Origin of the sequence: Clavibacter sp. VKM Ac-2873 (assembly GCF_015351075.1) — a bacterium.
In the GTDB taxonomy this organism is placed as follows: Bacteria; Actinomycetota; Actinomycetes; order Actinomycetales; family Microbacteriaceae; genus Clavibacter.
Genome location: NZ_JADKRS010000005.1, coordinates 228154 through 276106, shown reverse-complemented (window position 1 = coordinate 276106; position 47953 = coordinate 228154). Strand labels below are relative to the sequence as shown.

Here is a 47953-nt window from a genome sequence, read left to right as displayed (position 1 = left end):
TCGAGCAGGCCGCGAGGCCGACGACGAGGAAGCCCGCGGTGGCGAGGCCGAAGACGGACTTGGTGAGATTGCGCATGGGATTTCCTTCGCTGTGTGGAACGGGGATCCGCCCGGTACCCCCGGGCGACACAGGGACTTCGGCGCGGTCGGAGAACGGGTTGGGGTCGGTTCTGCTTTCCCAGCGGAAGGCCAGGTTGGCGGGCGGATCCCCCGGGATCACGCGGATCGACGGAGGGAGGCGCCTCCGTCCGCGCTTGACTTCCGACTGTCGCCGATATATCGTCGCTACATCGCGACAGCACGCCGCGATCCCCGACATCACCTGACCGGAAGGAGCGCCCATGCGCACCCACGACCACGACCACGACGACCACATCCCGTCCCCCTCCTCCGCCGAGGTCCCCGCCGACCCCCACGAGCCGCGCATGCAGCACCACAGCGGCGGGCGCCCGCGCATCATGCCGGGCCACCCGCTCGCGCGCGGCTTCCGCCCGGGCGACGGCCCCGGCTTCCCCGGGTTCCCGGGCTTCCCCGGCATGGGCGGCTTCGGCGGCCCCGGCTTCGGCCCGGGCCGCGGACGCGGCGGACGGGGTCGCGCCCGCCGCGGCGACGTCCGCCTCGCGATCCTCTCCCTGCTCGCCGACGCGCCGTCCAACGGCTACGGCCTCATCACCGGCATCGCCGCGAAGACCGAGGGCGCCTGGCGGCCGAGCCCCGGATCCGTCTACCCGACGCTCCAGCAGCTCGTCGACGAGGACCTGATCGTCGCCGACGAGACCGGCGCCAAGAGCGTCTACTCCCTCACCGCCCAGGGCCGCGCCCACGTCGAGGAGAACCAGGCGGAGATCGACGCCGCCTGGGCCGCCACCACCGACAAGTCCGAGGGCGAGGACGCGTTCCAGACGAGCCTCATGAAGCTCATGGGCGTCGTGAAGCCGCTCATGCACGACGCGACCGACGCCCAGCGCCAGGCCGCGGCGGCGAAGCTCGACGAGACGCGGCGCGCGCTCTACGCGATCCTCGCCGACTGATCCGCGCCGGCCGCAGGGCCACGCACGACGACGGCCCCCGCAGCTGCGGGGGCCGTCGTCGTGCGTGCGTGCGGGCGGGCGGATCAGCGGATCGCCGCGCCCGTGTCCAGGTCGTCGCCCGCCTCGAGGTCGGGGCCGTCCGACTCGGTGATGTCGATGCCCAGGCCGCCGTCCGCGTCGTCGTCGGCGCCCTCGTCGTCGTCGAGGCTCACGACGCGCTCGGCGTCGACGGCCTCCTGCGCCTCGCGGGCGTCGGCCCCGACGAGCTCCTCCTCGTCGTCGCCCGTGTCGTCCAGGTCGCGGTCGGCGGGATCGCGGGGGTTCTCGATGTCGCTCACGGTGCTCTCCTTCGCTGGTCGATGCGGCGCGCTCGCGCCGCCCGTCGACCGTACGCGCCCCGGCTCCGCGCGCGCTGGCCCCGCGCATCCGACGAGCGGCGGGCGGCGGGAGGGCGGCCGCCGATCAGCCGGCGTTGACGCTGATGCGGTGCCAGCCGGTCGCGCCGTCGGGGGCCGGCGGCGCCTCGTCGGAGGTCTGGGTCGCGCCCGTCGTGTCGGTCGCGCGGACCTCGACGCTGTGGGACCCGCTCGCCGCGTCCCACGCGTACGACCACTGCCGCCATGTGTCGGCGCCCACGCCGTCGCCCAGGTCCGCCTCGACCCAGTCGCCCTCGTCGACGCGCACCTCCACCTTCTGGATGCCGGTGTGCTGCGCCCAGGCCATCCCGGCGATCGCGGTGCGCCCCGCGTCCACGCGCGCGCCGGAGCGCGGGGTGTCGATGCGCGAGCCGGTCTTGATGGGGCCGCGCTCGGTCCAGCCGCGCGTCGACCAGTAGGCGACGTCCTCGGCGAATGTCGTGACCTTGAGCTCGGTGACCCACTTGGTCGCCGAGACGTAGCCGTAGAGGCCGGGCACGACCATCCGCACGGGGAAGCCGTGCTGCTGCGGGAGGGGCTCGCCGTTCATGCCGACGGCGAGGATCGACGCGCGGTCGGGATCCGTCAGCGCCTCGAGGGGCGTGCTCGCGGTCCAGCCGTCCTGGCTCGTGGAGAGGACCATGTCGGCGCCCGCGGTCGGCTTCGCGCGCTCGAGCAGGAGGCGGATGGGGTACCCGAGCCAGAGCGCGTTGCCGATCAGGTTCCCGCCGACCTCGTTCGAGACGCACGTGAGCGTGGTCACGTGCTCCTCGAGCGGGAGGGCGAGCAGCTCGGCGAACGTGATCTCGACCTCCTGCTCGACCATGCCCGTGATGCGCAGCTTCCAGGAGGCCGCGTCGACCGACGGCACCTGCAGCGCGGTGTCGATGCGGTAGAAGTCGGTCGCGGGGGTGAGGAAGGGCGCGAGGCCGGGGACGCCGAGCTCCGCGGACGCGGGGATGGCGGCGGCGGGCGTCACGGCGCGCGGGAGCACGAGGGTGCGGCGGAAGTCGTCCACGCGGGCCGCGGCGGCGTTGAGGCCGCGGGCCACGGATCCGGCGACGACGGACGCGACGCCCGCGACCACCGTCATGAGGAGGAAGGTGCGGCGCTCGACGCGCGCGCCGGCCCCCGGCGTGAGCGGGGCGCGCGCGGCCGGGCGGGCGATGCCGCGCACGGGCTCCGCGACCGCGGCCGACGCGGATGCCGCGCGGTCCGCCGCCGTGCGCCAGTCGCGGAGCCGGTCGGCGCCGCGGTGGAGGATGAAGACGCCCGCGATCATGCCGACGATCGTCGGGATCGCCGCGGCGCCCGTCGCCCCCGCCCGCGTGGTCGCCGCGAGCACCGCGACGCCCGCGAAGAGAGCGAGGACGACCACGCCGACCGGTGGGCGGCGCACCTGGAGGATCCCGGCGAGAGCGGCGGCGGCGAGCACCACGGCGCCGAGGACGGCGATCAGCGCGACCTTGTCGCCCGTGCCGAACAGGGCGATCACCGTGTCCTTGACGCCCGCGGGCACGAGGTCGATGACGAGCGCGCCGACCGCGAGCACCGGGCTCGCCGTCGGGGCCACGAAGGCCGCGGCGATCTCGGCCACGGCCAGCACGGCGAGCGCCGCCACCACGCCGAGGAACGCGGACCACCAGCGGAGAGCAGCGCGGGTCACGGGGCGACCGGCTTGCTGTACGGGAGGATCACGTCGAAGCGGCAGCCGCCCTCGACGTTCTGGACGGTGACGTCGCCGTCGTGCGCGCGCACGATGCCGCGGACGATCGCGAGCCCGAGGCCCGCGCCGCCGCCGCCCGACGCGTATCCGCCGTCGTGCGTGCCCTCGGCCTGCACGGCCGGATCCGGCGGCGTGGCCTCGACGGGCGCGGCCGGGAAGTCGGGGCCGAGCGCGGCCTTCGCGGCGGCGCTCTTCCCGTAGGCGCGCGGGGTGCGGGATCCGGTCGACCGCCAGCCCGCGTCGAACACGCGCGGCAGGTCGGCCTCGGGGATGCCGCCCGCGGTGTCCTCGACCGAGAGGACGGCGAGGTTGCCGGAGTCGCGATGCGCGGAGATGACGATGCGGCCGCCCGGCAGCGACTGCTGGATGGCGTTCATCACGAGGTTGCCGACGACGCGCGACAGCTCCCGCGGGTCGCCCTGCACCACGAGGTCGTCGTGCGCCGTCGCGCCGCGGAGGTCGACCTGCCTGGCCTGGGCGACGGGCCCGAGCTCGGCGACGGTGTCGCTCACGACGTCGTAGAGGGAGACGCGCTCGACGGCGAGCTCGAGGCTGCCGGAGTTGATGCGGGACAGCTCGAACAGGTCGTCGACCATGCCGTTGAGGCGGTTCGCCTGCACGCGGATCTGGCGGAAGTAGCGGTGCTCGTCGTCGACCATGCCGTCCTCGAGGGACTCCGCCATGGCGCGGATCCCCGCGAGCGGCGTGCGCAGGTCGTGCGACATCCACGCGATGAGCTCGCGGCGGCTGCGCTCCTGCGCCTCCACGTGGTCGCGGGCGTCGGCCAGCCGGCGGTTGGCGGCGCTGAGCTCGCGGGCGACCTGCGCGAACTCGGTGCTCGTGGGGCGGCCGGGCTCCACGGCGGCCTCCTCGCCCATGGACGCGGCGTAGCGGCCGAGCTCGCGGCTGCCGCGCACGAGGGTCATCCCGAGCATCGCGGCCATGACGAGCGAGACGAGCGCGGAGACCGCGGCGACGGAGAGGAACGCGGTGAGGCCGGCGTCGTCGACGAGCATGCTCGCGGTGACGGCGACCATGCCGCCCACGACCGAGAGCACCGCGGCGAGCGCGACCACGCAGATCTGCAGCACCAGCGAGCGGCGGCGGAGCGCGCGCAGCAGCACGCTCGCGCCGAGGCCGACGACCGCGGCGCAGACGAGCGCCGTCAGCACGACGACGAGGAAGGAGTCCGCGGTCACGCGTCGCCCCCGGCGGGCGGCACGGTCGGCGTCGAGGGGACGGGGTCGGCCTCGGCCCCGTCGGCGGGCGCGGCGGCCGACGGCTCCGCGGGCCCCACGGGTGCCGCGGCGTCCGGGTCGAAGCGGTAGCCGACGCCCCACACGGTGCCGAGGAGCACGGGGTGCGCGGGATCCGCCTCGATCTTCTCCCGCAGGCGCCGCACGTGCACCGTGACGGTGGAGAGGTCGCCGATCTCCCAGCCCCAGACCTGGCGCAGCAGGTCGTCGCGCCCGAAGACGCGGCGCGGGTTCCGCAGCAGGAAGGCGAGCAGGTCGAACTCACGGGAGGTGAGCGACAGCATGACGCCCGCCTGGTGGATCTCGCGCGCGCCGAGGTCGAGCACGAACGGCCCCGCCACGAACGGCGGCTCCGGGACGGCCTCGGGCACGGTGCGGCGGAGCACGGCGCGGACGCGCAGCACGAGCTCGCGCGGGGAGAAGGGCTTGGCGAGGTAGTCGTCGGCACCGGCGTCGAGCCCGTTGACGCGGTCCTCGCCCTGGCCGAGCGCGGTGAGCATCACGACGGGGACGGGCGACTCGGGGTGGTGGGCGCGGATCCGGCGGCACACCTCGAGCCCGTCGAGGCCGGGGAGCATGCGGTCGAGCACGACGAGGTCGGGCATGCGCTCGGTGGCGACGCGCACGGCCTCCAGGCCGTCGGCGACCGTCTCCACCTGGAAGCCCGACGCCTTGAGGTAGCGGCACACGACCTCGTTGACGGTGGGATCGTCCTCGACCACGAGGATGCGGCGTCCGCGCAGCGGATCCGGCCGCGTCGGATCGGGGCGCCCGGCGTCGGCGCGCGCGGGATCGTAGGTGGGGCTCACCCGGTCAGACTATGCGCGGTCCCTGGCGGGGACCCGGGCGGTGTCCGGCTTGCGAGCGAGCCGTCACCCCTCGCGGCGCGCGGCGCGGCGCATGGCGGAGGCACGCAGCCAGGGCCTCCTACGCTCGACCCATGACGCCAGCGCTCGTGGACGTGGTCCTCCCCTGCCTCGACGAGGAGGAGGCCCTGCCCTGGGTCCTCTCGCGCCTGCCCGACGGCTACCGCGCGATCGTCGTCGACAACGGGTCGACCGACCGCTCGGCCGAGGTCGCCCGCGCCCACGGCGCCCTCGTGGTGGCGGAGTCGCGCCGCGGCTTCGGGGCGGCCGCGCACGCGGGCCTCGAGGCGGCGTCCGCGCCGCTCGTCGCGTTCTGCGATGCCGACGCGTCGATGGATCCGGCGCTCCTCCCCCGCGTCGTCGACCCCGTCCGCGACGGCGAGCGCGACCTCGTCCTCGGCCGCCGCATCCCGTCGGCGCGCGGCGCGTGGCCGCTGCACGCGCGGATCGCGAACCTGGAGCTCGCCCGCCGGCTGCGGCGGATCACGGGCGTGCCGCTGCACGACCTCGGCCCGATGCGCTGCGGGCGGCGCACCGAGCTGCTCGACCTGGGGATCCTCGACCGGCGCAGCGGCTATCCGCTGGAGATGCTGCTGCGGGCGTCCGCGGCGAAGTGGCGCATCCTGGAGGTGGAGATGCCGTACGCACCGCGCGTGGGGCGGTCCAAGGTGACCGGCACCGTTCGCGGGACCGTCACGGCCGTGCGCGACATGTCGCGCGTGCTGACCGAGGCGCGAGCAGCGGCCGCGGGCGCCGACCGCACCCCGGGGGGAGCCGCGTGACCGCCGTCGTCGTGATCGCCAAGGAGTGCATCCCGGGCCGCGTGAAGACGCGCCTGCACCCGCCGTTCACCCTCGAGGAGGCGGCCGAGCTGGCGTCCGCCGCCCTCGCCGACACGCTCGCCGCCGTCGACGCCGCCGCGCCCTCGCGCCGGGTCCTCCTCTTCGACGGCACCACGCCGCCCGCGGAGGCCGCCGGCTACGACGTGATCCCGCAGGTGGCCGGCGACCTCGACGAGCGTCTCGCCGCCATGTTCGACGCGCTCGACGGGCCCGTCCTCCTCGTCGGCATGGACACGCCGCAGCTCACCGCGCGCCTCATCCGGCCCGTGCTCGACTCCTGGGCCGACGGCGCACGCGGGCCCGATGCCTGGTTCGGCCCGGCGAACGACGGCGGCTTCTGGGCGCTCGGCCTCCGCGACCCGGACGGCGCGCTCGTGCGCGGCGTGCCCATGTCGCGCGACGACACGGGAGCCGTGCAGCTGTCGCGCCTGCTCGACGCCGGGCTCGACGTGGCGATGCTGCCCGAGCTCACCGACGTCGACACCGTGGACGACGCCCGCGAGGCGGCGGACGCGGCGCCCGCCCATCGCTTCGCCGCGGTGCTCCGAATCCTGGACACCGGCGCGGACACCCGCGCCGCCACCATCGCACCCGCGACTTCGCAGAGGGATCCCGCATGAGCCTGGCAGTCGACCACCCCGAGGACCACGCCCCGGCGCGCGTCCGCACCTTCGGATCCGGTGGCGGCGAGCCCTACGCCCGGGCCCTCCGCGACTCCGGGGAGGTGCTGTTCCTCTCCCTCGCGGCGGACGACGAGGGGACGGAGGTCATCGACATCAGCCGCTGGAGCGCCGACGCCGACGGGGTCGACGCGAGCCTCCTCCTAGATGCGGACGGGCCGGTCCTCGACATCGGCTGCGGCCCCGGCCGCATGGTCCGCGCCGCGATGGACGCCGGGCTCGGCGCCCTCGGGATCGACGTCTCCCCCACCGTGGTCGAGATGGCCGCGGGCCTCGGCCTCCCCGTCCTCCACCGCTCGGTCTTCGAGCGCCTGCCGCGCGAGGGAGGCTGGGGCACGCTCCTCCTCCTCGACGGCAACATCGGCATCGGCGGCGACGCGGCCGCCCTCCTCGCCCGCTGCGGCGAGCTCCTCGACGACGGCGGCGCCCTCGTGGTGGAGACCCACCCGGATCCCGCGCGCGACCGCACCTTCGAGTGCACGGTCGAGGACGGCCGGGGCAACGCGAGCGACCCGTTCCCGTGGGCGCAGGTCGGCCGCGACGCCGTCGCGCGCATGGCCGACGGCGCGGGCCTCGACCTCGTTCAGTGCTGGGAGACCGAGGGCCGGTCCTTCTGCCGCCTCGTCCGCGCGTAGAGCACGGCGACCACGGCCGTCGCCACCGCGGTGGCGACCCACATCAGCGCGAGGCGCGGCGCGTAGTCCGCGATGAGGATCGTCGGGTTGTCGTTGCCGATGGCCCGGGCGCGGATCTCGGGGACGACCACCACGGTCATCACCGCCAGGACGACGACGCCGGCCTGCACGATCACGAGCGCGCCCGGCGGGAGCCGCCTGCCCGCCTTCCGGAGCAGCAGGCCCGCGGCGAAGACCACGGGCGACAGGATCGCGTCGTGCACGAGGATCGCGAGCAGCAGGAACACGCCGACGCCGACCACCTGGTCGGTGCTCTGCGTCTCGAGGAGCGTCCGCACGCCGAGCGCGAGGACGACCACGCCGACGGCGATGAGGACGATCCGGGCCGCGAGGACGCCGCGAGCGGGTCGTTCCGCGGGATCCCGACGGGTGCCGGTCATCACATCACCTCCAGGGTCGAGAGCCACTTGGTCTGCAGCACGCCGGGACGCCCGGGCGCGATCATGCGCGCGGGGTAGCCGTGCTGGATGTCGAGGGGCGCCCCGTCGAGCTCCAGCGCCACGAGCGTGAGCGGGTCGCGCGCGTACTCGGGCCCCATCTCGGTGGCCCGGAATCCGCCGTTCTGCTCGAGGCTCGTGACGCGCAGCCGCGCCCCGGGGTCGGACCCGACCGCGTCCATCAGGTCCATGAGGCGGACGCCGCGCCAGGACGCCGACTGGCTCCACCCCTCGACGCACGCGATCGGCAGCGTCGCGGTCACGAGCTCCATGCCGCGGAGGTCCTGCATCGTGAAGGCGCGCGACATGGATCCGTTGGAGACGGTGAGGGTCCACCCCGGATCCACCGCGGTCTCCGTGACACCGGCGGCCTCGGCCGTGCGGTTGACGGGCAGGGCCTGCGGCCCGGTGCCCATGACGCGCGGGGCGAACGCGTTGAACGGGGCCAGGAACCGGAACGACTGTCCCGCGGTCAGCCCGACGACCGCGGCGACGGAGGCGCCGACCGCCACGAGGAATCCGCGGCGGGCGACCGGGGTGGGCGTGACGGGGGTGTCGTCGATCCAGGCGACCACGCGGCCCGTGACGCCGCGCGGCGGGCGCACGACGTCGTCGTCCTCCGCCACGATGGGCGACTCCTCCGCCTGCCCGCGCCGCCAGTGCCCGGCGATGGCGGGCAGCTTCACGCCGATGTGGATCGCGAGCGAGCCGATCACCACGAACGCCAGCGCGAAGTGCGTCTGCCGGAAGTAGAACGGGAACGGCACCCACTGGAAGGTGTTGAGGAGGCCCATCGCCACCTCGAGCAGCGACCCGCCGACGAAGACGGCGATGGACGCGCGCTCGAGGAACGAGACCACCCCGGTCACCGGCGGATAGGTGAGCAGCTCGGGGAAGACGATCCAGAGCTTGGCGAGCAGCAGCGGCACGCACGCGATGCCGGTCGTGATGTGGATCCCCTGCGTCAGCCGGTACAGCGAGACGGGCGCCGTGGGGAAGCGCATCCACGGCAGCGGATCCTGCAGGAAGTGGCTGTAGAGGCCGGTCGTGAAGCAGACCAGGAAGGCGAGGCCGAGCAGACGCCCGATGACGACCGCCAGCCGGGTGGTGCGGGCGGGCGACGCGAGCCGACGCCTCGCCTCGTGCATCAGTGTCCGCATGGGGTCGCTCCGGGATCTCGGGGGTGGGCCGTCCAGGTCGGGCAGCGGCCGTCGAGGCGGACGACGACACAATGGGGTGTGCGCACCGCCCTCACCGTCCTCGTCCTGGTCGTCATGGCCGCGCTCACCGGATGGTCGGTGGTCGCGTTCGATCTGTTCGGAGCTGCGGACGACGAGGCCTTCTTCCGACGCGAGGGTGCCGCGCCGCTGTTCTGGCTCGTGATCGTGCTCTGGTTCCTCTTCGGAGCCGCCGTGCTCCTGGTGCGGAAGGTCAGGCGGCAGGACGCCACCCTGATCGTGGTGTCCGGCTCCCTCATCCTCGCCCTCGCAGCCATGGCAGGTCCAGCGAACACGAGCACCGATTCCGCACGCTACGCCTGGGACGGCATCGTCCAGGTGCACGGGACGTCCCCCTATCTGCACACGCCCGCGGATCCGGACCTCCGCGACATCCGCCCCGCGTGGTTGTACCCCGCCCCGGTGTTCCTCGGCGACGGGACGTGGCGCTGCGAGGGCCGGCGGCTCCTCGGCCTGTACGAGACCGGCGGCGGCCCGCCGATGTGCACGGCGCTCAACCGCCCGACCGTGCCGACCATCTACCCGCCGGCGGCCGAGATGTTCTTCGCGGGCGTCCGCGCCGTCGTCCCGGACGACGTGGGCTACATCGCGTTCCAGGTCGCGGGCGTGCTCATGCAGACGGGCGTGACCCTGCTGCTGGTCCGCGCGTTGCGTCGGCGCGGCAAGCCGATCTGGTGGGCCGCCCTCTGGGGCTGGTGCCCGCTGGTGGCGAGCGAGGTGGTCACGAACTCGCACGTGGACGCGCTCGGGGCGCTGCTCGCGCTGGCCGCCACGATCCTCGTGGCCGGGGGGATGCGGTGGCGCGGCGGGATCGCGCTCGGTGCGGCCATCGCCACCAAGCTCATCCCGGTGATCGCCGCGCCCGCGCTGCTGCGCCGGCAGCCGTGGAAGGTCATCATCGCGGCCGTCGTCACCTTCGCCGTGCTCTACGTCCCGTACGTGATCAGCACCGGGATCGGCGTGCTCGGCTACCTGCCCGGCTACCTGCAGGAGGAGGGCTACGAGTCCGGCGGCACCTTCCCGCTGGTGGAGCTGCTCGTGCCCGACGGCTTCGGGCTGCCCGTGGTCGTGCTCGTGCTCGCCGTGACGGCGGGACTCGTGTGGTGGCGGACCGATCCCGCGGATCCGTGGCTCGGCCAGCTCATGATGATCGGCGTCACGCTGCTCGCGGTCAGCCCCCGCTACTCCTGGTACGCGCTGCTGCTGATCCCGTTCATCGCGATGACGGGCCGCGGCGAGTGGTTCGCGGTCGTGGGCGCGCTGGCGCTGCGGCTCTTCACCCCGGAGCTGTGGGCCTGGCAGATCGCCCTCGTGACCGCGCTCGTGGTCGTGGTGGTCGCGTCGCTCGTGCGCCTCGGGCCCGACGGGCGCGCGCGGCTCGTGCCGGCGGCGGTGCGCTCCCGCTGGGGCGGCCGACACGGCGAACGGGCCGGCGCAGGTGGTCCGCCGAGCCGCTAGGACGCGGGCGGATCGGCGAGGGGCGCGTGTCGCGGGCGCCTCGCCGCGCGCTCCCGGGCCGGACGCCGTGGAGGCGTACCGGGGGCAGGACCCGGTCCGGGGAGCGCTGCTCGGACTCCCGCCCACGTCGACGGGCACGGAGCCGACGAGCGTTCCGCTCACGACGCTGCCCGCGCCCGCGCGGAGCTCGCGGATCCGGGACGCGTCGCCCGTGCTGCTCGCCACGCCGAGCACCCCGACGACGATCATCAGCACGGCCAGCATCCCGAGGAGGGCGCTGGGCATGGCGGGGTGGCGGCGGAGGATGCGCAGCGCCCGCCGTGCGCTCACCCGCCGAGGCTCTCGCCCGGGCTCCGCGGCGCGTGGTCGGCGGGCGGCTGCCGCGGCAGGCCGGATCCGGTCACGGTCGGCACCGACCGGGCGCGCGCGTAGCCTGGGGGCATGAGCACCTCGCTGGGGATGCCGGCGATGCCGCGTCCCGCCGCCGCTCCGGGCCCCGCCCGGCCCGACGATCCGGCGCTCCTCGACCCGTTCGGCCGTCGCGCGACCGACCTCCGCATCTCGCTCACCGACCGCTGCAACCTGCGCTGCACGTACTGCATGCCGGCCGAGGGCCTGCCGTTCACGCCCGACCGGCAGGCGCTGCAGCTCGACGAGATCGAGCGGCTGGTGCGCATCGGCACGCGCGACCTCGGCGTCCGCCAGGTGCGGTTCACGGGCGGCGAGCCGCTGCTGCGCCGCGACCTCATCGAGATCATCGCCGCGTGCGCCGCGATCCCCGACCGGCCGGAGATCTCGCTCACGACCAACGCGATCGGCCTCGCGTCGCGCGCGCAGGCGCTGAAGGACGCGGGGCTCGACCGGATCAACGTGTCGCTCGACTCCGTGCACGCGGAGACGTTCCGGCTCATCACGCGCCGCCCGTTCCTCGACCGCGTGCTCGACGGCATCGACGCCGCGGCGGCCGCGGGGCTCGCGCCCATCAAGATCAACGCGGTGCTCGTGCGCGGCGTCAACGACGACCAGGCGGCGGATCTCCTCGCCTGGGCGGTCGCGGGCGGCCACCAGCTGCGCTTCATCGAGCAGATGCCGCTCGACGCCGACCACGCGTGGGACCGCGACGAGATGATCACGGCCGCCGAGATCCGCGCCCGCCTGTCCGAGCGCTTCACGCTCGTGCCCGACGAGGAGCCGCGCGACGGATCCCCCGCCGAGCTCTGGCGCGTGCACTCCCGCGAGGGCGGCGCGGACACCGCGATGCTCGGCCGCGTGGGCGTCATCGCGAGCGTCACCGAGCCGTTCTGCGCCGACTGCCGCCGCACGCGCCTCACCGCGACGGGCGGCGTGCGCAGCTGCCTGTTCTCGCACACCGAGACCGACCTGCTCGCGCCGATGCGCGCCGGCGCGAGCGACCAAGAGATCGCCGACCTCTGGCGCGGCGCCATGTGGGCGAAGCCGAAGGGCCACGGCATGGACGACGCCGACTTCATCCAGCCCGCCCGCTCCATGAGCGCGATCGGCGGCTGACGTGATCGTCCGCGTGGAGCTCTTCGCCGCCGCATCCGCCGCGCTCGGCCGGACGACGGACGACCTCGACCTGCCCGACGGCGCCACGGTCGGCGACCTGATGGACGCGCTCGGGTCCCGTGCCGCCGCCACGGAGGATCCCGCGAACGCCGCCGCCGTCCTCGCCCGCTGCACCTACCTCATCGAGGGCGTCGCCACCACCGACCGCGACGCGCCCCTCACCGCGGACGGCGCCGTGGACGTGCTGCCGCCGTTCTCGGGCGGCTGATCCGCACCCGCGCCCGGATCAGGCCGGGCGGCGCCCCGCGAGCAGCCCCTCGAGGACCGCGGCACCGCGATCCGCGTCCGCCACGGTGACCAGCCGCGCGCGGCCGCCGCTCAGGCGGACGACGAGGCCGGGACCGGAGCGCGTGACGTAGGCGAGGCCGCGGCCGGACACCCGCAGGCCCCAGCCGCCCCACTGGCCCGGGGACACGTCCTCCCAGCCGGCCGACTCGATGCGGGCGAGCGGGACGCGCATGATCGGGATCCGCGTCCACGCCGACACGACGCGCAGCCCGCGGCGGTCGACCGTGACCACCACGCGGGCGAGCGCCAGCATCGCGAGGCCGGCGACGACCAGCGGGATCCCGGCGAGCGCCGCGGTGCCCGCGTCGACCGCGGATGCGCTGGCCCAGGCGATGGCCCCGAGCACGACGACGACCGCGCCGATGCCCGCGAACCAGGCGCTTCCGGTGCGCGCGCGCCAGGCGACCCGAGCAGTGGCGGGGACCTCGAGCGGCGGCACGTCGTGCGCGGGGACGGGTCCGGCGGCGCGCACGAGGACGGCCAGGGGGATCGCCGCCGCCACGACGCCGACGCCCAGGAACACGACGCTCCACCAGATGGGGAAGGTCCCGTCGCCGACGGATCCGGCCAGGGCGAGGCCGATCCACGCCGTGCCGAGGATGCCCGCCACGAGGTTCGCGACGAGGAGCACCGTGGCCGCCGTGCGCCGGTCCCGGGCTCGCGTGGCGGCGACGGCCAGCGCCACGGCGACGAGCGCGAGGCCCACCGAGATCGCGAGCATCCCCCAGGGCGAGCCCCAGCCGTCGGGCGTCCCGTCGGCCGCGAAGTGGACGGCGATGCGAGCGGGCAGCTCCGGCGCGAGCAGGACGGCCGCGACGCCGAGCGCCAGGGCGATGGCGGCCGCCGGGGCGACGACCGCCACGCGCGCGCCGGTCGGCAGGTGACGAGGTGCTGGGGTGGTCATCGTGCTCCCTTGATCATGGTGAACAGGTCGTCCATGGGCACCCCGAGGGTCTCCGCCTGCTCGCGGAGCTCCTCCACGAGCGCGCGCAGCCGGTCGAACGAGGCGTTGCCCGAGCGGATCACCGTCGCGCCGCGACCGCGCCGCAGCTCGATGAGCCCGTCGTCCTGCAGGGCGGCGTACGCCCGGAGGACCGTGTGCATGTTCACGTCCACGGAGGCCGCGAGGTCGCGCGCCGAGGGCAGCCGCTCCCCGCTCGCGAGCTCGCCGCGCGCGATGGCGTGGCGGATCTGCGTCGCCACCTGCTCGGCGAGCGAGGCACGCGCCGCAGGATCCACCGTGATGAGCATGTTCGCATTCTATGCGAACAATGCTCGATCGCGCCAGGGCGCCGGAGGGCGCGTGGCGTCAGCGCCCGTCGTACGCGGCCTGCAGGTCGGCCACGACGAGCCGGCCCATCCCCATCATCGCGGCCATGGCGCGCGCGGCGCCCTCGGGGTCGGGCCCGCCGATCGTGGACCCCATCGCCTCCGGGACGACCTGCCACCAGAAGCCCCAGCGGTCGCGCACCCAACCGCACCGGCCCTCGGTCCCGCCGTCCGCGAAGGCGTCCCAGTAGCGGTCGACCTCCTCCTGGGTCGCGACCGAGATCGACAGCGACACCGCCTCGGTCGCCTGCATGCCGGGGCCGCCGTTGAGCAGGCGGATCACCTGGCCGTCGAGCTCGAGGTCGAGGACGAGGGCCGTGCCGCGCAGGGCCGGGTCCGGGACGTCGTCCGGGTAGCGGGAGGCGCTGGTGATCCGTGAGCCGGGGAAGAGGTCGACGTAGAACCGGGCCGCCTCCTCGATCTCCTCGCCGAACCAGAGGGTGGGGGTGATGCGCGGCATGGCTGCTCCTCGTGTCCGACGGCGGCGTCGTCGCGCGCCGTCGTGGCCACGCTAGCCACGACGGGCGCCGCGGAGAAGGGCGCCAGCGACGCAGCAGCTCGGCTCAGCGGCTCAGCGCAGCGGATCCTCCGGCGGCTGCTCGTCGGCGTTCCGGATCACCGTGAGGAGCAGGGCGTTCAGCTGCGCGCTCTCGGCCGCGCTCATCCCGTAGCCGCGGAGGTCGTTCGTCCCCGTCGCGATCTCCTGCGATGCCGCGAGCGCCCGCTCCCCGTCGTCGGTGATGCGGACGGGGTTGCGGCGACCCTTCGACCGGACGCCGACCCGCTGCACGAGCCCGCGGCGCTCCATGCCGTCGAGCACCTCGGCCATGCTCTGCGGCCGCACGAAGACGGCGCGCGCGATGTCGGCGGACGTCATCTCCGTCCCGCCGGCCAGGCAGGACAGCACGCCGAACTGCACGAGGCTGATGTCGTGCGCGGCCAGCTCCGCGGTGATCCGGTTGCCGATGATGCGCGCGACCTTCACCGCGTTCCACCCGAGGACCGCCTCGAGCTCCCCGTCGTCGTTCCTGACCATGTGCCGATCCTCGCGCATGATCGGCGCCGCTCGTACCAGCAGGACCCTGTTGGTGAGTAATATGCAGGTACCTGCTTCTTCGGGGGTCCGGGGCGTTCGCCCCGGGAGGACGAGACGACCGACAGGACACCGCGCATGACCACAGCACCCACCCCGCAGCCCGCGCTCCCCGACGACCGCGGCCGCTGGGGCGCCGACGACCAGCTCGGCACCCTGAACCTCGTCGACGACGCCGCCCGTGCCCGCGCCGCCACCGCCGTGCGCACCGGCCGCTGGGTGTCGCTCGCGCTGCCCGTCGAGCCCGCGTCGATGCTGGGCGGGCCGTTCGCTCCCCCGTCGCCGCCGTCGCCGCCCGTGCAGCAGGCGCTGCTGCACACCGGCACCCCGCCCATGGGCATGTCCGAGGTGCTCGTCGTGACGGCGCACCACCCGGCGATGACGCACATCGACGCGGTCGTGCACATGCCCATCGACGGCGTCGTGTACCCCGGCCGGCCCCTCGGGGAGGCGGTCCCGGGCGGCCATGTGGCCCACGGATCCACGACCGCCTTCGCGGAGGGCGTCGTCACGCGCGGCGTGCTGCTCGACCTCGCGCCGGAGGGCCGGCTGCCGTCGGGCCACCCGATCACGGGCGCCGACCTCGACGCCGCGGAGGCGCGCGCGGGCGTCGCCCTCGAGTCCGGCGACGCCCTGGTCGTGCGGAGCGGATGGGCGTTCGCCTGGGGCGCCGCGGAGCCCGGCCCCGGCATGACCGTCGACGCGGTGCGGTGGATGCACGCGCGCGGCGTCGCGCTCTACGCGGGCGACGTCAGCGACGGCTTCCCGCCGAGCGACCCCGAGGTGCCCATGCCCATGCACATGGTCGCCCTGGCCCGGCTCGGCATGCCGCTCGTCGACAGCGCCGCCGTCGAGGAGCTCGCGGTCGCGTGCCGGGAGCTGGGCCGCTGGTCGTTCCTGCTCAGCGTGGCGCCGCCGCGGATCCACGGCCTGACGGGCGTGCCCGTCAACCCGATCGCGGTCTTCTGACGCCGGGCGCCGGACGTCGGGCGCCGGATGCCGGGCGCCGGGCGCGGGCGTCAGGCCGACTCGCGCACCACCAGCTGGTGGCGCACCGTGCGGATCACCTCGGGTCCGGAGCGCGGCAGCTCGCCCGCGATCATGGCGACCGCGAGGTCGAGCGCGTGGCGGGCGAGCTCGTCGAGGTCCACCGCGAGCGTCGTCAGGGTGGGCGCGAGCAGGCGGCCGAGCGACAGGCCGTCGATGCCGACCACGCGCACGTCGCCGGGCACGTCGACGCCCGCGCGGCGGCAGGCGGAGAGCACGCCGAGGGCGCACACGTCGTTGAAGGCGACGATGGCGTCGGCCGCGCGCGGGCGGGCGACGACGCGCTCGGTCGCGGCCGCGGCGGCCTCCGCGGTGGGCGCGGATGCGCGGACCACGGACACCTCCATCGCCCGGGCCTCGAACGCGCGCATGAGCAGGGCGGCGCGTGGACTGGGGCCGGCGGCGACCGCCGCGTCGAGCACCACCGGGTGGCGCACGCCGACCGCGTGGAGGTGGTCGGCGAGGGCATCGATCGCCTCCGAGGGATCCAGCTGCACGGCGGCGCGCAGCGGGTCGCCCCGCGGATCCAGCTCGACGACGGGCACCGAGCCGAGCCGCCCGATCCACTCGGCGGCGCGCGACCCGAGGGTCCCGATCACGGCGTCGGTCTGCGCGCCGAGCGCCTCCACCATGCGATCGGAGTCGGCGGCGAGGCCGACGTCGGCGAGCGACACGTTCCAGCCCCGGGCCGCGGCGATGCGCACCACCGCGGACGCGAGCTCCGGCGACCACGGGTTCCGCAGGTCGTCGACCACCAGGCCGAGCTGGTGGTCGCCGCCCGTGACGAGCCCGCGCCCGAACCGCGACGGCCGGTACGCGAGCTGATCGGCGGCGTCGAGCACGCGCCGCTTCGTCTCCTCGCTGATGCCCGGCATGCCGTTCATCGCGCGCGTCACGGTCTGGCGCGACACCCCCGCGGCGGAGGCGACGTCGTGGATCGTGGCGCGGCCGGCCGCACCCGCTCCGCTCAGCCGCGCAGGTCCAGCCACGCCACCTGCTCCGGGGTGAGCTCGATCGACAGGCCGCGCATCGACGACCGGACCTCGGTGATGGTGCGGGGGCCGAACAGCGGGAACGTCGGGAACGGCTGCGCGAGCACGTACGCGAGCGCGATCGCCGTGGCCTGCACGCCGTGCTCCGCGCCCAGCTGCTCGGCGCGACGCAGGCGCTCGAAGTTGTCGTCGCCGTAGTAGCAGCGCACGAGCTCCGGGTCGCTCAGGTCGTCGGGGCGGGCGCGGCCCGTGAAGAACCCGCGCGCCTGCGACGACCACGGCAGCAGCGGGATCTGCCGCTCCACGAGCCAGGCCTTGGAGGCGGGATCCGTGACGTGCACGCACCCGGCCCACGGCACGTCGTACGCCTCGGCCAGGCCGAAGTGGTCGCTCAGCGCTTGGAAGCCCGCGCGGCCGTTCGCCTTCGCGTACGCCTGCGCCTCGTCGAAGCGCTCGGGCGTCCAGTTCGAGACGCCGTACGAACGGATCCGTCCGGCGCGCTGGTGCTCGTCCATCACGTCGACGAACTCCCCCACCGGCACCTCGAGGTTGTCGCGGTGCATGAGGTAGATGTCGGCGTAGTCGGTGCCCTGCCGCTCGAGGCTCTCGAGCAGCTGGCTCGTGAGCGACTCGGGGTCGCAGTGCGGGGTGTGGGCGCCCTTGGTGATGACGACGACGTCCTCGCGGATGCCGCGGTTCTGGATCCACCTCCCGAGGCGCCCCTCCATCACGCCGCCGCCGTAGATGTAGCCGGTGTCGAAGGCGTTGCCGCCCTGCTCGACGAAGTGGTCGAAGATCGCGGACGCGTGAGCCAGGTCGGGCTGGTTGTCGACGCCCATGACGAGGCGCGACATGCTCTTGCCGACGCCGGGGATCTCGCCGTAGAGCATGGTGCTGTCGTCGCGGACGCGGAGCGGCCGGCCGGAGACGGTCGGGATGTCCGCGTCCTCGGACTCGAAGGGGTAGCGGAGCTCGAGCGCGGCGCGCCAGCGGTCGAGCGTGCGGGCCGTGGCGAGCGTCTCGTCGAGCGTCATCTGCGCGGCCTCGCCGAGGCCGGCCGCGAGGGCGTCGGTCGTGGCGTCGGCCTCGATCGCGTACGGCTTCGCGCCCGCGAACGTGAGGGTGCGCGGCTCCTCTCCGACGACGGAGACCTCGATGGTGGGCGCGTCGCCGAGGGTCCACGGGTCGCTGAGGTGGATGCGGCCCGTCGAGCCGTGGATCGTGAGCGCCTGCGGCTCGTCGAGCGCGACGCCCGTGCGGAGGGTCGCGGTGATGCCCGGCCGCCCGGCGCCGCCGCGGTAGGTCGCGCGCGCGACGGACCACTCGTCGACGCCGGTCGGCCCGACGGTGCCGTCCACCTCGAGGGTGAGCGGCTCGGCGACGGCGATCCCGGTCGCGGCCTGCACGACGGCGGCCGCGGCGGTGACGGTGTAGCCGCCGACGTCGAGGATCCCGCCGCCCGCGGTCGCCGTGTCGTAGAGGCGGCCGGTGCGGGATCCGGTGCGGAAGGAGAAGGACGCGTCGACGTGGGCGACCTCCCCGATCACGCCCTCGCGCAGCAGCTCGAGGAGCGCCGCCGTCTGCGGGTGGAAGCGGTACATGTACGCCTCGACGAGCGGGAGGCCGGCCTCGCGGGCCGCGTCGACGAGCGCCATCGCGGTGCCGTGGTTCACGGCGAGCGGCTTCTCGCAGAGGACGGCCTTGCCTGCCTCGAGCGCGCGGATCACGAGGTCGGCGTGGCCGGTGTGCACGGTGGAGACGTAGACGGCGTCGACGTCCGGATCCGCGAGGACCGCGTCGTAGTCGGCGCCCGTGACGTCGGCGAAGCCGTGGTCGGCGGCCTCGGCCGCGAAGGCCCCGGCGCGCTCGGCGCTCGAGCTGCCGGCGGCGACGAGCCGCGCGTCGCGCTCGCTCGCGGGGAGCTGGGAGAGGAAGCGGCGGGCGATGCTGCCCGGGCCGAGGACCGCCCAGCGGGGTGCGGTCGAGGTGGTCGGGGTGGGGTCGGTCATGGTGGTGCCCTTCGCGGCGTCGTCGGCGTGAACGTTCACGACGACGCTACGGGGCGGGCGGGCAGATCGTCAAGGGATCCGATGCAGGCGGCCCGTGAACGTTCACGCGCCGCCTGCGCCCCGCGGGTCACCCGTCCGCCGCGGCGCCCGGATCCAGCCCCTGCAGGAAGGCGAAGTGCGCGGCCAGCCGCCGGCGACCGTCCTTCGTGAGCGCGACCCACGTTCGGGCCTGGCCGCGCGGCTGCTGCACGCGCCGCGACTCGACGATCGCCGACTCGGACAGGGTCTTGAGGTGCTTGCTGAGGGTGGCGTCGGACACGGCGAGCGCGTCGCGGAGGGTGCCGAACTCGATCTCCCCCGCCCGGGCGAGCAGCGCGCAGATCTGCAGCCGCTGCGGGGCGTGGATGACCGCGTCGAACTCCGGCGCGGGCGCGGCCACTAGGCGAGCCCGCGGCCGAGGCGCTGGCGGGCGGCCCGGTCGGCGAGCGGTCCGAGCAGGGCGACGACGACGGCGACCCCGGCCGCGATGCCGGTGACCTCGAGGATGCCCAGCTGCCGCGCGAAGAGCGCGACGGCGATGCCCGCCGTGGCGACGGCGAGCGAGAGGACCGACCAGGGCGCGCCGTCCCGCACGAAGCGCCAGCGGTCGGGATGGGCGCTCGAGAAGCCCACCGCGGACATGCGGAGGCGGGGCAGCAGGACGAGGCCGACGAGGCCGATCGCGAGGACCGCGAGCGCCCAGTCCGCGCGGGGCGCGATGCCGAAGACGAGGGCACCGACGCTGAGCCCGCGGAGCGCGTGGAACCACCACGGCGAACGGAGGCGGTCGGTGAGCCGGTCGGCCGCGGCGCGCATGGCGTCGGCGTCGAACGGGCCGTCGGGGCGGGCGGACGAGGAGTCGTGAGCGTGTGTTTCCATGTCGGCAACACTAAGTGTTTCCAAGTTGGAAAGCAAGTGCTGCGCGGGACGGATCACCGGTCGGCGCCCTCCGCCTCGATCTCCGCGACCAACCGCCGGAGGAGCCGGATCAGCTCCGTCCGCTCGCGCGCGGACCACTCCCCCACGAGCTCGCCGAGGAGGGCGCGCGCCGTCGACGAGTTGCGGTCGAGCACGCGCTCGGCGTCGGGCGTCGCGCGCACGAGGACCGCGCGCCGGTCGGCGGGGTCGGGCTCGCGGATCACGAGGCCCCGCTCCTCGAGGCGCCGCACGTGCGCGGTCATCGTCGACTTGTCGACGCCCTGCCAGTCGGCGAGGACGCGCATGCGGGTCGCCCCGGACTCGGCGAGGTGCGCGATGAGCCAGGTGTCGGTCGGCGAGAACGCCTCGCCCTCGGCGGCGAGCATGCGCCGGCGCACGTCCGGCCGCGACGCCCAGCGGGTGATCGCGAGGACCGCCCGCTCCATCGCGGTGCCGACGTCCGCGCCGCCTGCACCTGGGAGCTCGCTCACTGTCGCATCCCCGTCCCCTCCGTGCTGGCCGACCGTTGGTATCCTCAAACCATATCGTCCCATCCGGACCGATCGATCGACACGAGAGGAAGACCCCATGTCCACCCCGAGCACCGACCCCCGCGCGCACGCCGTCCCGGCCACGCCCCGCGAGGTGATCGCGAGCTACACCGAGTACGCCGACGCGCAGGCCGCCGTCGACACGCTGTCCGACCGCGAGTTCCCCGTCGCCTCGACGCAGATCGTGGGCCACGACGTGCGCACCGTCGAGACCGTCACGGGCCGCGTCACCAACGGCAGCGCCGCGGTGCGCGGGGCCGCGGGCGGCGCCTGGTTCGGCCTCATGCTGGGACTGCTGTTCGGGATCTTCACGCCCGGCGTCGCGTGGCTCGGCGTCCTCCTCGTCGCGGTCGGCATCGGCGCGCTCTGGGGCGCGCTGTTCGGCTTCGTCGGCCACTACGCGACCCGCGGGAAGCGCGACTTCGCGTCCATCCAGACGCTGACCGCCGGCCGCTACGACGTGATGGTCGACAGCGCGCGGTCCGCCGAGGCGTCGCGGATCCTGTTCGACAGCACGGGCGCACCCCGCGCCTGAACGAGCACGACGCGGACGGACGGCTCAGCCGCCCGTCCGCGTCGTCATGTCCGGGGTGCGTCCTCGGGCGCCTCGAGCGTCAGCCACTCCTCGTCGATGCGGTAGCCGAGCGCGGCGCCGGCCGCGATGATGGCCGCGTTCTCGCGCGAGCCGCCGGTGCGGAACGACGTCACGCCCGCCGCGAGGAGCGCCCGCACGGAGGCCGCCTTCACGGCCGTGCCGAGGCCACGGCCTCGATGGGCGGCGTCGACGACCGTCACGTCGGTCTCGGCGGTGCGGCCCGTGGGATCCAGGTCGACGAACGTCATCGCGAGGAGCGCGCCGCTCGCGTCGAACGCGCCGTAGCCGCGGCGGCCGGATGCCGGGACGCGGGCGGAGCCGGCCGTGAGGCCCGCGTGGCGGGTGGCGGGGCCTCCCGGGTAGTCGGCAAGGGTCGCGGCGTCGAGCGCGAGGATCGCACGGGCGTCGTCCGGCCCCAGCTCGCGCAGCGCGGCGAATTCGGCGACACGGGCCACGAGCGCGCGCAGGCGGGCGGGATCCGCGTCCGCCGCGTCGAGCTGCGCGCCCCACGACCGGGCGGTCACGATCCGGCCGGCAGCGAGCAGCTCCGCCACCCGCGGATCGTCGGATCGGGCGATGACGGGCTCGGCGCTCATCCCGCGAGCCTGGCACGCGGGAGCTCCCACGGCGGGAGCACCGACGGCGGGAGCGCCCACGGCGGGAGCGCCGACGGCGGGAGCGCCCGCGGCGGGAGCGCTCAGGCCGGGAAGCGCACGCCCGTCAGCTCCTCCGAGAGCGCCCAGACGCGGCGCGCGTCGGCGGCGTCGGCGACCCGCGGGAACGGCGGTGTCGGGGCGGGCGCGCCGCCGAGATGCCCGGGGCCGCGCGGCGCGAACATGCGACCGCCCGCGCCGTCGGCCGTCGCCGCGAGGAGGGCGGGCAGGGCGGCCGTCTCGGGCGTGCCGACCAGGATCCCGTAGCGCGACAGCAGGCGGATCGTCCGCACGTCGAGCCCGTCGCGGGACCGGCCCGTCGCCGTGCGCGCCGCGAGGAGGCTGGTCGGCGCGATGCCCGGGTGCGCGAGATCGCTCGTGATCCCCCAGCCGCCGGCCGCGCTCCGCCGCTCGAGCTCGAGGCCGAAGAGACCCTGCGCGATCTTGGAGGAGCTGTAGGCGCGCCCGGCCCGGTACCGCCGCGCCCACTGGAGGTCGTCCCACTGGACCGCGTTCTGGGCGGCGGCGATGCTCACCTGCGCGACGACGCGCGCGGATCCGGCCCGCAGCAGCGGCAGCAGCCGGCCCACGAGCGCGAAGTGCCCGAGGTGGTTGGTGCCGAGCTGCAGCTCGAAGCCGTCGGCGGTCGTGCGGCGCGCGGGCGGCGTCATGACGCCCGCGTTCGCGACGAGGAGGTGCAGGGGCGCGCCGTCCTCGGCGAGCCGGTCGGCGAGCGCCGCCACCGAGTCGAGCGACGCGAGGTCGAGGTCGTGCAGGGCGATCCACGCGGCGGGGTGCCGCTCGCGGATCCGGGCCACGGCCGCCTCGCCCTTCCGCCGGTCGCGCACGGGCAGCAGCACCTCGGCACCGGCGCCGGCGAGCCGGGTGGCGAGCGCGAGGCCGATGCCGTCGCTGCCTCCCGTGACGAGGGCGCGGCGGCCCGTGAGGTCGGGGACGGGGATGTCGATCGGGCGACGGGGCATGGCGGATCCTCCTGCGGACGACGACGCGGGCGTTCCGCGTCGGCTGCCCCGAGCCTGGGCGCGCGCCGGCCGGGCAGCCAGGGCGCGTCGAGACGTGGATCGGCGGGTCCTGGTTGAGCGTGTCCCCGCCCGGGAGGATGGACGGGACCGAGGAGGACGCATGCGCCAGATGGATCCCGCGGGGCTCGCCGAGTTCCTCCGCCGCCGCCGCGAGGCGCTGCAACCCGAGGACGTCGGCCTGCCCCGCACCCCGCGACGCCGGACGAGCGGGCTGCGGCGCGAGGAGGTCGCCGCGCTCTCGAGCATGTCCGCCGACTACTACGCGCGCATCGAGCGCGGCAGCAGCCCGCAGCCGTCGGAGCAGATGCTCGCGGCGATCGCGCACGGCATGCACCTCTCGGTCGACGAGCGCGACCACCTCTTCCTCCTCGCGGGCCACCGGCCTCCGGCGCGCGGCGGATCCGGCGACCACGTGGGACCTGGCCTCCAGCGGATCCTCGACCGGCTCGCCGACACCCCCGCCGAGGTGGTGAGCGAGCTCGGCGAGACGCTGCTGCAGACGCCGATGGGCGTCGCGCTGACGGGCGACACCGCGCACCTCGCCAGGCCGGAGCGGAGCATCGGGTACCGGTGGTTCGCGGATCCGGCCAGCCGCGGCCTCTTCGCCGAGGAGGACCACGACGCCCTCGGACGCCTCTGGGTGTCGGGCCTCCGCGAGGTCGCCACGCGCCGCGGCCCCGGATCCCGCGCCGCGCGCTACGTCGAGCTGCTGCTGCCGCGGAGCGCCGAGTTCCGCGAGCTGTGGGCACGGCACGAGGTCGGCCTCCGACCCGGCGCCGTGAAGCGCTTCGAGCACCCGGAGCTCGGCCGGCTGGAGCTCTCCTGCCAGACGCTCACGGATCCCGAGCAGTCCCACCACCTGCTCGTCTACACGGCCGCGCCCGGCTCGGAGAGCCACGAGAAGCTGCGGCTGCTGGGCGTGATCGGGGCGCAGCGGCTGGGGTGAGGTGCCCCGATCGGGGGCGACACGCACGGACAGCGGGGTGGGAGACTCACGCGTACCCGACCGACCCACCCGAAGGAGTCCTCGTGGATGACGACGTCCAGCTGATCAGCGACGGCGACGGCCTGGCCGTCATCGGCGAGCCGGCTGCGGTGGAGCGCTTCCTCGCGGCGAACGAGCTGCCGAAGGGCAGGGACCTCGGGCTCGAGCGGTTGAAGCCTGTCGCCAGCGCTGCGGCTGCGGCGATGCAGGCGGGATCGGTCGTCGCGGAGAATCACGGCCGGTGGGTGAAGCTATCGGAGAAGTCGTCTGAGCTGCTCAAGGCCCACTCGGCGATGAAGGGTTCGCTTCCCGACCTCCAGCGCGGCGTGATCATGGACGGCAACAAGATCAAGGGCATCGTCGAGTTCGCGCGAGGCCCCGGCACCTACCTCACGAACCCCGCGGTCCTGTCCGGAGCCGCCGGGATCATGGCCCAATACGCCATGCAGCAGGCCATGGACGAGATCAGCGACTACCTCGCCGTCATCGACGCCAAGGTCGACGACATCCTCCGCGGGCAGAAGGACGCCGTGCTCGCCGACATGATCGGCATCGAGATGGTGATCGACGAGGCGATGATGATCCGGGAGCAGGTCGGCCGCGTCTCCGAGACGACGTGGTCGAAGGTCCAGGGCACGTCGATGACGCTCGGGCGCACGCAGGGCTATGCGCTCCGGCAGCTCGACGCCCTCGCCGAGAAGATGGAGAGGACGACGAAGGTCGACGACCTCGTACGGGTGACGAAGGACGCCGAGTCCACCGTGCGCGAGTGGCTCGCGGTGCTCGCCCGCTGCTTCCAGCTGCAGGAGGCCACCGGCGTCCTCGAGCTCGACCGCGTGCTCGACGCCGCACCGGATGAGCTCGACCAGCACCGCCTCGCCCTGCGCACCGTGCGTCAGAACCGCCTCGCCGTGATCGGCCGTACGACCGACCGGCTCCTCGAGCGGATGGACGCCGCGGCCGGCACCGCCAACGCGAAGGTGCTGCTCAACCCGTTCGATTCCCGGGCTGTCGTGGGATCCAGCAACCGCGCCGCCACCGGCGTGGTGCAGTTCAACGGCCTGCTGGGCGTGGCCGACGAGCGGGAGTCGCTGGAGGCGCGGCCTTGGCTCGTCGCGGTGGGCGACACCTGGGACTCGGCACGCGACCAGGGAGCAGAGGGAGTGGACGCTGCCCGTCGATTCGGTGCAGCGGCGTTCGGTCGGGGACGCGCGGCGGCGGACGGGCTGCAGCTGAAGCTCGCGGAGGGCGCGCTCCGGCGCCGCCGCGGCAAGGGCGACGATCCGGGCGAGCCCGAGACCCGCGACGACCCGCGGCCCTGATCCGCGGGTCAGGCGCCGCCCGCGATCCCCTCGCGCCTGGCCGCCTCGACCAGCAGGTCCTCTACCGCATCGACCGCGCGGCGCAGCTCGGCGGGATCCACGCCCATGCGCCCCACGACCGAGTCCACCTCGCGGAGCCCCGCGCGCGTGAGCAGCTGCTTCTCGTTCGTGATCCACTCGCCGCGGTGCGCGAGGATCGCGTGCGCCGCGGCGCACGCCGCCTCGGAGAGGAGCCCCGCGCACTGCGCGACGCGACCATGCCGGGCGTGGCCCTCGCGGGCGTAGTGCAGCGTCAGCTCGGCCCGCTGCCACCAGACGCCGGGCGCCGATGCGCGCAGGGCCGGCGGGTACGGGAACCCCGGTACCTCACCGCGGAGGGCGCGGTTCACGCCCACCTCGGCCAGCAGGATCGTGCTCGGCAGGCCCGCCTGGTGGAAGAGCAGGGTCTCGATGGTGAAGCGGCCGGCCAGCGCCTCCGCGTGCACGGCATCGATCGCGTCGAGGTCGCGGTAGTGCACGTCGACCGTGCGCCCGTCGACGCGCAACGCGCCGCCGCCGTCGAAGACCGGGCCCCAGCCGCCGCGCGGGCTGAGGACGCCGGGCCAGCCGAGGGCGCGCAGGTCGTCGGGATCGAACGACCCGCGGTAGTACACGGCCACGTCCCAGTCGCTGTCCGGCCGGGAGATCCCCTGGGCGCGGGATCCGCCGAGCGCCACGCCGCGCACGCCGGGCACGGACGCGAGGGCGTCGGCGACGTGCTCGAGGAACGCGTCGTCGTCGAGCCCGAGGTCCGGACCGGCGTCGAGGGCGGCGCCGGAGCTCACGCCCGCCCCGCCACGCTCCGCCACGACGCGATCCCGCCGCGGAGGCTCACCGCATCGCGCCCCGCCTCGCGCAGCGCCGCGGCGGCCGCCCGCGAGCGCACGCCGGACGCGCAGTAGACGACCACCCGGTCGGTGATCTCGCCGGGCACCGCCCCCGGATCCACCGTGACGATGCGCACCGGCACGGCGACGTGGCCGGGGATCGAGTCGACGAGGCGCTCGTCGGGCTCGCGCACGTCGAGGAGCACGACCCGCTCGTCGGAGGCGAGGATCCGCTCCACCTCCTCCGCGTCGAGCTCGGTGCCGTCGGTGGCCGCGCCCACGCCGCAGAACAGGTCGTAGTCGGCGAGCGCGGTGACCCGCTGGCGGCCCTTCGCGCGCTTCACGCCGATGGTGCGGCTGGTGCCGGCGAGCGCGTCGAGCACGACGACCCGTCCGAGGAGCGGCGTCCCCGCACCGGTGACGAGCTTGATGACCTCGGTCGCCATGAGCGAGCCGACCGTGCCGCAGACGGCGCCGAACACGCCCGCCTCCTCGCAGGAGAGCACGGCGCCGTCGGCCGGCGGCTCGGGGAACACGTCGCGGTAGTCGATGCCGCGGCCGTCGGGGGCCGCGTCCCAGAAGACGGTGACCTGCGCGTCGAACCGGTACACGGATCCCCACACGCACGGGACGCCCACGAGGGCCGCCGCGTCGCTGATGAGGTAGCGCGTGGCGAAGTTGTCGGTCGCGTCGACGACCACGTCGTATCCGCCGAGGATCCGGATGGCGTTGTCGACCGTGAGCCGCTCGGCGTGCTCCACGACCTCGATGCCGGGGTCGGTGCGGTGCACGGAATCCGCGGCTGACGAGGTCTTCGGCCGACCGATGTCGGGCGTGCCGTGGATGGTCTGGCGCTGCAGGTTGGAGAGGTCCACAGCATCGTCGTCTACGATTCCGAGGGTCCCGATCCCCGCAGCGGCCAGGTACTGCAGCACGGGGGAACCGAGTCCGCCCGCGCCGATCACGAGCACGCGCGCCTGGTCGATGCGGGACTGACCCCCCATCCCGATGCCGGGAAGGGCCAGGTGCCGGGAGTGGCGTTCGCGCCGCTCGTGCGCATCCTGCCCGGAGCCATGACCACCGAGGCCCCGCCCCCCGGGGTGCGTGCCGTCCAGATCGACGAGCGGCAGAGACGACCCCATGACAGACCTCCGTACGGACGGCGGACGCGGACCCGCGTCGACCGGTCCCAGCGTACGACGGCCCGCCGACGGGACCCGCGGCGGACGCCCCAGCTCCGGCCTCGGCCGCTTCCACCACCGCCGGTGGGGCGACGCCTGGCTCATCGGCCTCGTCGGCTTCCTGCTCGCGCTCCCCCTCGCCGGCGCGCCCTCGGTCTGGTACGACGAGGCCGCCACCGTCATCTCGGCCACGCGCGGCTGGGACGACCTCCTCCGCGAGCTGGGCACGGTCGACGCCGTCCACGGCCTCTACTACGCGGGCATGAAGGTGTGGTTCGAGCTGGTCGGCTACTCGCCCACCTCGCTCCGCTTCCCGAGCGCGGTGTTCATCGGCCTCGCCGCCGCGGGCGTGGTGCTGCTCACGCGCACCATCTCCACGCGCGCCACGGGCATCGTCGCCGGGCTCGTCTTCGTCGTGATCCCCCGCTCGGCGTGGATGGGCACGGAGGGCCGCTCGTTCGCGCTCGGCACCCTCATCGCGGTGGCGATGACGATCGCCTTCGTGCTGGCCGCCCGCCGCGCCGGATCCCGCTGGCAGGTGCAGGCCAGGTGGTGGGCGCTCTACGGGCTGCTCGCGTGGCTCGGCGCATCCACCTTCGTGTACCTGGCGCTGCTCGTGGGCGCGCACGGCGTCGTGATCCTGTGGGCCATCGCCTCGGCGCGCGCCGGCCGCCGCAGCCGCCGGCCCATGGTCGTGTCGCTGCTCGGCTGGGCGTCCGCGTCGATCGCGGCGGGGCTCCTGTCGCTGCCGCTCGTGCGGGTGGTGACGGAGCAGTCGGGCCAGGTCGGGTGGATCAAGCCCGTCGGATGGAACACGCCGTCCCAGGTCGTCTCGACGCAGCTCTTCGCCGACAACGACGTCTTCGCCGTGCTGGCGTGGGCGCTCGCGCTCGTGGGCGTCGCGCTGCTGGTGCGCCGTGGGATCCGCCTGGTGCGGGCCCGCCGCGCCTCGCGCCTCGCGCCCGAGGGCGGCCTCGCCGAGTTCGCGTCCGCGTACCCGCACGCCGGGTGGTCGCCGACGGTCCTGCAGCTCGCGGTCGTCTGGTTCGTCGTGCCGACGCTGCTGCTCATCGGTGCGTCCACCCTCGTGTCGCCGCTCTACTCGCCGCGCTACATGGCGTACACGGCGCCCGCGTTCGCGATGCTCATGGCGGTCGGGATCCTCGCGCTGAAGTGGAAGCCGCTCGTCGCCGCCGTGACCGCGGTGCTCGTGGCGCTCTCGCTCCTGCAGCTCGTGCACGACCGCACCACCACCGTGAAGGCCGACTCCGACTGGGCCGCCATCGCGCGTATCGTCGCGGAGGAGCGCGCGCAGGAGGCCCCCGGCACGAGCGAGGCCGTGATCTTCGGCCCGGTCCGCCGCCACCCGAAGGCGACCTCGCGCATCGTCGCGTACTCGTACCCGGACGCCTTCCGCGGCATGGACGACATCCTGCTGCGCACCCCGCCCGGCGACACCGACGGCCTCTGGGAGGAGACCTACCCGCTCGCCGACCGCGTCGACGAGGTCGACGGCGCCGACGTCGTGTGGCTCGTGACGAGCGACAAGCAGGACATCCGGCCCGAGGTCGCCGCGGCGCTCACGCCGCGCGGCTTCGCCCAGACCGACGCCTGGCACGTGATGAACGCGAACGTCGAGCGCTACGAGCGGGTGGCGGCGGGCTGATCCACCCCGTCGTCCCATCGGCATCGACCCCGGTCACGGCGCGCGCGGCACCAGCCGGTCGACGAGGAGGTCGATGCGCTCGGCGCCGCGGTGGGGATCCAGCCGCCCGCCGCGGTCGAGCACGACGATGCCGTGCAGCGCCGCCCACACCGCCTCGGTGAGGAGCTCGACGTCCGCGTCGCCGGCCGCCGGCGCGACCGCGGCCCGCAGCTCGCCGAAGGCCGCCGCCAGCTCGGGCACCTCTGCCGTGCCGAAGGCGAGGCGCGTCCTCCTGCTGAACATCGCGTCGTAGAGGGCGGGCGCGTCCGCGGCGAAGCGCGCGTACCGGCGGGCGACCGCGCGCACGGCCTCCGCGGGCGTCGCCCGGACGCGCGACCGGCGCAGGGCCCCCGCCAGCTCCGCGAACCCCTCGAGCGCGACGGCGTCGGTGATCTCGTCGAGCGAGGCGAAGTGCTTGTAGATGACGGGCTGGCTGTACTCGATCTCGGTCGAGAGCCGCCGGGTCGTCACCGCGTCCCAGCCCTCGCTCTCGGCGATCCGCCGCGCGGTCGTGGCGATGAGGCTGCGGCGCGCGATCCGCTCGCGTGCGCGTCGGTCCTCGATGGTCATGCTGGATCGTAGCGCCGCTAGCCGTGCGAGCACCAATCTTGACGAGACGCAAGGCGGGGACTTAGCGTCGCTAGTGGTTAGCGCCGCTAGCCATCCACGAGAAGAGGACACCATGGACCCCCGCGCACTCGTCGACACCTACCTCGACATGCTGAACACGCACGACGCCGACCTCGTCGACCGCTTCATCGCCGCGGACTACGTGAACCACAACGTCGTCGTGGCGGACGGACGCGAGGCGAACCGCGCGTTCTGGTCGGACTTCTTCGTCGGGCTGCCCGACGTCGTGGCCACGATGGAGGACGTGGTGATCTTCGGCGACCGCGTCGTCGGCCGCTTCACCTACCGCGGCACGCACCGCGGCGAGCTGATGGGGATCCCCGCGACCGGTGCCCGGGTCGAGATGCGGAGCATCGACATCTGGCGCGTCGAGGACGGCCTGCTGGCGGAGCACTGGGACGAGCTCAACCTCATGGAGGTCTTCCAGCAGGTCGGCGTGCTGCCGCAGCTCGGCGGCGGGGCCCGCTCGTGATCCTCGCCGCGCAGATCGCCGCCCTCGTCGCGATCCTCGGGATCGGGCTCGTCTTCGGCACGGACGCGTTCTGCGCGCTCGTGCTCCGCCCCGCGCTCGCCCGCGTCGACGACCGCGCGCTCGCGACCACCATGGGGAACGTGCACCGCTACGGTGACGCGCGCATGCCGATCCCCGGCGTGGTCGGCCTCCTCGGATCCGCCGCCGCCGCGGTGCTCGCAGCCCTCGCGGGGGAGGCTCTCGCGAGCGCCACGGCGGGCCTCGCGCTCGTGCTGCTCGTCGTGTGGTTGATCCTCTACGCGCGGATCAGCGCGCCGATCAACCGGCGGCTCACCGCCGCCGCAGACCGCGGCGAGACGCCCGCGCACGCCCGCGCGCTCCAGGCGGGCTGGGACCGGATCATCGTGCTCCGCGCCAGCCTGCAGGGGCTCGCGCTGGTCGGGGCCGCCGTGACCCTCGTCCTGCTCTGACGTCAGGCGACCTCGTGCCACTCCCCGATCGCCGTGACGACCTCGTCGAGGTGCGACTCGAGCAGGAAGTGGCCGCCGTCGACGAGCTCGACGCGCGCATGCGGGGCATCGCGCCGAAAGGCCTCCGCCCCGGCCGCGGCGAAGATCTCGTCGTTCCGTCCCCAGATCGCGAGCACGGGCACCCGGGACTCGCGGAGCCAGGCGTGCACCGCCGGGTACAGCTCCCGGTTGCTCGCGTAGTCGCGGAAGAGCGCGAGCTGCACGTCGTCCTGGCCCGGGCGGGCGAGGAGGGCGAGGTCGTGCTCCCAGGCATCCGGATCCACGACCGACGGATCCGGCACGCCGTGCGTGTACTGCCACTCGACCGCCGCGCGTCCGAGGGCCGGCCGCAGGGCGTCGCGCGTCGCATCGGTGCGCTCGGCCGCGTCGGCCCAGATCGGATCCCAGAACGACGGGACGAAGCCCTCCTCGTAGGCGTTGCCGTTCTGCGTGATGACGCCCGTCACGGCGGCCGGATCGGCGAGCGCCAGGCGCCAGCCGACGGGGGCGCCGTAGTCCTGCACGTAGATCGCGTAGCGCTCGACCCCGATCGCGGCGAGGAAGCGGCCGGTCATGTCGGCGAGCGCGGCGAAGGTGTAGTCGAAGTCGTCGACGGACGGAGCGGACGAGCGCCCGAACCCGAGGTGATCCGGCGCGATGACGCGGAAGCGGCCGGCGAGCGCGGGGATCAGGTGGCGGAACATGTGCGAGCTCGACGGGTAGCCGTGCAGGAGCAGGAGCACGGGGGCGTCGGCGGGCCCGGCCTCGCGCCAGAAGACGTCGAGGCCGTCGATCGAGACGGTGCGGTGGCGGACGGTGACCATGGCTAACCCCTTTGAGTTATTTTGGTGGTTAGCGGGACGGTAGCATGGATCCATCGCGCCACCGGGCGCGGAGGATCGAGGAGCTGTGGACCCGGACGAGGAGCTGCTGCTGGCCGTGCTGAACAGCGCGCCGGTGGTCGACGGGCGGCGCGAGGACCGGCTCGCCAGCGCATCCGGCCGCGAGCTCGCCCGCGAGTGGGGCGGCACCGGCACCGCCGCCGAGCTCGAGCGCCTGCGCCGCGCACGCGACGCGATCCAGGCCGTCGTCCGCGGAGACGCCGCGCCCGCCGCCGTCGCGGAGCTGGCCGCCACGGTCGACGGCGTCGTGCGCACGCCGCGCGTCACCGCCGAAGGGGTGGCCTGGGAGCTCCGCGTGCCGCGCGCCGACCGCCTCCCGGTCGACGCCGTGCTCGCCTGGTCGACCGTCACCGCCCGCCTGCCCGGCCGCCTCCGCCCGTGCGCCAACGCCGAGTGCGAGCTCTTCCTCGTCGACCACAGCCGCCCGGGCACCGCCAAGTGGTGCTCCATGGCGACCTGCGGCAACCGGATGAAGGCCCGCGCGCACGCCCAGCGCGTGCGCGACTGAGCCGACCTCAGCCACGGCACCCGCAGTACCGTCACCTGCGTGAGCACGTTCTTCGTCGCCGGCAGCTGGCGCAACAGGCACGCGATCGCGGAGGTCCTCGCCTCCCTCGACGACGCGGGCGCGCGGTCCTCCTGCTTCATCCGGACCGCCTACGACGCGGAGGCCACCGCCTTCGCGGTTCCGGGCGGCGCGGACGACGCCGCCCTCGACGACCCGGGGATCCGCCGCCTGTTCGAGCAGGACCTCGCCGCCCTCCGAGCCGCCGACCGCTTCGTGCTCGTGCTGCCCGCCGGCGCCGCCGCGCACATGGAGGCCGGCATCGCGTTCGGCCTCGGGAAACCCTGCGTCGCGGTGGGCCCGGCCGACCGCTCCGAGACGCTGTACCGGGCCTTCGAGGCGATGTGCGCCGACCCCGCCGACCTGATCCGCCACCTCCGCGCCACGGGAGCCGTGCGCTAGACGGGCTCCCGCGCCGCCCGCGGCTTCAGCTCGCTCACGACCGTGCCCGCGACGATGAGCGCGGCCCCGAGGATCGCGAGCGCGGGCAGCCGCTCCCCCGCCACGCGTCCGATGACGCCCGCCCACACCGGCTCGCCCGCGTAGATGATCGTGGCCCGGGTCGGCGAGACCGAGCGCTGCGCCCAGTTCATCGTGAGCTGGATGAGGCAGCTGCTCGCCCCCAGCGCGACCGCGGCGACGAGCCACACCCACGAGAACGCGGGGATCGCCTCGCCCGCCAACGGCATGCACGCGAGCGACAGCGCGCCGGCGACGAGGAGCTGCACCACGGTCACCCGGCCGACGTCCACGCGCCCCGCGAACAGACCGATGAGGATGATCTCGGCGGCGATCGGGAGCGTGCTCACGAGCGTCGCCAGCTCCCCCGCGCCGAGGGCCACTCCCTGCTGGGGACCGGCGACGAGCAGCAGCCCGACGAACGCGAGCGCCACTCCCACCAGGGCGGCCGCGCTCGGCCGCTTCCGGAACGCGGCCCACTGGAGCAGCGGCACCAGCGGCACGTAGAGCGCGGTGATGAACGCGGACGTGCTGCTCGGGATCGTCTGCAGCCCGTAGGTCTGGAGGCCGTAGCCGAGGAAGATCGTCACGCCGATGGCCGACCCGGCCGCGAGGTCGAGCCGGCGCATGCCGCGGAGGGTCCGGCGGAACAGCACCGCGCTGATCAGGCCCGCCGCGAGGAAGCGCAGCCCGACGAAGAAGAGCGGCCCGCTGTGCTCCATCGCGACGTGCACCGCGAGGAACGTGCCGCCCCAGATGGCCGTGATGCCGATCAGCGCCCACTCGGGACGCGTCAGCCGGACGGCGCGGGGCAGCATCGTGCGCATGGGTCGGAGCGGGCCGCGTCAGCCCGTGATGATGCGCGCGCCGTGCACGGGCCCGGTGGCCCGGATGACCTGGAGGCGGGCGGCGCTCAGCGCGATCTGCAGCTCGAGCGCGCTGTCGAGGTCCGCCGCGAGGAACGCGACCGTGGGGCCGGATCCGGAGACGATGCCCGCGAGCGCGCCGTTCTCCTCGCCGAGCTGCAGCACCTCGCCGAGGCCGGGCGCGAGGTGGAGCGCCGGCGCCTGGAGGTCGTTGTGGAGGACCTCGGCGAGCATGTGCGGATCCCCCGCCCGCAGCGCCTGCAGCACGCCCGAGTCGACCTGCGGGATCTGCTGCGCCGGGAAGATGTCCTGCGCGTGGCGCTCGCGGTGCTTGTCGAGCTCGCCGTAGACGTCGGGCGTGGAGACGCCGAACTCGGCGATGGCGAGGACCCACTGGAACGTACCCTTGGCGAGCGCCGGGCTCAGCCGGTCGCCGCGGCCCGTGCCGATGGCGGTGCCGCCGGCGAGCGCGAACGGCACGTCCGCGCCGAGCTCCGCGCCGAGCGCGAGCAGCTGGTCGCGCGTGCGCTCGGTGCCCCACAGGGTGTCGCAGGCGAGGAGGGTGGCCGCGGCGTCCGCGGATCCGCCGCCCATGCCGCCCGCGATGGGCACGTGCTTCTCGATGCGCAGGTGCACGCCGCCCCGGTACCCGGTGCTCCGGGCGAGCAGGCGCGCGGCGCGGATGGCCAGGTTGTCGGCGCCGACCGTGAGGTGCGACGTGTCGATGGATCCGCCGAACTCGACCGAGAAGCCGTCCGAGCGGGTGGCGTACACGTCCTCGTAGAGGCTCACGGCCTGGTACGCGGTGGCGACGTCGTGGTAGCCGTCCTCCTGGAGGGCGCCCACCGTGAGGGAGACGTTGATCTTGCCCGGGGCCCGCGCGTGCACCACGTCGGAGCTGGTGGCCGCGGAGGTCATGTGCTCCAACCTAGCGGAGGCTGGGAGCCCTTCCGTCACCCTCCCGATCGGCCCAGGCACGGGCTATGCGGAGGTAGTCGTGGACGCTCAGCTGCTCGCCCCGCGAAGTGGGGGCGACCCCTCCGGCCTCGAGGAGGGCCGATGCGGCCTCGCTCCCGCCGAGCAGCTCGGCGAGCGCCTGGCGCAGCATCTTGCGGCGCTGCTGGAAGGCCGCGTCGACGATCTTGAAGGTGCGCTTCCGCAGCTCCTCCGACGCGAACGGCTCCGCGTGCCGCTCGAACGCGACGAGCACGGAGTCGACGTTCGGCACCGGCCAGAACACCTGGCGGCTGACCTGGCCGGCCGTGCGCCACGCGCCGTACCAGGCGGCCTTGACGCTCGGGGATCCGTAGACCTTGGATCCGGGCGCCGCGGCGATGCGGTGCCCGACCTCGGCCTGCACCATGACGACGCCCGTGCGGATCGCCGGGAAGTGCTCGAGCAGGTGCAGCAGCACGGGGACGGAGACGTTGTACGGGAGGTTCGCGACGAGCGCGGTCGGATCCCCCGGCAGCTCGGCGACGCGGAGCGCGTCCTCGTGCACGACCGTGAGGTCGGCGTCCGGCTGGTAGAGCGCGACCGTGACGGGCAGCTGCTCGGCGAGCCGGCCGTCGATCTCCACCGCGACGACGCTCGCGCCCGTCTCGAGGAGGCCGAGCGTGAGGGATCCGAGGCCGGGCCCGACCTCCACGACGTGCGTGCCCGCCTCGACGCGGGCGACGCGCACGATGCGGCGCACCGTGTTGGCGTCGATGACGAAGTTCTGGCCGAGCTTCTTGGTGGGCGCGACACCGAGCAGCTCGGCGAGGTCGCGGATCTCGGCGGGGCCGAGCAGCGTCGGCGCGGTGGCGGGCGCGGGCGATCCGGCGTCGGGCACGGCGGGTGCCGTCTCGTCGCTCATGCGCGGCCCGCCGGGTCGAGCTCGGCGGGGTCCTTCGACGGCGACGTCACGGGCTCGTCGTCCCAGCGCCCGTAGACCAGCTCGGTGTTGGAGGAGATCTGCGCGGCGAGCATCGACACGTCGGTGCCGAGGTGCGCGGCCATCGCGCGGAGCGTGTGCGGGATCAGGTACGGCGCGTTCGGCCGGCCGCGGAACGGTGCGGGCGTGAGGAACGGCGCGTCCGTCTCGACGAGCAGCAGCGACCGCGGAGCGAAGGCGAGCGCCTCGCGCAGGTCGCCCGCGTTCTTGAAGGTGACCGTGCCGGAGAACGACATGTACCAGCCGTTCTCGGCGCAGATCCGGGCGAGGTCCTCGTCGCCGGAGAAGCAGTGGAAGACGGTGCGCTCGGGGGCGCCGACGCGCAGCAGCGTGGCGACGACCTCGTCGTGCGCATCGCGGTCGTGGATCTGGAGGGCGATGCCGCGCTCCTTGGCGATGCGGATGTGCTCCTCGAACGAGCGCTGCTGGGCGGCGCGACCCTCCTCGCCGGTGCGGAAGAAGTCGAGCCCGGTCTCGCCGACGGCGCGCACGCGCGGGCGACCGGCCAGCTCGTGGATCTCGGCGAGCGCGTCGTCGAGCGTGCCCGCCTCCTCGTAGGCCGGCGCCTCGTTCGGGTGGATGGCGACGGCCGCGAGCATGCGCGGCTCGTGCGCGGCGGTCTCGGCCGACCAGCGGGAGGTCTCGAGGTCGCCGCCGACCTGGATCACGCCGCGGACGCCGACCGAGCTCGCCCGGTCGAGGTGCTCGGTGAAGTCGATGGGCGACTCGCCGTCCGCGATCTCGAGGTGCGTGTGGTTGTCGTAGACGGGGACCGTGAGCGCCTCGGGCAGCGGCGGGTACGTGAGGTCGCGCGTCTGGCCGTGGGCCGCGGAGGTGTCGCGCTGGCGCACGTAGTTGGAGTCGGACATCGCGCTCACTCTACCGAGCGCGTCCGCGTCGCCCGGGGCAGGCCGGATGGAGCTCGGCGCACTCACCGACCGCCGATCCGGAGCGGTGCACGATGGCCCGGCCCGCGCGGCGTATACCACGCGGATCGACGATCTGGAGGCCTCCGCACGAACCCGTCCGGGGGTCATCCCCGGTGCTAGCGTCCCGCGCTACAGGCGGTCGGATGCCGCCGTGCAACGGGGCACCCATGCCCGTTTCCCATCAGCACGTACGCACGACAGGATGGCGACAAATGGACGGATCGACGAACACGATCGACACGGCAACACGGCGAGCGGGCAAGCGGAACACGACGCGCAGACGCGTCGTCGCGGCCATCTCCGCCACGGCGGGCATCGCGCTCGTGACGCTGGCCGGAGCGGCGCCGGCGCAGGCGGCCACTCCGGCGTTCGAGATCTTCTACGGGCCCGGCTGCGGAGGCGGCGGGACGGCGTCCCGCGTGTACACGGGGTTCAACGCGAAGGAGGGGTGGGTCACCGACACCTTCACCAGCAGCCAGTGGGGCACCGTCGGTCTCGGACAGCCGATCCGCGAGGATGCGGCATCCATCTACGTCAGCAACGCCCGCGTGTACATCTACACGGACGGAGGCGACACGCCCACGTGGACGGCCGCATCGACGGGCGCCTGCTACGACCTCCCGCCCGCTGTCCGGAACCACAACACGCAGTGGCAGACGTTCCGGATCAACTGATCCCCGCGTAGAGCGGACCTGAGCGGGTGAGCGGGTGCCGGACGGACGGCCCCGCTCACCCGTCTCGAGGAGGCACCGCCTCAGGCGACCCCGACCCCTCGCGCGGATGCCGACCGCGGGGAGTCGGGATCGAGCGACGGGTCACGCGGTGGCGGCGGCCGGCTCCTGCTCGATGCGCGGGAACAGCGGGGCCTCGAGCGGCGTGACGGTGCCGGATCCCGTCCACTCGTCGGCGAGGTCGATGCGCTGCTGGCCGACCGTGCCGGTGCCGCCGAGCGCGGTCCAGAGCTTGGCGGTGGCGCCGGGCAGCACGGGCGCGAGCAGCACGGCGAGCGTGCCGAGGCCGCGGACCGCGGTGTGCAGCACGGTCTCGAGGCGCGCGCGGTCCTCGTCCTTCTTCGCGAGGGCCCACGGCTCCTGGCTCGTGATGTAGCCGTTGAGCTCGTCGACCAGGGTCCACACGGCCGCGAGCGCCTCGTGGATCGCGAGCCGGTCGATGGCCTCGTCGGCATCCGCCGCCGCGGAGCGCGCGACGGAGAGCACGCGCTCGTCGGCCTCGGTGAGCTCGTGCGCCTCGGGGATGCGGCCGTCGAAGTACCGGCCGACCATGGCGATCACGCGTGAGGACAGGTTGCCGAAGCCGTTCGCGAGCTCGGCCTGGTAGCGGGCGCTCAGGTCCTCCCAGCTGAAGGATCCGTCCTGTCCGAACGCGATGGAGCGCATGAAGTGGTAGCGGAACGCGTCGATGCCGAAGGTGTCGGTGATGGTCTGCGGCACGATGCCCGTGAGCTTCGACTTCGACATCTTCTCGCCGCCGACGAGCAGCCAGCCGTGGCCGAAGACGCGACGCGGCGGCTCCTCGCCGAGCGCCATGAGCATCGCCGGCCAGATGACCGCGTGGAAGCGGAGGATGTCCTTGCCCACGAGGTGCGTGGCGGGCCAGCGGCTCGCGAACCGCTCGTCGTCGACGCCGTAGCCGATGGCCGTGACGTAGTTCATGAGCGCCTCGAACCACACGTAGACGACGTGGCTCTCGTCCCACGGGATCGGGATGCCCCAGTCGAAGCTGGAGCGCGAGATCGACAGGTCCTCGAGGCCGCGGCGCACGAACGACAGGATCTCGTTGCGCGCGCTCTCGGGCTGGATGAAGTCGGGACGCTCCTCGTAGAACGCGAGGAGCCGCTCGCCGAAGTCGCTCATGCGGAAGAAGTAGTTCTTCTCCTCCAGCAGCTCGACGGGCTTCGAGTGGATGGCGCAGACCAGCTGGCCCTCGAACGGACCCGTGCCCTCGAGGAGGTCGGAGGGCTGCTTGTACTCCTCGCAGCCGACGCAGTAGTAGCCCTTGTACTCGCCCGTGTAGATGAACCCGGCGTCGTGGAGGCGCTGCAGGAAGATCTTCACGCTCTCCTCGTGGCGGGCGTCCGTGGTGCGGATGAAGTCGTCGTTGGAGATGTCGACGGCCTCGAGCAGCGGCTGCCAGCTCTCGGTGACGAGGCGGTCGGCCCAGGCCTGCGGGGTCGTGTCGTGCGCCGTGGCGGTGCGGAGGATCTTCTGCCCGTGCTCGTCGGTCCCCGTGAGGAACCAGGTGTCGTCGCCGCGCTGGCGGTGCCAGCGGGCGAGCACGTCGGCGGCGACCTCCGTGTACGCGTGCCCGATGTGCGGGACGTCGTTCACGTAGAAGATCGGCGTGGTGATGTAGAAGGGCTCGCCGCGGGACATGGGCTCCATCCTAACGATCGGCGGGAGCGCTCCCGGCCGTGTGACCGGGGCCATCGCCGGGGCGCGCGGCGGTCAGGACAGGTGGCGCTCCGCCGGCCCGTCGTACTCGGAGAGCGGCCGGATGAGCGAGTTCGACGCCCGCTGCTCGACGATGTGCGCGGTCCAGCCGACCACGCGCGCGGCGACGAACAGCGGCGTGAAGGCGCGGGTCTCGAAGCCGAGGAGCGCGTAGGCGGGGCCGGACGGGTAGTCCAGGTTCGGGAGGATCCCGGTGCGGTCCGCCATGCCGCGCTCGAGCGCGTCGTACAGGTCCATGGTGCGTCGAGCGGACTCCCCCGCCGCGCCGCCCGCCGCGACCCGCACGGCGACGAGGTCGTCGAGCGCCGCCTTCATGGTGGGCACGCGGGAGTCGCCCGCGCGGTAGACGCGGTGGCCGAAGCCCATCACCTTGCGCTTGGCGGCGAGCGCCTCGTCGAGCCAGGCATCGACCCGCGACGCGTCGCCGATCTCGTCGAGCGTCTCGAGCACGGCCTCGTTCGCGCCGCCGTGAAGCGGGCCCTTGAGCGCGCCGATCGCGCCCGTGACCGCCGAGTGCAGGTCGGCGAGGGTCGAGGTGATGACGCGGGCCGTGAACGTGGAGGCGTTGAAGGAGTGCTCGGCGTAGAGGATCAGCGACACCTCCATGGCCTTCGCGTCGGCCTCCGTGGGCCGGTCGCCGTGGACCATGAGCAGCAGGTTCTCGGCGAGGCCGAGGTCGTCGCGCGGCTCGACCGGGGCGAGGCCCTGGCGGCGGCGCTGGTCGTAGGCGATGAGCACGGGGATCTGCGCGAGCAGCCGGACGGACCGCTCGAGGTCGGCCTCGGGCGAGTGGTCGTCGGGCGTCGGATCCGCGGCGCCGATCGCGCTGACGGCCGTGCGCAGGACGTCCATGGGGTGGGCGTCGACGGGGAGGGCGTCGACGATCCGCAGCACCGCGTCCGTCGGTCGCCGCTCCGAGCGCTCCTGGTTCTCGAAGTGCGCGAGCTCCTCGTCGGTGGGCAGCTCGCCGTGCCAGAGGAGGTACGCCACCTGCTCGAAGGAGCAGGAGCGCGCGAGCTCCTGCACGGGGTACCCGCGGTAGAGGAGGGAGTTGGTGGCCGGCTCGACCTTGCTGATGCGGGTCGTGTCGACGACGACCCCGGCGAGGCCCTTGCGGATGTCGGTCATGGTGCTCCTTCGCGTCATGCCGCCCCGCTCCCGAGCTGCTCGGGAACCCACGGAGGGTGCGCCGTCAGCGTATCGGGACGGCGCGCGCCCGGCCAGGGGCGGGCGCCAGGGCACCGTGCGGGGACCCGCCGACGACGTGCGACGGCACCCTGATTTCCATTGCATCCGAAATGGCGATGGGCCGTGATTTCCAGATGAAAGAAATACCGGGATCCCGAGCGTCCGCCAATGCGCGCGAGGAGCGGTAGCACACCATCGCGCATGTGGCAACGGGGGGAAGGCGTCTTGACTTGGTCCAGGAGGAGGCATATTCCTTAACGAGTCCCCGGTGACGCCCTCCACGAAAAGCGGAATTCGCTCCTCGTCGTCCGTCACCATTTCGCGCACGTCAGCGCGCGAGGACGACCCCGGTCGTCCGCCTCCACGCCCGGATATCGCATCCGGCCCCGTCGCGGCAGCGATTCCGCCGCATTCTCTCGAACACCGCACGACACATGGAGGAATGCCATGCCCGCCGTATCCCCGCCGAGCAGATCCATCCTGCTCAATCCCGGCCCCGTGAACGTGCATCCGGCCGTCCGCGAGGCCATGACCTACCCGGACGCCTGCCACCGCGAGGTCGAGGTCGCCGACCTCCTGCGCAACGTCCGCGCATCCGCCACCCGGCTCGCGGGAGGCGACTCCCGCTTCACGAGCGTCGTCGTCACGGGGTCGGGGACGGCCGCCCTGGAGGCCACGCTCAGCAGCGTCGTCGCTCCCGGCAAGCGCGTCCTCGTGCTCGACAACGGCAACTACGGCGAGCGGATCGCCAAGGTGCTCGCCGCCCACGGCATCCCCGCCACGCACCTCGAGTTCGGCTGGGGCGAGCACATCGAGCTCGACGCGGTCCGCGACGCGCTCATCACGGACGAGGACCTGACGCACGTCGCGATGATCCACCACGAGACCAGCACCGGCATGATGAACCCGCTGCACGGGGTGGGCGAGATCGTCCACTCCCTCGGCCGTTCGCTGATCGTGGACGCGATCTCGAGCCTGGGCGCCGAGGACCTGAGCGTGGTCGACGACCACGTCGACTGGTGCGTCGGCACCGCGAACAAGTGCGTCGAGGGCCTGCCGGGAGTGAGCTTCGTGGTCGCCCGCCGGGCAGCGCTCGACGCGATCGCCGGGCACCCGCCCCGCACCCTCTACCTCGACCTCCACCGCCACCACCTGGCGCAGGAGGACGACGCTCCGCTGTTCACGCCGGCCGTCCAGGTGCTCTACGCGCTGGACGTCGCGCTGGCGATGGCGCTCGACGAGGGCGTGGCGGCGCGCGGCGCGCGCTACGAGTCGCTCGCCGGGATCATCCGCGACGGGATGACGGAGCGCGGTCTCGGGATCGCGCTCGACCCCCGCGACCGGGCCAGGAGCGTCACGAACGTCGCCCTGCCCGACGGCGTCACGTACGAGGAGCTGCACGACGCGCTCAAGCGTCGCGGATACACCATCTACGGGGTGCCGCAGAAGGTCGGCGAGTACGTGCGGCTCTCGACCATGGGGCAGCTGCGGGAAACCGACATCACGGGATTCCTGGGAGCTTTCGATGAATCGCTCGTCGAGCTGCGCGCCACGGTGGACGCATGAACCGCGGAGTGCTCGCGATCGTCGGCGGCGGTCCGAGCAGCACATATGTCCTGGAGCGGCTGGTGAGCCTCCTGCGCTCCGATGCGAGCGCGGTGGATCTGGAGATCCACGTATTCGAGAAGACCGGGGAATTCGGCGCCGGCGCCGTGCACAGCGCACGGCAGCCGCAGACGAGCTTCCTGAATCGCATCGTCGGCCAGGTGTCCTTCGCAGCCGACGAGACCGTCGTCGGCGCGGGCGATCTGCTCGGTGAATCCGAACGCCCGACATTGCATGAATGGTGCCAGCAGGAATACCGGCGGACGGGCGACGAGCGATTCAACCTGCGCGCGGAGGACTGGCCGAAGCGCTTCATGCACGGCATGGCCCTGGCCGCGCAGTTCGACCGGTACGTGCAGCACCTCCGGGACATCCCGGGCGTGCACCTGGAGCTGCACGAGGACGAGGTGGTCGACATCGACGACCTCGGACGGCGCCTGGAGCTGCACTGCGCCTCCGGGGCCCGGATCGCCGCCGACCAGGTGCTCTTCGTGACCGGCCACTCGGTCAACAAGCCCGAGAAGTACCCGCGGCAGGCCGTCTGGGCCGACGCCGCGGACGCATCCGGCCGCACGTTCGTGCGCTACGCCTACCCGCTGGAGGCCACCCTCACGCGCGACGCCGTCCCGCCGGGAGCCGTCGTCGCCTGCTCGGGCGCCGGGCTCACGGCCATCGACGTGGCGCTGTACCTCTCCGAGGGGCGCGGCGGCGCCTTCACCCGCCAGGAGGACGGATCGCTCCGGTACCGGCCGAGCGGCGACGAGCCCGCCCGCATCGCGATGGTGTCGGGGGCGGGGCTGTTCACGTTCGCGCGGCCGTTCAACGCCAAGCAGGTGGACCTGCCGCGCTACGAGCACCGGGGCCGGTTCCTCGCCGAGGACGCCGTCGACGCCCTCCGCGAGTCGGCCGGGATCCCCGTGCGCGTCGGGGCCGGCACCGTCCGGCAGCTCGACTTCCAGGCGCACCTGTTCCCGCTGGTGACGCTCGAGATGGCCTACCTCCATCACGCGACGCTCTTCGGCCCCTCCGTCGCCGCGCACCTCCGCGCCGTCCTGGAGCCGGTGTTCCGGCAGTTCCTCGCGGCCCCGGGGCCGGAGACGGCCGAGGCGCTCGGACGCACCGTCGACGAGGCCGCCGCGTCCGTCGCGGAGCACCTCCAGGCGCACCTCGACCGGGATCCCGCCGCGCCCGTCGGCGTCCCCTGGGACGTGGACGAGGCGGCCGAGCGGTTCCTGCGGGTCGTCTACGGCGTCGGCGGGAGCCCCGAGGACCCCCGCGACGACGCCGCGGCGAACCGGGCCGCCTACCTGGCCGGCGCGCCCAGCCCCTGGCGGCACCCCATCCACCCGGTCGAGCACCGCTTCTCGTGGGAGGAGGCCATCCGGCCCGTCCCCGACGCGTCGGCCACCGATCCCGCCGCGTACACGGCCGCGGTGATCGACTTCATGGAGCGGGACCACCTGGCGGCCGCCCAGGGCAACCTGCTCAACCCCTCGAAGGCCGCGGCCGACGGCGTCTGGCGGGATCTGCGCCCGGTGCTCGGGCACGCCGTCGACTTCGGCGGCCTGACGGCGGAGTCGCACCGCGACTTCATCGAGTCCGTCATGCGCCACCACAACCGCCTGGCGAACGGCGCCGCGCTGGAGGTGATGGAGAAGATGCTCGCCCTCATCCACGCCGGGATCATCGACATGAGCACGGGACCGGGCGGGCGGATCCTCGGCGACGACGGCGGCTTCACGGTCGTGGGTCCGCGCACGGGGGCCCGCTTCCCCGCCGACGTCCTGGTGGACGCGCGCGTCCACCCGTTCGACGCGGAGGCCGACGTGTCCCCGCTCTACGCGTCCCTCCTCGATCGCGGCCTCGTCCGCATGTGGGAGAACCCCTCCCCCGAGGGGACGCCCTACCGCCCGGGAGGCCTCGACCTCTCGCCGGACTTCCACCCGCTCACCGCCTCGGGCGAGGCCGACCGTCGGCTGACGTTCCTCGGGCCGCCCAGCGAGGGCGTCATGTTCTTCCAGCTGGGGGCCCTGCGCCCCCAGCAGAACCACCACCTGATGCAGGACATCCTCACCTGGATCGAGCATCTCGAGCACGAACTCCTGTCCGCATAGAGCACTGAGAGAAGAAGAGAGACACCCATGAAGAGCAACTCGCATCCCAGCTTCCGTCGGCTCATGGCCGAGAAGCCCATCGTCCGCATCGCGGGCGTGCACGACGGCCTCGGCGGCAAGCTCGCCGAGGGCGCCGGCTTCGACGCCGTCTGGTCGTCGAGCTTCGAGGTCTCCGCATCCCGCGCGCTGCCGGACGCGAGCCTCCTGTCCATGGCCGAGTACCTCGAGGCGGCCCAGAACATCCAGTCGGCCATCGGGATCCCCGTCGTCGCGGACTGCGACACCGGCTACGGGAACAACCTCAACGTCGCCCACATGGTGCACCGCTACGAGCGCGCCGGGATCACCGCGGTCGCGATCGAGGACAAGCACCACCCGAAGATGAACTCGTTCGCCGACGCGCACCACGCGCTGCTCACCGTGCAGGAGTTCTCGGACAAGATCGACACCGCCAAGAGCGCCCAGGACAGCGACGACTTCTACGTCATCGCCCGCACCGAGGCGATGATCGCGGGGCTCGGCGTGGACGAGGCGCTCGAGCGGTGCGCCGCCTACGTCGCCGCGGGCGCCGACGCGGTGCTGGCCCACTCGAAGTCGCGGGAGCGCGGCGAGATCGAGAGCTTCCTCCGCCAGTGGGGCGGGGCCGCGCCCGTGGTGATCGTGCCGACGACGTACCCGGACTGGCAGGTCGACGCGATCAGCGAGGCCGGCGCCTCCGCCGTCATCTACGCCAACCAGGGGCTCCGATCCTCCGTCCGGGCGATGGAGGGCACCTTCGCGACCATCCTCCGGGAGGGATCCAGCCTCTCGCTCGAGAGCGACATCGCCTCCGTCCAGCAGGTGTTCGACATCCAGGACCTCAGCCAGTGGCAGGAGCTCACCCGGTCCTGAGCAGGGGCGTCCCGGACGACGCCCGCCGAACACGACGAACGAGAGGGAGCACCACCATGACCGACACGGGAACGCGCGCCGGATCCCCCACGGGCGACGCCGCGCCGCACCTCCCCGAGCTCACGATCCTGCTGCTGGATCCCGTGCACCCGGTCGTGCGCACGGCCGCTCCGGCCGGCAGCCGCTTCGTGGAGCGCTACGGCGCGAGCGGACCGGCCGAGGCCGCGGATCTCGCGGAGGCGGACGTCGTCATCCTCCGCAGCGGCGCCGCGCTGACCGCGGAGATGATGCGCGCGGCGCCCCGGCTCCGGGCGGTCATCCGGGCGGGCGCCGGCCTCGACAACATCGACCTCGCGGCCGCGTCCGCGCAGGGCGTGCCGGTCTGCTCCGTGCCCGGCGGATCCGCGAACGCCGTGGCCGAGCTGGCCGTCGGCCTGGCGATCGGCACCATGCGCCACGTGGCCCTCGCCGACCGCCAGCTCCGCGTCGGCAGCTGGTGCAAGCACGAGCTGATGGGGACCGAGATCGCCGGCTCGACCGTCGGCGTGCTCGGGTTCGGGGCCATCGGGTCCCGGATCGGGGCCATCGCGTCGGCCCTCGGCGCCCGGGTGGTCGCCGGCGTCCGCTCCCCCAGCGACGCGCGGCGCGCCGAGCTCGCGGCCGAGGGCGTCGAGCTGGTCGCCCGCGACGAGGTGGCGCGACGTGCCGACCTGCTCTTCCTGGCGCTGCCCCTGGACGACGACACGCGGGGCGTCGTCGACGCGGCGTTCCTCGAGCGGATGCCCGCGGGGGCGTACCTCGTGAACGTGTCGCGCGGCGGCATCGTCGACGAGCGGGCGCTCGCGGACGCCCTCGCGTCCGGTCACCTGGCCGGGGCCGCCACGGACGTGCACGAGGTCGAGGGCCGCGGGACGAGCCCGCTCGCCGGCCGGGACGACGTGGTGCTCACCCCGCACATCGGCGGGATGACCGCCGAGGCGCAGGAGCGGGTGGGACGTGTGGTCGCGTCGATCCTCGCCGGGGTCGCGCGCGGCGACGCGACGCTCGAGGGACGGGTCGCATGAGCGCCGCCGTCGTCAGCGCCGTTCTCCGGGCGGAGCGGGACGTGCAGGTCGAGACCGCGCCCGCGGGGACGCTCGGAGCGGACGACGTGCGCGTGCGGGTCATCAGCTCCGGCATCTGCGGATCCGACCTCGCCGCGTACCGAGGGCACCACCCCTACAAGCGCCCGCCCGCCGTGCTGGGCCACGAGCTCGCCGGGACCGTCACCGAGGTGGGCACCGGGGTGCGCGACGTGCGGCCGGGCGACCGGGTCGCCACCTTCGCCTACGCGCCCTGCCTCCGCTGCGCCGCCTGCCGTCGCGGGGACCCGCACCTCTGCTCCGATCGCGAGAACCTCAGCGCCGGCCGGCTCGGCGGCACGCTCGCCGAGGAGGTGGTCCTCCGCGCGTCCATGGTGTGCGTGGTGCCGCCGCGCATGCCGAGCGATGCCGTGGTGCTCATCGAGCCGCTGGCCATCTCGGCGCACGCGGCGGCGCTGGCGGTGCTCGACGGGCGATCCGTCTGCGTCATCGGCTGCGGGACCATCGGGCTCGGCTGCGTCATCGCCGCCCGGGCCGCGGGTGCGGCGTCCATCCGCGGGATCGACCGCGGCGACGGGAAGCGGGACCGTTTCATCGCCACGGGAGGCGACGCGTTCGTCGACGTCCGGCAGGCGGCCGTCCGGGAGCTGCCCGACGAGGACGTCGTCGAGCACGACGTGGTGGTCGTCGCGACCGCCTACCCGGGCGTGCTCGACGACGCGGTGCGGCTCACGCGGCCGGGAGGCACCGTGATCGTGGTCAGCTACTTCCCCGACGCGCAGGTGCTCCACGCGAACGACGCCGTGTCGAAGGAGATCGCCATCCGCGGATCCGCGCTCAGCACCCGGCGCGACGTCGCCGCCGTCATCGCGTGGTGGGAGGCCGGCCTCGTCGAACCCGGCACCCTCATCAGCCATCGCTTCGCCCTCGCGGCGGCACCGGACGCGTTCGCGCTCATGGACGGCGGGGGCGACGACCTGGGGAAGATCATCGTCGAGGGGAGCGCATCATGAACGACCTCGTCGTCGGCGTCGTCGGCGCGACCGGGTACGCGGGCGCGGAGCTCTGCCGCCTGCTGCTCGAGCACCCGCACGTCGGGGAGATCCGGGCCGCGTCCCGGAGCGGGGCGGACATCGAGCAGACCAACGCGGCCCTCGACGGCAGCGGCGTGCGCTCCCTCCGCGTCGACGAGCTCCTCGACCACCTGGACGAGCTCGACGTGGCGTTCCTCTGCACCCCCACGGGCGAGGCCATGCGCCTGGCACCCGCGCTGCTCGACGCCGGGGTGCGGGTCGTGGACCTCAGCGCCGACTTCCGCTTCGCGACCGCGCGGTCCTTCGAGGAGGCGCACGGGAAGCCGCACACCGCGCCCGGGCTCCTGCCCCGCGCGGTCTACGGGTTCACGGAGGTGTTCCGCGACCGGATCCGCGACGCCGCCCTCATCGCCAACCCCGGCTGCTACGCCCTCACCGCGCTCCTGGCCCTCACGCCGCTCCACGCCGCGGGGCTCGTCGACACCTCCCAGCGGGTGGCGGTCTTCGCCGTGAACGGCACGAGCGGAGCCGGGATCGAGGCCCGGCGGCCGCTGTCCGTGACCGAGATGGCGGGAGCGCTGCTGCCGTACAACCTCGACGGGCACCGGCACGCGCCGGAGATCCACGAGGTGATCACGCGGATCGTCGGCTCCTCGCCGGACATCGACCTCACGACCGCGCACGGCGACTTCCCCCGCGGGATCCACCTGCAGGCGAGCGCGGTGCTGCGGGACGGCGCCGGCCGCGACGACGTGCTCGAGTGCCTGGCCGCGTTCTACCGGGAGCGCGACGCCGCGTTCGTGCACGTCAACCGGCGCACGCACGACGCGGTGAAGAACGCCAAGCAGTACGACGTCTACCCGAACCTCCGGCACGTGGTGGGCACCAACCGGTGCTTCCTCGGGGCCGACGTCGACGGCGCGGCGGGCGTGGTGCGGCTCGTGGGCGTCACCGACAACCTCGTCAAGGGCGCGGCGGGCTCGGCGATCCAGAACATGAACGTGTCCCTGCGCCTGCCGGAGCGGGCCGGGCTCGCGATGCGGGGGTTCTGAGCGTGCGCGGGGTGGCGTCGATCCGCACGGCGCGCATCCGGGCCGGGGACAGGTGGATCCTCTCGGCGGGCTTCAACGTCGACGCGCGCCTCGCGAGCACCGAGCGCATCGACGAGGAGCTCGACGACCTGGCCATGATGGCCGGGCGGGGCGCGCGCGTCGCGGTGCTCAGCCACCAGGGGACGCACGGCGACGGATCCGCGACGCACCTGGACCACGTCGCCCGGTACCTGGGATCGCGCCTCGGCCGCCGCGTGGACTACTTCCCGGAGAACGCGACGCCCCCGGCCCGGAGGCGCGCGCGCACGATGCGCCCGGGCGAGGTGGTCGTGTTCGGGAACACGCGCCATCACGCCGGGGAGGAACGGGACGACCCCGCGCTCGGGCGCGCCTTCGCGCG

General features: G+C 74.1%; 51 protein-coding genes and 1 pseudogene (1 of these 52 cut by a window edge). 24 read left to right on the top strand and 28 right to left on the bottom strand.

The genetic code is table 11. From position 1 onward, the window contains the following. Nucleotides 1-220, bottom strand: a pseudogene (locus tag ITJ44_RS15955) (hypothetical protein); the annotation flags it as partial. A 121-nt stretch (nucleotides 221-341) separates the two neighbouring features. Here ITJ44_RS15955 and ITJ44_RS14710 point away from each other — a divergent pair. Continuing rightward, complete coding sequence (locus tag ITJ44_RS14710; protein ID WP_194636286.1) at nucleotides 342-1031, top strand: PadR family transcriptional regulator; 690 nt, start codon at nucleotides 342-344, stop codon at nucleotides 1029-1031. Between the two features lie 83 nt (nucleotides 1032-1114). Here the strand turns inward: ITJ44_RS14710 and ITJ44_RS14705 are convergent, their stop codons facing one another. The 4 genes from ITJ44_RS14705 to ITJ44_RS14690 all read right to left on the bottom strand — a co-directional run bounded on the left by ITJ44_RS14705 (nucleotide 1115) and on the right by ITJ44_RS14690 (nucleotide 5238). After that, nucleotides 1115-1369: a hypothetical protein gene (locus tag ITJ44_RS14705; RefSeq protein WP_194636285.1), complete on the bottom strand. Its 255-nt coding sequence runs from the start codon at nucleotides 1367-1369 to the stop codon at nucleotides 1115-1117. A gap of 124 nt (nucleotides 1370-1493) precedes the next feature. Beyond that, a complete protein-coding gene (locus tag ITJ44_RS14700; protein ID WP_194636284.1) occupies nucleotides 1494-3113 on the bottom strand; it encodes a molybdopterin-dependent oxidoreductase in 1620 nt (539 codons plus the stop codon). Next, entirely contained in the window at nucleotides 3110-4372 is a 1263-nt protein-coding gene (locus ITJ44_RS14695) for a HAMP domain-containing sensor histidine kinase (protein WP_194636283.1), read from the bottom strand. The genes ITJ44_RS14700 and ITJ44_RS14695 overlap by 4 nt, the downstream gene beginning before the upstream one ends. Further along, complete coding sequence (locus tag ITJ44_RS14690; protein WP_370551707.1) at nucleotides 4369-5238, bottom strand: response regulator transcription factor; 870 nt, start codon at nucleotides 5236-5238, stop codon at nucleotides 4369-4371. The genes ITJ44_RS14695 and ITJ44_RS14690 overlap by 4 nt, the downstream gene beginning before the upstream one ends. A 131-nt stretch (nucleotides 5239-5369) precedes the next feature. Here ITJ44_RS14690 and ITJ44_RS14685 point away from each other — a divergent pair, with 131 nt between their 5' ends. Genes ITJ44_RS14685 through ITJ44_RS14675 form a run of 3 tightly spaced genes read left to right on the top strand, consistent with a single transcriptional unit; the run spans nucleotide 5370 to nucleotide 7452 of the window. Continuing rightward, the gene (locus ITJ44_RS14685) at nucleotides 5370-6077 is read left to right on the top strand and encodes a glycosyltransferase family 2 protein (protein ID WP_194636282.1); all 708 of its coding nucleotides are present in this window, start codon (nucleotides 5370-5372) and stop codon (nucleotides 6075-6077) included. Next, nucleotides 6074-6757 (top strand): DUF2064 domain-containing protein, encoded by a 684-nt coding sequence (locus ITJ44_RS14680; RefSeq protein ID WP_194636281.1) that lies wholly within the window; start codon nucleotides 6074-6076, stop codon nucleotides 6755-6757. The genes ITJ44_RS14685 and ITJ44_RS14680 overlap by 4 nt, the downstream gene beginning before the upstream one ends. Next, nucleotides 6754-7452, top strand: coding sequence for a bifunctional 2-polyprenyl-6-hydroxyphenol methylase/3-demethylubiquinol 3-O-methyltransferase UbiG (locus tag ITJ44_RS14675; RefSeq protein WP_194636280.1), 699 nt, complete (start codon nucleotides 6754-6756; stop codon nucleotides 7450-7452). Before ITJ44_RS14680 ends, ITJ44_RS14675 begins: the two co-directional genes overlap by 4 nt. Here ITJ44_RS14675 and ITJ44_RS14670 read toward each other — a convergent pair. Together ITJ44_RS14670 and ITJ44_RS14665 are read right to left on the bottom strand one after the other, a co-directional pair. After that, nucleotides 7401-7892 (bottom strand): hypothetical protein, encoded by a 492-nt coding sequence (locus ITJ44_RS14670; protein WP_194636279.1) that lies wholly within the window; start codon nucleotides 7890-7892, stop codon nucleotides 7401-7403. The two genes, ITJ44_RS14675 and ITJ44_RS14670, sit on opposite strands and share 52 nt — an antisense overlap. Continuing rightward, nucleotides 7892-9109, bottom strand: a complete 1218-nt coding sequence (locus tag ITJ44_RS14665) for a molybdopterin-dependent oxidoreductase (protein ID WP_194636278.1) — start codon at nucleotides 9107-9109, stop codon at nucleotides 7892-7894. Before ITJ44_RS14665 ends, ITJ44_RS14670 begins: the two co-directional genes overlap by 1 nt. 78 nt (nucleotides 9110-9187) lie before the next feature. On the opposite strand from ITJ44_RS14665, the gene ITJ44_RS14660 reads away from it, so the two are divergent. The 3 genes from ITJ44_RS14660 (at nucleotide 9188) to ITJ44_RS14650 (ending at nucleotide 12440) form a co-directional block, all read left to right on the top strand. Next, entirely contained in the window at nucleotides 9188-10645 is a 1458-nt protein-coding gene (locus ITJ44_RS14660; RefSeq protein WP_194636277.1) for a glycosyltransferase 87 family protein, read from the top strand. Between the two features lie 441 nt (nucleotides 10646-11086). Further along, complete coding sequence (moaA, locus tag ITJ44_RS14655) at nucleotides 11087-12172, top strand: GTP 3',8-cyclase MoaA (protein WP_370551706.1); 1086 nt, start codon at nucleotides 11087-11089, stop codon at nucleotides 12170-12172. A 1-nt stretch (nucleotide 12173) separates the two neighbouring features. Beyond that, complete coding sequence (locus tag ITJ44_RS14650; protein ID WP_194636276.1) at nucleotides 12174-12440, top strand: MoaD/ThiS family protein; 267 nt, start codon at nucleotides 12174-12176, stop codon at nucleotides 12438-12440. 18 nt (nucleotides 12441-12458) lie between these two features. On the opposite strand, the gene ITJ44_RS14645 is transcribed toward ITJ44_RS14650, so the two are convergent. The 4 genes from ITJ44_RS14645 to ITJ44_RS14630 form a co-directional block, all read right to left on the bottom strand. Continuing rightward, on the bottom strand, nucleotides 12459-13424 hold the full coding sequence (locus ITJ44_RS14645; RefSeq protein WP_194636275.1) for a DUF1648 domain-containing protein: 966 nt from the start codon (nucleotides 13422-13424) through the stop codon (nucleotides 12459-12461). Beyond that, nucleotides 13421-13771, bottom strand: coding sequence for a GntR family transcriptional regulator (locus ITJ44_RS14640; protein ID WP_194636274.1), 351 nt, complete (start codon nucleotides 13769-13771; stop codon nucleotides 13421-13423). Before ITJ44_RS14640 ends, ITJ44_RS14645 begins: the two co-directional genes overlap by 4 nt. 58 nt (nucleotides 13772-13829) lie before the next feature. Beyond that, complete coding sequence (locus ITJ44_RS14635) at nucleotides 13830-14309, bottom strand: VOC family protein (RefSeq protein ID WP_194636273.1); 480 nt, start codon at nucleotides 14307-14309, stop codon at nucleotides 13830-13832. A 111-nt stretch (nucleotides 14310-14420) separates the two neighbouring features. Further along, on the bottom strand, nucleotides 14421-14885 hold the full coding sequence (locus ITJ44_RS14630; RefSeq protein ID WP_194636272.1) for a MarR family winged helix-turn-helix transcriptional regulator: 465 nt from the start codon (nucleotides 14883-14885) through the stop codon (nucleotides 14421-14423). 135 nt (nucleotides 14886-15020) lie between these two features. Here ITJ44_RS14630 and ITJ44_RS14625 point away from each other — a divergent pair, with 135 nt between their 5' ends. Then, nucleotides 15021-15911 carry a cyclase family protein gene (locus ITJ44_RS14625; protein WP_194636271.1) on the top strand — a complete coding sequence of 297 codons (891 nt, stop codon included), beginning with the start codon at nucleotides 15021-15023 and terminating at the stop codon, nucleotides 15909-15911. A gap of 50 nt (nucleotides 15912-15961) precedes the next feature. Here ITJ44_RS14625 and ITJ44_RS14620 read toward each other — a convergent pair whose 3' ends face one another. The 5 genes from ITJ44_RS14620 to ITJ44_RS14600 form a co-directional block, all read right to left on the bottom strand. After that, the gene (locus tag ITJ44_RS14620; RefSeq protein ID WP_194636270.1) at nucleotides 15962-16978 is read right to left on the bottom strand and encodes a LacI family DNA-binding transcriptional regulator; all 1017 of its coding nucleotides are present in this window, start codon (nucleotides 16976-16978) and stop codon (nucleotides 15962-15964) included. Beyond that, nucleotides 16957-18990, bottom strand: coding sequence for an aldo/keto reductase (locus ITJ44_RS14615; RefSeq protein ID WP_194636296.1), 2034 nt, complete (start codon nucleotides 18988-18990; stop codon nucleotides 16957-16959). The genes ITJ44_RS14620 and ITJ44_RS14615 overlap by 22 nt, the downstream gene beginning before the upstream one ends. 127 nt (nucleotides 18991-19117) lie before the next feature. Further along, nucleotides 19118-19429 (bottom strand): transcriptional regulator, encoded by a 312-nt coding sequence (locus ITJ44_RS14610; protein WP_194636269.1) that lies wholly within the window; start codon nucleotides 19427-19429, stop codon nucleotides 19118-19120. Then, on the bottom strand, nucleotides 19429-19908 hold the full coding sequence (locus tag ITJ44_RS14605; RefSeq protein ID WP_194636268.1) for a hypothetical protein: 480 nt from the start codon (nucleotides 19906-19908) through the stop codon (nucleotides 19429-19431). Before ITJ44_RS14605 ends, ITJ44_RS14610 begins: the two co-directional genes overlap by 1 nt. Before the next feature lie 53 nt (nucleotides 19909-19961). After that, complete coding sequence (locus ITJ44_RS14600) at nucleotides 19962-20438, bottom strand: MarR family transcriptional regulator (protein WP_194636267.1); 477 nt, start codon at nucleotides 20436-20438, stop codon at nucleotides 19962-19964. A 97-nt stretch (nucleotides 20439-20535) separates the two neighbouring features. On the opposite strand from ITJ44_RS14600, the gene ITJ44_RS14595 reads away from it, so the two are divergent. Further along, a complete protein-coding gene (locus tag ITJ44_RS14595; RefSeq protein WP_194636266.1) occupies nucleotides 20536-21033 on the top strand; it encodes a general stress protein in 498 nt (165 codons plus the stop codon). A 44-nt stretch (nucleotides 21034-21077) separates the two neighbouring features. On the opposite strand, the gene ITJ44_RS14590 is transcribed toward ITJ44_RS14595, so the two are convergent. Together ITJ44_RS14590 and ITJ44_RS14585 are read right to left on the bottom strand one after the other, a co-directional pair. Next, complete coding sequence (locus ITJ44_RS14590) at nucleotides 21078-21689, bottom strand: acetyltransferase (protein WP_194636265.1); 612 nt, start codon at nucleotides 21687-21689, stop codon at nucleotides 21078-21080. A gap of 101 nt (nucleotides 21690-21790) precedes the next feature. Continuing rightward, on the bottom strand, nucleotides 21791-22729 hold the full coding sequence (locus ITJ44_RS14585; protein ID WP_194636264.1) for an SDR family oxidoreductase: 939 nt from the start codon (nucleotides 22727-22729) through the stop codon (nucleotides 21791-21793). A 160-nt stretch (nucleotides 22730-22889) separates the two neighbouring features. On the opposite strand from ITJ44_RS14585, the gene ITJ44_RS14580 reads away from it, so the two are divergent. Both ITJ44_RS14580 and ITJ44_RS14575 read left to right on the top strand, forming a co-directional pair. Further along, the gene (locus ITJ44_RS14580; protein ID WP_194636263.1) at nucleotides 22890-23735 is read left to right on the top strand and encodes a helix-turn-helix transcriptional regulator; all 846 of its coding nucleotides are present in this window, start codon (nucleotides 22890-22892) and stop codon (nucleotides 23733-23735) included. An 83-nt stretch (nucleotides 23736-23818) separates the two neighbouring features. Continuing rightward, complete coding sequence (locus tag ITJ44_RS14575) at nucleotides 23819-25096, top strand: hypothetical protein (protein ID WP_194636262.1); 1278 nt, start codon at nucleotides 23819-23821, stop codon at nucleotides 25094-25096. Nucleotides 25097-25104: 8 nt separating this feature from the next. Here ITJ44_RS14575 and ITJ44_RS14570 read toward each other — a convergent pair whose 3' ends face one another. Next, nucleotides 25105-25920 (bottom strand): nucleotidyltransferase domain-containing protein, encoded by an 816-nt coding sequence (locus tag ITJ44_RS14570; protein ID WP_228495134.1) that lies wholly within the window; start codon nucleotides 25918-25920, stop codon nucleotides 25105-25107. Continuing rightward, nucleotides 25917-26966: a ThiF family adenylyltransferase gene (locus ITJ44_RS14565; protein ID WP_255524442.1), complete on the bottom strand. Its 1050-nt coding sequence runs from the start codon at nucleotides 26964-26966 to the stop codon at nucleotides 25917-25919. The genes ITJ44_RS14570 and ITJ44_RS14565 overlap by 4 nt, the downstream gene beginning before the upstream one ends. A 136-nt stretch (nucleotides 26967-27102) precedes the next feature. On the opposite strand from ITJ44_RS14565, the gene ITJ44_RS14560 reads away from it, so the two are divergent. Next, nucleotides 27103-28809, top strand: coding sequence for a hypothetical protein (locus ITJ44_RS14560; protein WP_194636260.1), 1707 nt, complete (start codon nucleotides 27103-27105; stop codon nucleotides 28807-28809). 33 nt (nucleotides 28810-28842) lie between these two features. On the opposite strand, the gene ITJ44_RS14555 is transcribed toward ITJ44_RS14560, so the two are convergent. Next, the gene (locus tag ITJ44_RS14555; RefSeq protein WP_194636259.1) at nucleotides 28843-29418 is read right to left on the bottom strand and encodes a TetR/AcrR family transcriptional regulator; all 576 of its coding nucleotides are present in this window, start codon (nucleotides 29416-29418) and stop codon (nucleotides 28843-28845) included. A gap of 112 nt (nucleotides 29419-29530) precedes the next feature. Here ITJ44_RS14555 and ITJ44_RS14550 point away from each other — a divergent pair, with 112 nt between their 5' ends. Further along, nucleotides 29531-29950, top strand: coding sequence for an ester cyclase (locus ITJ44_RS14550; RefSeq protein WP_194636258.1), 420 nt, complete (start codon nucleotides 29531-29533; stop codon nucleotides 29948-29950). Beyond that, nucleotides 29947-30420 (top strand): DUF1772 domain-containing protein, encoded by a 474-nt coding sequence (locus tag ITJ44_RS14545; RefSeq protein ID WP_194636257.1) that lies wholly within the window; start codon nucleotides 29947-29949, stop codon nucleotides 30418-30420. The genes ITJ44_RS14550 and ITJ44_RS14545 overlap by 4 nt, the downstream gene beginning before the upstream one ends. 2 nt (nucleotides 30421-30422) lie before the next feature. Here ITJ44_RS14545 and ITJ44_RS14540 read toward each other — a convergent pair whose 3' ends face one another. After that, complete coding sequence (locus tag ITJ44_RS14540; protein WP_194636256.1) at nucleotides 30423-31283, bottom strand: alpha/beta fold hydrolase; 861 nt, start codon at nucleotides 31281-31283, stop codon at nucleotides 30423-30425. Nucleotides 31284-31368: 85 nt separating this feature from the next. Here ITJ44_RS14540 and ITJ44_RS14535 point away from each other — a divergent pair, with 85 nt between their 5' ends. Further along, nucleotides 31369-31869, top strand: coding sequence for a CGNR zinc finger domain-containing protein (locus tag ITJ44_RS14535; protein ID WP_194636255.1), 501 nt, complete (start codon nucleotides 31369-31371; stop codon nucleotides 31867-31869). A 39-nt stretch (nucleotides 31870-31908) separates the two neighbouring features. Further along, on the top strand, nucleotides 31909-32328 hold the full coding sequence (locus tag ITJ44_RS14530; RefSeq protein WP_194636254.1) for a hypothetical protein: 420 nt from the start codon (nucleotides 31909-31911) through the stop codon (nucleotides 32326-32328). Here the strand turns inward: ITJ44_RS14530 and ITJ44_RS14525 are convergent. The 4 genes from ITJ44_RS14525 to ITJ44_RS14510 are packed head-to-tail and all read right to left on the bottom strand — an operon-like array spanning nucleotide 32325 to nucleotide 36056. Then, nucleotides 32325-33212, bottom strand: coding sequence for a DMT family transporter (locus ITJ44_RS14525; RefSeq protein WP_194636253.1), 888 nt, complete (start codon nucleotides 33210-33212; stop codon nucleotides 32325-32327). The two genes, ITJ44_RS14530 and ITJ44_RS14525, sit on opposite strands and share 4 nt — an antisense overlap. A gap of 18 nt (nucleotides 33213-33230) precedes the next feature. Next, nucleotides 33231-34169 (bottom strand): 4-(cytidine 5'-diphospho)-2-C-methyl-D-erythritol kinase, encoded by a 939-nt coding sequence (locus ITJ44_RS14520; RefSeq protein WP_194636252.1) that lies wholly within the window; start codon nucleotides 34167-34169, stop codon nucleotides 33231-33233. A gap of 10 nt (nucleotides 34170-34179) precedes the next feature. Beyond that, nucleotides 34180-35109: a 16S rRNA (adenine(1518)-N(6)/adenine(1519)-N(6))-dimethyltransferase RsmA gene (rsmA, locus tag ITJ44_RS14515; RefSeq protein WP_228495133.1), complete on the bottom strand. Its 930-nt coding sequence runs from the start codon at nucleotides 35107-35109 to the stop codon at nucleotides 34180-34182. Then, complete coding sequence (locus ITJ44_RS14510; RefSeq protein WP_194636251.1) at nucleotides 35106-36056, bottom strand: TatD family hydrolase; 951 nt, start codon at nucleotides 36054-36056, stop codon at nucleotides 35106-35108. Before ITJ44_RS14510 ends, rsmA begins: the two co-directional genes overlap by 4 nt. Nucleotides 36057-36328: 272 nt before the next feature. Here ITJ44_RS14510 and ITJ44_RS14505 point away from each other — a divergent pair, with 272 nt between their 5' ends. Beyond that, a complete protein-coding gene (locus ITJ44_RS14505; RefSeq protein ID WP_194636250.1) occupies nucleotides 36329-36790 on the top strand; it encodes a hypothetical protein in 462 nt (153 codons plus the stop codon). Nucleotides 36791-36931: 141 nt separating this feature from the next. Here the strand turns inward: ITJ44_RS14505 and metG are convergent, their stop codons facing one another. Together metG and ITJ44_RS14495 are read right to left on the bottom strand one after the other, a co-directional pair. After that, entirely contained in the window at nucleotides 36932-38509 is a 1578-nt protein-coding gene (gene metG / locus ITJ44_RS14500) for a methionine--tRNA ligase (protein WP_194636249.1), read from the bottom strand. A gap of 72 nt (nucleotides 38510-38581) precedes the next feature. Next, nucleotides 38582-39715, bottom strand: coding sequence for a bifunctional 2-methylcitrate synthase/citrate synthase (locus tag ITJ44_RS14495; RefSeq protein ID WP_370551705.1), 1134 nt, complete (start codon nucleotides 39713-39715; stop codon nucleotides 38582-38584). Between the two features lie 507 nt (nucleotides 39716-40222). Between ITJ44_RS14495 and ITJ44_RS14490 the strand changes: the two genes are divergently transcribed. The 7 genes in view from ITJ44_RS14490 to pgk are tightly spaced (at most 56 nt apart) and all read left to right on the top strand, a layout consistent with a single transcriptional unit that may run on beyond the window. Next, nucleotides 40223-41341, top strand: a complete 1119-nt coding sequence (locus ITJ44_RS14490) for an alanine--glyoxylate aminotransferase family protein (protein ID WP_194636247.1) — start codon at nucleotides 40223-40225, stop codon at nucleotides 41339-41341. Continuing rightward, a complete protein-coding gene (locus ITJ44_RS14485; RefSeq protein WP_194636246.1) occupies nucleotides 41338-43494 on the top strand; it encodes an FAD/NAD(P)-binding protein in 2157 nt (718 codons plus the stop codon). The genes ITJ44_RS14490 and ITJ44_RS14485 overlap by 4 nt, the downstream gene beginning before the upstream one ends. A 27-nt stretch (nucleotides 43495-43521) precedes the next feature. Then, on the top strand, nucleotides 43522-44385 hold the full coding sequence (locus tag ITJ44_RS14480; protein WP_194636245.1) for an isocitrate lyase/phosphoenolpyruvate mutase family protein: 864 nt from the start codon (nucleotides 43522-43524) through the stop codon (nucleotides 44383-44385). Nucleotides 44386-44441: 56 nt separating this feature from the next. Continuing rightward, entirely contained in the window at nucleotides 44442-45449 is a 1008-nt protein-coding gene (locus ITJ44_RS14475; protein ID WP_194636244.1) for a D-isomer specific 2-hydroxyacid dehydrogenase family protein, read from the top strand. Beyond that, a complete protein-coding gene (locus tag ITJ44_RS14470) occupies nucleotides 45446-46480 on the top strand; it encodes a zinc-binding dehydrogenase (protein WP_194636243.1) in 1035 nt (344 codons plus the stop codon). The genes ITJ44_RS14475 and ITJ44_RS14470 overlap by 4 nt, the downstream gene beginning before the upstream one ends. Next, nucleotides 46477-47553 (top strand): N-acetyl-gamma-glutamyl-phosphate reductase, encoded by a 1077-nt coding sequence (gene argC, locus ITJ44_RS14465; protein WP_194636242.1) that lies wholly within the window; start codon nucleotides 46477-46479, stop codon nucleotides 47551-47553. Before ITJ44_RS14470 ends, argC begins: the two co-directional genes overlap by 4 nt. 11 nt (nucleotides 47554-47564) lie before the next feature. Further along, nucleotides 47565-47953, top strand: the start of a protein-coding gene (pgk, locus tag ITJ44_RS14460) for a phosphoglycerate kinase (RefSeq protein WP_194636241.1). It continues 781 nt past the right edge of the window; the window shows 389 of its 1170 coding nt (coding positions 1-389); the start codon lies at nucleotides 47565-47567; its stop codon lies beyond the right edge, outside the window.

Excerpts from the sequence above, each read along its gene's own strand:
- ITJ44_RS14670 (WP_194636279.1), bottom strand. The coding sequence starts at position 7,892 with ATGACCGGCACCCGTCGGGATCCCGCGGAACGACCCGCTCGCGGCGTC.
- ITJ44_RS14665 (WP_194636278.1), bottom strand. The coding sequence starts at position 9,109 with ATGCGGACACTGATGCACGAGGCGAGGCGTCGGCTCGCGTCGCCCGCC.
- ITJ44_RS14640 (WP_194636274.1), bottom strand. The coding sequence starts at position 13,771 with ATGCTCATCACGGTGGATCCTGCGGCGCGTGCCTCGCTCGCCGAGCAG.
- ITJ44_RS14550 (WP_194636258.1), top strand. The coding sequence starts at position 29,531 with ATGGACCCCCGCGCACTCGTCGACACCTACCTCGACATGCTGAACACG.
- ITJ44_RS14510 (WP_194636251.1), bottom strand. The coding sequence starts at position 36,056 with ATGTCCGACTCCAACTACGTGCGCCAGCGCGACACCTCCGCGGCCCAC.
- ITJ44_RS14505 (WP_194636250.1), top strand. The coding sequence starts at position 36,329 with ATGGACGGATCGACGAACACGATCGACACGGCAACACGGCGAGCGGGC.
- ITJ44_RS14475 (WP_194636244.1), top strand. The coding sequence starts at position 44,442 with ATGACCGACACGGGAACGCGCGCCGGATCCCCCACGGGCGACGCCGCG.
- ITJ44_RS14560 (WP_194636260.1), top strand. The coding sequence starts at position 27,103 with ATGACAGACCTCCGTACGGACGGCGGACGCGGACCCGCGTCGACCGGT.
- argC (WP_194636242.1), top strand. The coding sequence starts at position 46,477 with ATGAACGACCTCGTCGTCGGCGTCGTCGGCGCGACCGGGTACGCGGGC.
- ITJ44_RS14555 (WP_194636259.1), bottom strand. The coding sequence starts at position 29,418 with ATGACCATCGAGGACCGACGCGCACGCGAGCGGATCGCGCGCCGCAGC.
- ITJ44_RS14675 (WP_194636280.1), top strand. The coding sequence starts at position 6,754 with ATGAGCCTGGCAGTCGACCACCCCGAGGACCACGCCCCGGCGCGCGTC.
- ITJ44_RS14635 (WP_194636273.1), bottom strand. The coding sequence starts at position 14,309 with ATGCCGCGCATCACCCCCACCCTCTGGTTCGGCGAGGAGATCGAGGAG.
- ITJ44_RS14490 (WP_194636247.1), top strand. The coding sequence starts at position 40,223 with ATGCCCGCCGTATCCCCGCCGAGCAGATCCATCCTGCTCAATCCCGGC.
- ITJ44_RS14580 (WP_194636263.1), top strand. The coding sequence starts at position 22,890 with ATGCGCCAGATGGATCCCGCGGGGCTCGCCGAGTTCCTCCGCCGCCGC.
- ITJ44_RS14495 (WP_370551705.1), bottom strand. The coding sequence starts at position 39,715 with ATGACCGACATCCGCAAGGGCCTCGCCGGGGTCGTCGTCGACACGACC.
- rsmA (WP_228495133.1), bottom strand. The coding sequence starts at position 35,109 with ATGAGCGACGAGACGGCACCCGCCGTGCCCGACGCCGGATCGCCCGCG.
- ITJ44_RS14645 (WP_194636275.1), bottom strand. The coding sequence starts at position 13,424 with ATGACCACCCCAGCACCTCGTCACCTGCCGACCGGCGCGCGCGTGGCG.
- ITJ44_RS14480 (WP_194636245.1), top strand. The coding sequence starts at position 43,522 with ATGAAGAGCAACTCGCATCCCAGCTTCCGTCGGCTCATGGCCGAGAAG.
- ITJ44_RS14710 (WP_194636286.1), top strand. The coding sequence starts at position 342 with ATGCGCACCCACGACCACGACCACGACGACCACATCCCGTCCCCCTCC.
- ITJ44_RS14585 (WP_194636264.1), bottom strand. The coding sequence starts at position 22,729 with ATGCCCCGTCGCCCGATCGACATCCCCGTCCCCGACCTCACGGGCCGC.
- ITJ44_RS14630 (WP_194636272.1), bottom strand. The coding sequence starts at position 14,885 with ATGGTCAGGAACGACGACGGGGAGCTCGAGGCGGTCCTCGGGTGGAAC.
- ITJ44_RS14540 (WP_194636256.1), bottom strand. The coding sequence starts at position 31,283 with ATGGTCACCGTCCGCCACCGCACCGTCTCGATCGACGGCCTCGACGTC.
- ITJ44_RS14525 (WP_194636253.1), bottom strand. The coding sequence starts at position 33,212 with ATGCGCACGATGCTGCCCCGCGCCGTCCGGCTGACGCGTCCCGAGTGG.
- metG (WP_194636249.1), bottom strand. The coding sequence starts at position 38,509 with ATGTCCCGCGGCGAGCCCTTCTACATCACCACGCCGATCTTCTACGTG.
- ITJ44_RS14485 (WP_194636246.1), top strand. The coding sequence starts at position 41,338 with ATGAACCGCGGAGTGCTCGCGATCGTCGGCGGCGGTCCGAGCAGCACA.
- ITJ44_RS14615 (WP_194636296.1), bottom strand. The coding sequence starts at position 18,990 with ATGACCGACCCCACCCCGACCACCTCGACCGCACCCCGCTGGGCGGTC.
- ITJ44_RS14625 (WP_194636271.1), top strand. The coding sequence starts at position 15,021 with ATGACCACAGCACCCACCCCGCAGCCCGCGCTCCCCGACGACCGCGGC.
- ITJ44_RS14565 (WP_255524442.1), bottom strand. The coding sequence starts at position 26,966 with ATGGGGGGTCAGTCCCGCATCGACCAGGCGCGCGTGCTCGTGATCGGC.
- ITJ44_RS14470 (WP_194636243.1), top strand. The coding sequence starts at position 45,446 with ATGAGCGCCGCCGTCGTCAGCGCCGTTCTCCGGGCGGAGCGGGACGTG.
- ITJ44_RS14685 (WP_194636282.1), top strand. The coding sequence starts at position 5,370 with ATGACGCCAGCGCTCGTGGACGTGGTCCTCCCCTGCCTCGACGAGGAG.
- moaA (WP_370551706.1), top strand. The coding sequence starts at position 11,087 with ATGAGCACCTCGCTGGGGATGCCGGCGATGCCGCGTCCCGCCGCCGCT.
- ITJ44_RS14520 (WP_194636252.1), bottom strand. The coding sequence starts at position 34,169 with ATGACCTCCGCGGCCACCAGCTCCGACGTGGTGCACGCGCGGGCCCCG.
- ITJ44_RS14595 (WP_194636266.1), top strand. The coding sequence starts at position 20,536 with ATGTCCACCCCGAGCACCGACCCCCGCGCGCACGCCGTCCCGGCCACG.
- ITJ44_RS14590 (WP_194636265.1), bottom strand. The coding sequence starts at position 21,689 with ATGAGCGCCGAGCCCGTCATCGCCCGATCCGACGATCCGCGGGTGGCG.
- ITJ44_RS14605 (WP_194636268.1), bottom strand. The coding sequence starts at position 19,908 with ATGGAAACACACGCTCACGACTCCTCGTCCGCCCGCCCCGACGGCCCG.